Consider the following 49,923-nt stretch of genomic DNA (forward strand, 5'->3'; position numbering starts at 1 on the left):
ACGAATCAAAGCAAAACTAAAAGGACTTAGTCCTGTGCAATACAGAACTAAATCCCTTCAATAAATATAGTGTCCAACTTTTTGGGGTCAGTACATTACAAGGCTTTTTGTCGTATAGGGGGTAAGTATCAGAGTGAGAGTACAAGTTGAGTGTCTTGATGTGATAGCCTGATAGGGTTGTCAATCTATTTCCATAAAACCCTTGGGGTGCAACTTATTTCCATAAACTGGGGGTTAATGGGAATAAAAAGTAACCTCTTGATTTTGAATTGTAAAATCCATGTTTTGAATAGCTTAATGTGCTATAATTAATTTTAAACGAAAGGAAAGTTATGTGAAAAAAGCTATTTCTTTATTTTCAAGTATAAGTGTCGCTGAATACTACTTAAAGGATATCGGAATAGATGCTATACTTGCAAATGAAATCGAAGAGAAGAGGGCTGTTGCTCATAAAAACATTTATCCAGAAACAAAAGTTATATCTGGAGATGTCACGGATAGTAATGTGCGAAATGAAATTTTAGATTTTGTTTCAAATGAAAAAATTGATATACTGATTGCCACTCCACACTAGGAGTTTTATGTTATAATCAAGCTGGCTTATGTATAGCTAACGATTAATTTGTCCAAGAATATATACCTAGAATGATTATAGAACGAGCAGCACCGGTAAAATGTTGGGGTGCGATTCCTATAAGCAGCACTGAGGCTTATATAAAGCGGACTCAAACTTTTAAAGGTTCAATTGATAAGGGATAATTTAAACATGCCATTGAAGTCAAGTTTGTAGGGACTTTGGATCATGATGAAAATCCAACTAGACTTAACAAGAGATTGATTATTGGTGAGAAAGAGTTGGATATGTACTATATTACTGCAAGGATAAATTAGAATGATAGTTTTACCTAAAAATACCTAAAGGATGCCGTACGCAACTACTGAATTTATTCGTGGAGGACACAATGTAATCTATGAATTCCCTAAATTAATAGGTAGTTCTATCGCTCGTTTTATGGAGGAAAGATTATGAAATTAACTGTTTTTTTTGAGAACGCTTTTTGGTATGGCTTAATTGAATATATGGATAATAATCATTATAAAGTTATTAAACATCTATTTGGTAGTGAACCTAAAGATTTTGAGATTTTTGAATTTATTTATGAAAAATTGCCTCGTCTTATAGATGAAAATAATAAGATTGTAGTGTCGTCTTCTGCGATAAAATCAGTACCAAAAGATAAAAAAATCAATCCCAAAAGAATGCAAAGGGAGATAAATAAAGCAAAAAACAAGCCGGTAGTATCTACTAAAGCACAAATGGAATTATCCAAGGTTCATGAATTGATAAAGAAAGAAAAAAGAGCAAATAGAAAAAAGCATAAAGAGGAAATGAAAGAGCGTCAATTTCAGTTAAAGAAAGAAAAACGCATGGAGAAAAGAAAAGGACACTAAATATGTTAAATAGAATTGTCCTTATTACAGGTATCAATCGCTTTGGCACGATGCCTTGGTAAAAAAGTGAAAATGGTTAAATCAAAGTAAAGTGATAATAAAAAGCCTGAAGTCATCATAATCTAGACGACTTCAGGCTTTTTTACTGAGTTCCAACGGTTTATTTTCCTAGGCAGAATTGGCTAAATAGCTGAGTAATCAATTCGTCAGGAGCAGCATCGCCAGTGATTTCTCCTAAGATCTCCCAAGTTCTGGTCATATCTACTTGAAGCAAATCAACTGGCATTCCTAATTCTAGACCATCAGTGACGGCAGAAAGACTTTGGACCGCTTGCTCAATTAAGCTAATGTGACGGGCATTAGAAAGATAGGTCGCATCTTTTTCAACAGCAGCTGCATTATCAAAGAAAAGTTGATTAATGCGGTCTTCGATTTGGTCAATATTTTGATTCTCTAAAACAGAGATAGGAATAAGGTCATCTGGCAGTAGGTCTCGTTCAATTTGTTGTTCCAGATCAGTCTTATTCAGTAAGATAATGCGATTGCTCTCTTGACTAATAGCTAGCAGTTGTTTATCTTGCTCTGTCAATTTTTCAGAAGCATTGAACACAAGTAGTACCAAATCAGCTTCTTCTAGAGCTTTTTTAGAACGCTCCACACCAATTTTCTCGACAACATCGTCAGTTTCTCTGATACCAGCTGTATCTACGAGCTTGAGAGGAACTCCTTTGATGTTGACGTACTCTTCAATGATATCACGTGTTGTTCCTTCAATATCGGTAACGATTGCTTTCTCCTCTCTCAGTAAGTTATTGAGGAGGCTTGATTTACCAACATTAGGTCGACCAATAATAGCAGTTGCTAAACCTTCACGAAGGATTTTACCACGTTTTGCAGTACGTAGCAGACCTTCTAACAAGTCTTTGAATTCACTTGTTTTTTCAGCCATGAGGGCAGTCGTCATTTCTTCGACATCGTCATATTCTGGATAGTCGATGTTGACCTCTACTTGGGCTAGCGTGTTTAGAATTTCTTGGCGAGTGTTGTCAATCAAGTGTTTTAGAGAGCCATCTAATTGAGAGACAGCGACAGCCATTGCCTTGTCGGTCTTGGCACGAATGAGATCCATGACAGCCTCTGCCTGAGTCAGGTCAACACGACCATTCAAGAAAGCACGCTTAGTAAATTCACCAGGTTCAGCCATCCTAGCTCCGCTTCGTAAAGCAAGTTGAAGGATCTCGTTAGTTACTGCCAGTCCACCGTGTGTATTAATCTCAACAACGTCTTCTCGTGTGAAGGTTTTAGGTGAGCGCATAACGCTAAGCATTACTTCATCGATGACTTGGTCGTTTTCAATGATATGACCGTAGTTGATAGTATGTGAAGCGACGTTTTCTAAGTTTTTTCCTTTAAAAATCTGGTTAGCGATTGCAATAGCATCTGTTCCAGAAAGTCGGACGATACCAATGGCCCCTTCACCAAGAGGAGTGGCGATGGCAGCAATTGTATCAAATTCTTTGGTTATCATATTTCTCCTTTAATTACACTATTTTACAAGGTTTGCCCCAATTCTGCCCCAAATAATGTTTTGACTGTTTCAAAATCAGTCTTTTCTTTCTCTTTGAGTAGGTCTGAGTCAGGAAATCCCTTAAAGTCAGATGGTTACGGTTGAGTCACGGCCGACAACGGTAAAGATTCGAATGTGCTCCCCGTCACTAGGTGGAAAGGGAATCAAAATATCATCGTAGTCGGGATTAATGGAGACCAATCGGAGCAGTTCTTTTTCGAGATAAACTCGTTTTAGGAAGGTTCTATCATTGACAGCGACAGCACAAACCTCCCCGTTGTAACGAGAGAATCCTCTATCGGCTAGGTAGACAATATCACCATTTCGAAAATCAGGAGACATAGAGTCCCCGCTGACGATAGACGCTAAGTCATATCGAGGCGGTTGATTGGGGACTTGTACAGTTTGATAATCGTAGTCATTAAAAGCATAGCCCAGTCCAGCTGCCAGTTTTGTGACCGCTTTAACAGAATAAGTTCCTTTTCCATCAGAAACTTCCTGAGCTAGCTGGTTTTCAAGCTCTTCCTGCATCAAGTGAAAGACTTTTTCTTGTCTCTGATCCTCAAGCTGATAGTAGAGTTTTGTCAGTTGTTCGGTAGCTTGATCTGCCTCAAGTCCCAGTAAATAGTTGCAGTCTATAGCCAGGGCTTTGGCGAAGTCCGTAGCTCGGTTGAGGGGAAATTCACGATTGCCATTGAGGTAGGCAGAGACAGCTGACTTTGCCATACCAACCTGTCTAGCCAGCTCGCTCAGAGACATTTGTTGTGCTTCTTTTTCTTGACAGATTAGTTTGATAATCTCTTGATTGGATCTCATGTAAACCTCTTTTTCTACTTGGATTTTTATTATTATACCATCGTTCTCAAAAAAGAACAAGTTTCGAGAGTTAAGGAAGCTAGTATCTATAACTTCTGACTTTTCAGGTTACAAGTTTACGCTTTCATGATATAATGAATAGGATGATGTCAAACTATTCAAATGGAGGAAGTCATGGAAGAATTGAAAAAAATTGCCGGTGTCACGGCTGCGCAGTATGTTAAAGATGGCATGATTGTTGGACTAGGAACAGGTTCAACAGCCTATTACTTCGTTGAAGAAATTGGTCGTCGTGTTAACGAGGAAGGTCTTCAAGTAATCGGTGTAACGACATCAAGTCGTACGACTGAACAAGCTCAAGGACTGGGAATCCCATTGAAAGCTGTCGATGACATCGATAGTATTGATGTTACTGTCGATGGTGCTGATGAAGTTGATCCAGACTTCAACGGTATCAAAGGAGGCGGTGGTGCATTGCTTATGGAAAAAATTGTAGCTACACCAACTAAAGAGTATATTTGGGTGGTTGATGAGAGCAAAATCGTTGATCATCTAGGTGCTTTTAAACTGCCAGTTGAGGTTGTTCAATATGGTGCGGAGCGTATTTTCCGTGAGTTTGAAGCTAAAGGCTACAAACCATCTTTCCGTGAGACGGAACAAGGTCGTTTTATCACAGATATGAAGAATTTTATTATCGATCTTGACCTTGGTCGCATCGATAACCCAGTTGCTTTTGGCAAAGAGCTTAAAGCAATGACGGGTGTTGTTGACCATGGTCTCTTTAATGGAATGGTTGATAAAGTGATTGTCGCAGGTAAAGCCGGCGTCACTATTTTAGAAAAATAATAATATAGGTTTTGGGTGCTAACCGTAACCACCCTTAGAAAGAATATAAAATGCCTAAATTTAATCGTATTCACTTAGTTGTACTTGATTCTGTCGGAATCGGTGCAGCTCCAGATGCAAATAACTTCGTCAATGCCGGTGTGCCAGATGGAGCTTCTGATACCCTTGGTCATATTTCAAAAACAGTTGGGCTTAATGTCCCAAATATGGCTAAGATTGGTCTTGGAAATATTCCGCGAGAAACACCTCTTAAAACTGTACCTGCCGAAGAAAATCCAACAGGTTACGTGACAAAATTAGAAGAAGTATCACTCGGTAAAGATACTATGACCGGTCACTGGGAAATCATGGGTCTTAATATCACTGAGCCTTTTGATACTTTCTGGGATGGCTTCCCTGAAGAAATCTTGACTAAAATTGAAGAATTTTCAGGTCGTAAGGTCATCCGTGAAGCCAACAAACCTTATTCTGGAACAGCAGTTATTGATGACTTTGGCCCACGTCAAATGGAGACGGGCGAGTTGATTATCTACACGTCAGCTGACCCAGTCCTTCAAATCGCTGCCCACGAGGACATTATTCCTCTTGAGGAGCTTTACCGTATCTGTGAGTACGCTCGTAGCATCACATTAGAGCGCCCAGCGCTTCTTGGTCGTATCATTGCTCGTCCTTATGTAGGTGAACCTGGAAACTTTACACGTACAGCAAATCGTCGTGATTTAGCGGTGTCACCTTTCCAACCAACGGTATTGAACAAGTTGGATGAAGCAGGTGTTGATGTTTATTCCGTTGGTAAAATCTCTGATATTTTCAACGGCTCTGGTATCAACCACGATATGGGACATAATAAATCAAATAGCCATGGTGTCGATACCCTTATTAAGACCATGGGCTTAGAGGAGTTCCAAGAAGGTTTCTCATTCACCAATTTGGTTGATTTTGATGCCCTTTATGGTCACCGCCGTAATGCCCATGGCTACCGTGATTGTTTGCATGAATTTGATGAACGTTTGCCTGAGATTATTGCTGCTATGCGTCAAGATGACCTTCTTCTCATCACGGCAGACCACGGAAACGATCCGACCTATGCAGGAACAGACCACACGCGTGAGTACATTCCTCTCTTGGCTTATAGCCCAGCATTCACAGGAAATGGTGTCATTCCACAAGGTCATTTTGCAGATATCTCAGCAACGATCGCTGACAACTTCGGTGTTGATACAGCTATGATTGGTCAATCATTCTTGAGTGAGTTGAAATAAGAAGGGGTTCATATGTCATTACTTGAAAATATTCGTGTTACACAAGCTTTTCTTGAGAGCAAAGGTATTGAAAAACCAGAATTTGGATTGATTTTGGGTTCTGGTCTTGGTGAGCTAGCTGAAGAAATCGCTGACGCTATCGTTATTGACTACGCTGATATTCCAAACTGGGGTCAGTCAACAGTTGTCGGTCACGCTGGGAAATTGGTTTATGGTGACCTAGCCGGACGCAAGGTCTTAGCACTTCAAGGGCGTTTCCACTTTTACGAGGGAAATCCGCTTGAAACGGTGACTTTTCCCGTTCGTGTCATGAAAGCACTTGGTTGTGAGGGTGTCATTGTCACTAACGCTGCTGGTGGTATCGGCTTCGGTCCTGGTACCCTTATGGCAATTACAGACCACATCAACATGACAGGTCAAAACCCATTGATTGGTGAAAATTTGGACGAATTTGGTCCACGTTTCCCAGATATGTCAAATGCTTATACACCAGCCTATCGTGAAAAAGCTCACGCTGTTGCTGATAAACTCGGTATCAAACTTGATGACGGTGTCTATATTGGTGTGACAGGTCCGACCTACGAAACACCTGCTGAGATTCGTGCCTTCAAGACCCTTGGAGCAGATGCTGTTGGTATGTCAACTGTTCCAGAGGTTATCGTGGCAGCTCACTCAGGTCTTAAAGTTCTTGGTATCTCAGCGATTACTAACCATGCTGCAGGTTTCCAAGAGGAGCTTAACCACGCAGAAGTGGTAGAAGTGACTGAGCGCATCAAAGAAGATTTCAAAGGACTTGTTAAGGCTATTTTGGCAGAACTATAAACTTTTTATAGGGTTAAGGAGGGAAAATGCGCATTCATTTTATTTTACATGAAAGCTTCGAGCAGCCCGCGGCTTACTTAGACTGGGCGCTTGACCGTGGCCACGAGGTTAGCACAACCAAGGTTTACGAGGGAGATATTCTTCCAAGTTCTTCGACGGGTATCGATATGTTGATCGTTATGGGAGGTCCACAAAGTCCAGATGAAGATCTCGTCAATTTTCCTTATTATCATCCGCAAGCAGAAATCGCTTTAATCCAAGATTTTATTAACCGCGATAAGCCTGTTGTCGGTGTTTGTCTGGGAGCTCAGCTCCTTGGTGTTGCTTACGGCGCAGCTTATGAACATAGCCCAGAGAAAGAAATTGGCGTCTTTCCGATTGAACTGACCAAAGACGGGCTAGCTGATGAAAACTTCAGTTCTTTTGGGAAAGAACTTCCAGTTGGACACTGGCACGGTGACATGCCAGGATTAACCGAAGACGCACGAGTCTTGGCAACCAGCAAAGGTTGTCCACGCCAGATTGTCCGTTACTCTCCGAGACATTATGGGTTTCAATGTCATCTGGAATTTAACCCAGAAGTGCTTCCAGCTTTGATTGCAAGCGAGGAGGATTTGGAAAAAGGTAGCCAAGATTTTCCTTTTATCCAAGATGCCGAGACGATCTTAGCGTTTGATTACGGTCAAATGAATAAGGCTCTCTTTGACTTTTTAGACTGTTTAACACAGTCGACTGACTAATAAAACTATAAACTAGAAAGGGCAGAGTATTTTTGTTAAAAATGCTCTGAATGATCAATCATTATGTCAATCCATATTGCTGCTCAGCAAGGTCAAATTGCTGATAAAATTCTTCTTCCTGGAGATCCTTTGCGTGCTAAATTCATCGCAGAGAATTTCCTAGAAGACGCTGTTTGTTTCAATGAAGTCCGTAACATGTTTGGTTACACAGGTACTTACAAAGGTCATCGTGTCTCTGTTATGGGAACTGGTATGGGGATGCCTTCTATCTCTATTTATGCACGTGAGTTGATTGTTGACTACGGTGTGAAAAAATTGATTCGTGTGGGTACAGCTGGTTCACTTAACAAAGATGTTCACGTGCGTGAGCTTGTTCTTGCTCAAGCAGCTGCGACAAACTCAAATATCATCCGTAACGATTTCCCAGAGTACGATTTCCCTCAAATCGCTAACTTTGACTTACTCGATAAAGCTTACCACATTGCTAAAGACATGGGTATCACTACTCACGTTGGTAATGTTTTGTCTTCTGATGTCTTCTACTCAAATATGCCAGAGCGTAACATGAAACTGGGTGAGCTTGGGGTTCAAGCAGTAGAAATGGAAGCAGCAGCCCTTTATTATCTGGCAGCTCAGCACGGTGTTGATGCTCTTGCCATCATGACTATCTCAGACAGCCTTGTCAATCCAGATGAGGATACAACAGCAGAGGAACGTCAAAATACTTTCACAGATATGATGAAGGTAGGTTTAGAAACGCTTATTTCTGAAAACTAAGCAGAGATTTTGAAGTTTTATTAAGGATGTATAGAACGTAACCACAAGTGGTTGTTCTATACTCCTTTTTTGATTTGTAAATTAATAAATTAAGATATTTGATTTTATAATCTATAAATGCTATACTAAAAAAAGAATGAGAACACATGTTCTTAATGAAGGAGAGATAAGTTGTCAACATATGATTATTTAGTAGTAGGTTCAGGTTTGTTTGGTGCTGTTTTTGCACACGAAGCAGCTAAACAAGGTAAGAAGGTGAAAGTGATTGAAAAGAGAGAGCATATCGCTGGAAATATCTATACTAAAGAAGTAGACGGAATTCAAGTACATCAGTATGGAGCTCATATTTTCCACACTTCAGATAAGGCTATCTGGGATTACATTAACCAGTTCGCTGAATTTAATCGCTACACCAATTCACCAGTAGCTAACTATAAGGGTGAAATCTATAACCTTCCATTTAATATGAATACCTTCAATAAATTGTGGGGAGTGGTAACACCTCAAGAAGCACAAGAAAAAATTGAGGAACAACGTGCCGTTCTTGCAGGTAAAACACCTGAAAACTTGGAAGAACAAGCGATTTCATTGGTCGGAACAGATATCTACGAAAAACTGATTAAAGACTATACCATGAAACAATGGGGTAAAGAATGTACAGAACTTCCTGCCTTTATCATTCGTCGATTACCAGTTCGTTTCACTTATGATAACAATTATTTCAACGATACTTACCAAGGTATTCCAATTGGTGGTTATACACAGATTATCGAAAAAATGTTAGCACATGACAATATTGACGTAGAGGTAAATGTTGACTTCTTCGCTGACAAAGAATACTATATGTCAGAGTTTCCTAAGGTAGTCTTCACTGGTATGATTGACCAATTCTTCAACTACGAATTAGGAGAGTTAGAATACCGTAGCCTTCGTTTTGAAACAGAAAGTTTACCTGTTTCTAACTATCAAGGTAATGCAGTAGTCAACTATACAGATGCAGAAACACCTTATACTCGTATTATTGAGCATAAGCATTTCGAATTTGGACAGCAAGACTCAACAATTATTACTAAAGAGTACTCAAAAACTTGGACTAAGGGTGATGAACCGTATTACCCTGTCAATAATGACCGTAACAACAAGCTCTACAAAGCCTATAAAGCTCTAGCTGAGCAAGAAGAGAAGGTTATTTTTGGCGGACGCCTTGGACATTATCGTTATTATGATATGCATCAAGTTATTGCAGCAGCCTTACAATGTGTTCGTAATGAAGTCTTGGATTAATAGCGTAGAAGAATTGAAAAAAGCCACTGTTTTTTGATAACAGTGGCTTTGTCATGAGAAGTAATTATTTATCTTAGTTGTTTAATGATTTTCAAATCGGACTTCCTCTAGTAGGTAATCGATGAAGCGTTTACCCATCTTAGATAAATTAGCTTTTTCATGTTTGATGTAAATAATATCGATATCATCCTCAACTGCTAATGGGATAGATACGATATTATCACCATTCAAGTTACTATTTAAAATACCTGTTGCAATGGTATAGCCATCCAGTCCAATAAGCAGATTGAAGAGCGTAGCACGGTCACTGACTACGATAGATTTTTTGTGTGAGATTTGAGACATAATCTCTTCTGAGAAGTAGAAGGAGTTATGTATGCCTTGGTCATAGCTGAGGTATGGAAATTCCTCTAAATCACTGAGGTGAACGACTGTCTTGTCAGCTAGAGGATTTGATTTGCTTACAAAGATATGGGGACGAGCTCGAAAAAGACTGATATAGGTCAAATGATTGTCATCAAACATTTTTGTTAAGACATCCCTATTGTAGCTGTTAAGGAAAAGAACCCCAATCTCTGAGCGGAAATTTTTAACGTCGTCGATAATTTCCCAGGTTCTGGTTTCACGAAGGAATAACTCATAACGAGACATGTCTGCATTTTTGAGTAGAGAGACGAAGGCGTTGACGACAAAGGCATAATGCTGAGCAGAGACGCTAAAAAGTTCTCGAGTTTCAGATTTGCTTTTGTAACGTTCCTCTAGCAAAGCTGTCTGTTCGACAACTTGTCTTGCATAGGAAAGAAATTCAACACCGTCTTTTGTTAAAGTGATTCCTTTAGGGTTTCGTATGAAAATATCAATCCCCATCTCTCGCTCTAAATCACGCACAGCGTTAGATAGACTGGGTTGAGTGATGAACAACTGCTTGGCGGCCTCGTTCATACTTCCTGTTTCGACAATTTTGATAATATAATGTAATTGTTGGATACGCATACCTTTATTGTAACATAAAAAGAGGAGCTATTTTTGAAAACTTGCCTTAAATAAGATGGTTTTTGAAAAAGATTTGCAATTCTAATGTAAAACAGTTATAATTATAGTAATAATTTTATGGAATTAAAATGGAGATAACTATGACAAAAAAGTCTAGAAGTGCAGGACGTCAGTCTAGTCATAGACCGAAAAAAATTCATACAGGTGTTAATATTGCATTGCTTATTCTTTATGCAGTATTATCAGCTATTGCCCTATTTCTAATGTTTAAATACCAATTTTTGGCATTTAGGCACCTCAACATTATTGTAACGGCAGGATTAGGCTTTATTTTCTTAACCTCAGCTTTTACAATTTTATTTAAAAAATGGCAAACAGGAACATCGGTCATCCTAGTCTTAAGTTCATTGCTAAGTTTGTTGTTAGTATTAGGTTTTCGATCTACGATTGGTGTAGCCAATAAACTAAACGAAACAGCTTCTTATTCAGAAGTCGAGATGAGCGTAGTAGTGCCAAAAGATAGTACGATAACAGATGTTTCTCAGCTTACCTCGGTTCAAGCGCCGACAGACAATGATTCTGCTAATATAACGGCTTTGATAAATCAAATACGTAAAGAAAAGACAGTGACTTTGGCGACAGAGACGGTATCTTCTTATCAAGAGGCCTATAAAAATATCATATCTGGTTCTAGCTCTGCTATGGTGATGAATAGTGCCTACTCAGCCTTGCTAGAATTATCAGATGCTAATTATGCTTCTAACATCAAAGAAATTTACCATTATACCGTCAAGACATCTAAGGCAACAAATAAAAAGCAACCTACGGATGCTAATGTCTTTAATATCTATATCAGCGGTATTGATACCTATGGTTCCATTTCAACGGTATCACGCTCGGATGTTAATATCATTTTAACGGTCAATATGAACACCCATAAGATATTGATGACAACAACTCCTCGAGATTCTTATGTTCAAATTCCAGACCGAGGGGCTAACCAATATGACAAGTTAACGCATGCTGGTATCTATGGTGTTGAAACATCTGAAAAAACACTGGAGAATCTTTATGATATTCCAATTGATTATTACGCTCGTATCAATTTCACCTCTTTCCTTAATCTCATAGATGCGGTTGGGGGAGTAACGGTTTACAATGACCAAGCCTTTACGAGTTTACATGGTAATTATCAATTTGATGTTGGAAATGTTACTTTAAACTCGGATAAAGCTCTAGGATTTGTTCGTGAGCGTTATAGTCTTCAAAATGGTGATTACGATCGTGGAGAAAATCAATTGAAAGTAGTTCAAGCTATCATCAACAAATTGACTTCTTTGAGTTCGGTTTCAAGCTTTTCAACTATCATTTCTAGCCTTGAAAGTTCTGTTCAAACAGATATGTCTCTAGATGCAATGATGTCTCTTGCGAACACGCAATTAGATTCAAAGAAATCCTTCAAGATTACATCACAAGAAGTAACAGGAACAGGTTCGACAGGAACACTTGTTTCTTATGCGATGCCAACATCTAGCCTGTATATGATTCAACTAGATCAAACTAGCGTTTCTAATGCAGCACAAGCAATCAAAGATACGATGGCAGGTAAGTAAGATGATTGATATTCATTCACACATTATTTTTGATGTTGATGATGGCCCAAAGACATTAGATGAGAGCTTAGATTTGATTAGAGAATCTTACCGTCAGGGAGTTAGAAAAATCGTAGCAACCTCACACCGTCGCAAGGGGATGTTTGAGACAGCAGAGGATAAAATAGCTAGTAACTTTGAGTTGTTGAAACAAAGAGTGGACGAAGAGTTTAATTCTGACTTGCAACTATACTACGGCGGAGAGTTGTATTACACATCTGATATTCCTCAAAAGCTGGATGATAGGACGGTTCCTCGTATGGCAGACACAAGATTTGCTTTGATTGAATTCAGTATGAATACCCCGTGGTCAGACATACAGTCAGGATTGCGTCAAATTATTATGATGGGAGTAACTCCAATTGTTGCCCACATCGAGCGTTATGATGCGTTAGCTTTTAATCAGACTCGTGTGGAGGAGCTGATAAATATTGGGTGCTACACACAAATTAATAGCTCTCATGTATTGAAGCCGGGTCTTATCGGTGATAAGTACAAACGATTTAAAAAACGAGCTCATTATTTTTTAGATAGAGATTTGGTTCATTGTGTTGCAAGTGATATGCATAATTTGGATCAAAGACCTCCATATATGGAAAAGGCCTACCAAGTCATTTCGAAACGATATGGTAAGCAGCGAGCACAAGATCTTTTTTATAATAATCCGGAAGGATTGCTAGACAATACCTTTATTTAGCGTAATAGGAGAAAATAGGAATGGAAAACACTAATATTGAAATTGATGTTCTATACTTGTTAAAGAAACTTTGGAGCAAAAAATTTCTTATTATCTTTGTCGCAGCCATTGGTGCTGCTGTAGCACTTGTAGGTAGTCTCTTTTTAATGACGCCACAATATACTTCTACAACACGTATTTATGTTGTTAATAATTCAAAAGACAGTAACAGTATAACGACCTCTGATCTGCAAGCCGGTGACTATCTCGTTAACGACTATAAAGAAATCATCTCATCAAATGAAGTGTTACAAACAGTCGTTCAAAATGAAAATTTATCTATTTCATCTGGACAGTTATCAAAAATGTTAACAGTAACGATTCCTTCGGATACTCGTGTTATCTCTATTTCAGTTGAAAATAAGAATCCTCAGGAAGCAAGTGATTTAGCAAATGCAATTCGAGAAGTAGCGTCAGAAAAAATTAAGTCTGTCACAAAAGTTCAAGACGTGACAACACTTGAGGTTGCACAAGCTTCATCAAGTCCATCATCACCTAACGTGAAACGAAATGTTATGATTGGTTTGTTAGTTGGTGGATTTCTTTCTGTGGTCGTAGTTCTTTTAATGGAAGTACTTGATGACCGTGTGAAACGCCCAGAAGATATTGAAGAAGTTCTTGGTATGACATTGCTTGGTGTTGTTCCAAACACAGATAAATTATAAGAGGAGAAAGTGAATGGCTCAGCTTGAATTAGTCAGAAATAGAGCGCTTCAAATGAAGCAAACAGAAGAGTATTATAATAGTATTCGTACAAACATTCAATTTAGTGGTAATGACTTGAGAACAATAGTCATCACCTCTGTTCAACCAGGAGAGGGTAAATCTACAACAGCTACAAACTTAGCAATCTCATATGCCCGTGCAGGCTTTAGAACCCTTCTTGTTGATGCAGATACACGAAATTCAGTCATGTCAGGAGTCTTTAAAGCTACAGAACGTATTGATGGTCTAACAGCTTATTTATCAGGAAATGTTGAGTTATCTGATGTTATCTGTTCTACCAATGTTGAAAACTTGATGGTGATTACATCAGGGAAAATTCCACCAAATCCAACAAGTTTATTACAAAATTCAAACTTCGATTATATGATTGAGACAACACGTAACTTGTATGACGTTGTCATTGTTGACTCACCACCAATCGGACTTGTTGTTGATGCTGCTATTATTGCTCAAAAATGTGATGCAAGCTTCATGGTTACAGAAGCCGGTGCTATCAAGCGCCGTTATATTCAAAAAGCTAAGGCTCAAATGGAACAAAGTGGGGCACAGTTCTTAGGTATCGTATTGAATAAGTTTGATACTAAAGAAGCAACCTACGGATCATACGGAGCTTATGGCGATTACGGTAACTACGGCAAGCAGTTGGAGAAAAAGTCTAGCTCAAAAAAACGTCGTAAAAAAGACAAATAAAAGTAGAATTCATTATCAATGAGTGATATAAATCTAAAAGAGAGGGGCAATATTGCTCCTCTCTTTTAGATTTTAAAAATAAGCTGTATCTGTAGTGATGATTTGATACTAGTGGAGGTTACCGATTCCTAATGAATAACGAATTTGTGATATAATGTGATTAACGAATCGGGTGACGATGATAAAATTATTAAGATAGTAAATTGCAAATAGGAGTGAGACTTCAGAAGGATTTTTGCTATTATGAGAAACCGTTTTTATTGATATAGATTACCTACATTATACTTTATTTGTTTCGGGATGTTTATTTACTTTTACTGTCTAAATAATATTGAAAAGTATTGAAAAATATAGTATTCTATAAAATAGTGTTTGTTTAAAATATTTGAAATTTAAGATTAGACAAGTAGTCTTATAGGATAAGTTAATATGAAAAAGAAAAGAATTTTTGTAACTGGGGCAGCCGGGTTTATTGGTAGTAATCTTGTCATGGCGCTCTTGGCTAGTGACGGTGTTGAGCAAATTATTGGGTTAGATAATTTATCTGATTATTACGATGTTTCATTAAAAGATGAACGTTTAAAAAGAATTAACGAATTCTCTCAGAAACTTTTTTCAGATAAATGGGTGTTTATAAAAGGCTCTTTGGCTGATAAATCATTGATCGATTCCATTTTTGAAACTTACCAGCCGGATGTTGTGATTAATCTAGCTGCACAGGCTGGTGTGCGTTATTCGATTAAGAATCCAGATGCTTATATCGAAGCGAATGTTTTAGGCTTCTATAATATTTTAGAAGCTTGTCGACATTCTTACGATGATGGGAAGTCTGGGGTAGAGCACTTAATTTATGCATCATCGTCATCGGTTTATGGTTCAAATGCTAATATTCCATACAGCGTTGAAGATAAAGTTGATAATCCGGTGTCTTTGTATGCAGCAACTAAAAAATCCAATGAGTTGTTTGCTCATGCCTACTCAAAATTATATGGGATTCCGTCAACTGGTCTAAGGTTCTTTACAGTCTATGGACCAGCTGGTCGACCAGATATGGCTTATTTTGGATTTACTGATAAGTTGGTTAAGGGTGAGACCATTAATATTTTTAATTATGGAAATTGCCAACGAGATTTTACTTATATCGATGATATTATCGAAGGTATTATGAGAATTGTGTTTAACTCTTCTAACTTTGAAAAATCATCGCGTGAATCCTCCGATGTACCTTACAGGGTCTACAACATAGGAAATAGCAGTCCTGAAAATTTACTAGATTTTGTAACTATCTTAAAAGAGGAATTGGTTACAGCGAAGGTATTACCAGAGGATTTTGAATTAAATAAGCATATTAAGTTAGTTCCTATGCAACCTGGGGATGTTGAAAAGACTTTTGCAGATACCAGTGCCTTAGAAAAGGACTATGGCTTCAAACCAGAGACATCCCTGAGAGCTGGTTTACGCGAATTTGCGCAATGGTATTACCAATTCTTTATGCAAGCGAATTTGAGTGATTCAATAGATTAAGACATGAAAAAAAATTTATCAATTAAAATAAACTTCTTAATGAATTTTATTCTTACAATTTCAAACTTTATTTTTCCTTTAATCACTTTCCCTTATGTTTCAAGGGTTTTAGGGGCTTCTGGTCTAGGAGTGGTTAATTTTGCTATTTCTTATATCTCTTATTTCACTATGTTTGGTATGCTAGGCATCCCAACTTATGGTATTCGAATCTGTGCAAAATATCTGGATGATAAAGAAAAGTTGACGAAAACAGTTGTAGAGTTAATCATCGTTAATGCAATTGTCATGTCACTATCAATCGCGATCTTTTTAGGATCAGTAGCAGTGATTCCTAAGTTACAGGCGGACAAAACATTGTACTACATCATGTGTTCGACATTGTTTTTCAACGTACTAGGGGTCGAATGGCTATACAAAGCCTTAGAAAAGTATTCTTATATTACAATACGATCCATTGTGTTTAAGCTGATTTCAATCTTGATTATGTTTTTGCTTGTTCGAGATAGTCAAGATTATGTTATCTACGGAGCTCTAACGATTTTTGCCTCTGTTGGATCCAATCTGATGAATTTTTGGAATTTACGAGATATCATTGATATTAAATTGGTCCGTCGAGTTAATATTACTCAGCACATAACGCCAATTGTCACTTTTTTCTTAATTTCGGCATCATGGACCCTATTTTCAAGTCTTGATACAACACTTCTAGGATTCATGAAAAGTAATGAGCAAGTAGGTTACTTTTCCGTAGCTGTCAGAATCAAACAGCTATTAGCTAGTTTACTAGCTTCCTTTAGTGCAGTCTTGCTGCCTAGGTTAACAAAATTTTATGAAAAAAAAGATCATGATGGTTTTCAACTGTTAGTTAGCAAGGCATTAAATTTCATTTTACTCTTGTCTATTCCATTGACAATCTATTCCATTTGCTATTCTAAGGAAGTTATTTACTTTATCTCGGGAGATGGATTTACAAAGGCTATTTTACCCTTACGGCTCATTCTTCCGTCAGTCTTCTTTATGGGAATTTCTGGATTTGCTGTTAACCAGATCCTAGTCCCTATGAACCATGAAAAGGTTGTTTTGCGCTCTACTCTATTGACTTGTGTTGTCAATATCATCTTAAATTTAATCTTGATTCCATTTATAGGAGCATCAGGTGCAGCGTTTGCTGGTTCAGTATCAGAAGGTGTCTTAGCAGCGGTTCAATTATATGCGATAAGACGTATGCTGAAAAATATTGTAAAGACTATCGGACTAAACAAGATAGCTTTTGCAACTATCCTAGCGCTTGTTCTGTCAGAGTTGTCTTTATCACTTTTAGGTTTTACAAGCCCATTTATTATTTTAGTGGTATCTTCTTTTATCTTCTTTACAGTCTATCTCTTAGTCTTAATCGGACTCAAGGAGAAGTTGGTACTAACAACCCTTCAAACATTTTTAATGAGGTTATTAAAAAGAAATGTCTAATATAACAGTATCAGTAGTTATTCCCATGTATAATGTGGAAGAGTTTTTAGCAGCTAATATCGAGTCAGTGTTGCGTCAAACTTACCATAATATTGAAATTATCTGTGTCGATGATGGTTCGACAGATTCTACCAAAAAAATTTTAAATACTTACCAAGACTCACGAATTTCATATGTTTATCAAGAAAACCAAGGTGTAGGAAAAGCAAAAAATACGGGATTTAAGTTAGCGACAGGTGATTATGTCTTATTCCTAGATTCTGATGATATTTTACCTGACGGAACAATACAAGCTTATGTTGATGCGACAGTTGCTGGAGAAGTAGATCTTGTTATTGGTGATTATTCTTTGATCAATCGTCAAGGTGATATCATTGAGACTGTTCCTGATAATGAGATTACAAGGCTTGAAAAAGGACAGATTCTTGAAGCATCAGATGTTATCTATACCAGTCCTTTTCCAGGTAATAAGATGTTTAGAAGACAATTTTTGCTGGATAATGAACTGATTTTTGAACCAATTCGAATCGCGCAAGATTTAAATCTATTTTTGAGAGTGTTGGCTCAATCTCCTAAGGTCGTTTGTATCGATCATAAAGTTCTATATTATCGTGTTTATGATGGGTCAGTAAGTAAAAGCTATGACGCTCGCTTAAAGGCCATTGCAGAGGTATTTGAGCATGTTGAAGGACAAGGTTATGATTTTTATAAACAACATAGAAGTCTGATAGAGACAGTCAAATACAATCACGTCACTTTTCAATTGATGAAATGCATGAAGATAAGAGACAAACAACTTCGTTCAGAAGTATTTGATTTTTTGATTGGTTTAATTAAAGCTATCCCTGTTGAATTAGTCGACCAAGATCATCTTGTATCAGAAGCAAGAGAATACACTACTGTAGCATTGACATCAAAACAGCAGTTTTTATCGATGAGGATGAGATGGCGTTATCATGGATTCCACAAAAAACAATTTTTCAAAAACTTCTATTAATATGATAACCACTGAGTTTCCAAAATAGTAGTAGAAGTAGTTGTCTTTGTTAATCACAATATAGAATTGAAAGATTTTGTTGACAATTCTTGTATTTATTCGGACTTGGATGATCTCTGCCAAAAATTACTAGCGTTTGAAAATCTGATAAGACGCCAAATTGGGTGGTCAGTATGTCAGATCGTGTAAATAAGGTGAGTCAGATTTATACGGAAGTGATTGAATATTAAAAAATAGATTGAGGAAATAGATGATTTTTTTGGAAATGTATGGCAGAACAGGCAATCAATTGTTTCGTTATGCGATGGCTAGGTCCTTGCAATTGAGCCACTACCCTGAGGAAGAGTTAGTAATAAGTTTTGATCAGATTGACCAAATGGCGCTAGAAGACCCAACATACTATAATGCTTTAGAAGACTATCATGTTGCTCCATATACAGTATACCCTAAGAAAGGAAAGGTTCTTTTTAATGAAAGTTCACTCCTTCAAAAGTTAGTACTAATACCGTATTACGCAGGCTTACGTCGTTTTACTCCTAAACAGATGACGGAACAATACAGATATCAGAAAAAATGGGAGAAATACCTGAATAATCAGGGCTTGTATTGGTTCAGAACTGGCTTTATTAAACCAAAGTATTCTAAAGCTAAACATAAATTCGTATCTGGAAACCTTGAAGCAAAGGCGTATTTTGATGAACATCGAGATATTTTGTTGAAAGAGTTACAACCAAAGTATGCGCCATTACCATCTAACGACGATTTGTACAAGCGCATTGCGTCAACGACATCAGTTTGTTTATCCGTTAGACGAGGGGACTTTGAGAGAGATACTACGATTAAGAATCTTCATAGTATTTGTGACAAATCCTACTTTGAAAGAGCTATCGCTAAAATGAAAGAAATTAATCCTGATGTTACTTTCTTTATGTTTTCGGATGACATTGAATGGGTTAAAGAAAATATTGTGACAGATGCCCCAACTTACTATGAAAGTGGAGATGATCCCGTTTGGGAAAAATTACGTTTAATGAGTTCCTGTCAACATTTTATTTTATCTAACAGCTCCTTTAGTTGGTGGTCCCAATATCTTTCTACGGCTAAAGATAAGCTTGTGATTTCACCCTCTAAGTGGTTTAGAAATGATTATTCGGCAGATCTCATTGAAAAAGATTGGATTTTGATTGATATTGATTAATCGAAAAATTATGGAAATGAATGAAGAATTAATAAGTATTGTAGTCCCTGTATATAATGTATCGGACTATTTAAAACGTTGTGTAGAGAGTTTAATGCAACAAACTTATACCAATATTGAAATTATATTAGTGAATGATGGTAGTACCGATGCTAGTGGAGAGATGTGTGATGAATTGGCAGCATCTGATTCTAGAATAACAGTTGTCCACCAAGAAAATGGTGGTTTATCTGCAGCTAGAAATTCAGGCTTACGAGTTGCCCAAGGAGACTATCTAATGTACGTCGATTCAGATGATTATATTGCATTAGATAGCTGTGAATCATTTTTGCCTTATTGTGATGGTCAAAATGATATTATTTTAGCAGACTGTCAAAAAATTGATGGCGATGCAGTTTCTTATATCGAACACACTCATGCTACTCCCGGTAAAGTTTACCATTCGCGAGATTTCGTGATTGAGGCTATCAAGTCAAATGAATGGTATGCGCCTGCCTGTTTTAACCTCTATAGAAGACAATTTTTAATTGATAACCACTTGTTTTTTAAACAAGGGATTCTATTTGAAGATGTACAGATGCTCCCAAGATTGTATTTAGCGGCAAATAAGGTTGTTTATTTGAAAAAAGTGTTTTATCATTATATTATTAGGGAAAATTCTATTATGACATCTGTCCAACTTGATCGTAATCAAAAACATTCGCTTCAAGTGTATAAAGACTGGTTCGATATTTTAGAAACTGTTGATGATAAAGACTATCGTCGCTATTTAGATGGTGTTTGGGTAAAGTATTACCTCAGCAATTGTAGATCATGGAAAATAAAAGGCTGGCAAATTGAAAGCATGCCCTTCACGTTTGCATTAAAAAGGGCCTTGAATGTAAAAGAGAGAACTAAAGTGTTATTATTCCAGTTTTTCCCATCGTGGTATATTAGATAAGGGAGAGTCATGAAAAAGATTAGCGTTATAGTTCCTGTTTACGGTGTGGAAGACTATCTTGAAACTTGTTTGGAAAGTATCATTACACAAACATATTCAGAATTAGAAATTATTCTTGTTGATGATGGTTCGACAGATAGGTCGGGTCTGATCTGTGATGAGTATGCTCAGAAAGATGAGCGTATTACGGTTGTTCATAAATCTAATGGGGGTTTATCGGATGCTCGAAACTGGGGGATTGATAGATCCACGGGAGACTTTATCAGTTTTGTAGATAGTGATGATTTTCTCTCTCCTTATTTTTATGAGCATTTGATTAAGTGTCAAGAAAAGTATCACGTTGATTTAGTATCTTGTGGTCGTTATCTAACAGACGAGCATGGTGCTACCAAAGCTATGGCTTTTGGTTCAAAATCAAAGCAGTTTACGGTGAGTGAAGCCCTCACAAGTGTCTTTCGCTCTCAAGAAATAGATGTTGCTGCCTGGGATAAATTATACCGTAGATCCTTATTTACTGATATTCGTTTTCCTGTTGGAAAAAATTGTGAAGATATTGCGACGTTTTACAAGTTATTTGAAAAAAGTGGAGCCATTGCCCATTCTGGCACTTATGATTATTACTATCGAGGACGTCCTGAAAGTATTAGTCAGTCAACTGTTTATCGTACTCGAGATAGGGTCAATCTAGAAAATCATTTGAGTGAACTGTCAACTTTTATTAGTCATCATTTCCCCGATTTACATTCGGAATTTAATTACTATTACGCAATGAATGTCTACTATTTATTGCATAGATGTTTGATGAGTCATTTCGAAGATAAAAAGGATGAAAAGCATTATTTACAAAAGCAATTGAGGCAGTATAACAGCAGTTTACTAAAACATCCAACACTACCGATTAAGGATAAAGTTATTGCTCAATTGATGCTGTTGAATTTATATAAGAATTGAAAGAGGAATTATGGCACACGGACATATTTTATTATATTACCGCTATAAGAATAAGTGGGACCGTATGTTGTGGAAGTTACTTTACAAAAAGAGAGTCGTCTTGGGAGAAGGAACGATTTGGCGAAATAGAGTAGTGATACATGCAATGGATCATGGAAGAGTGTCAATTGGAAAAAACTGTTTTTTGAATTATGGCTCAACTATTTTTGCTAAGGAAAGTGTTTCTATTGGAGATGATACAATAATGGGAGAAAATGTCAAAATTTACGACCATAATCATCGTTTTAATCTAGAAGCTCAACTTATTCGAGAGCAAGGTGATATCACTAGTCCCGTTAAGATTGGACGTAATTGCTGGATTTCTAGTAATGTCATGATACTTAAAGGGGTTACCGTAGGTGATAACGTCGTTATTGGCGCTAACTGTGTGATTACAGAAGACATTCCATCAGATCATATTGTCAGATTGGATTCTTCCAATTATGTCATGGAAAAAATTCGAAAGGTCAGAGGTAATGATTCCTAAAAAAATACATTATTGTTGGTTTGGTAAAAAAGAATTGCCAGATTCCGTAGAGAAGTGTATTGCTTCTTGGCGTCGTTATTGCCCAGACTATGAGATTATTAGATGGGATGAAACTAATTTCGATGTTGATAGCCTACCATTCACCAAACAAGCCTATGACAATAAAAAATATGCGTACGTTTCAGACTATGCAAGATTGCATATTATTTATCGTGAAGGTGGAATCTATCTTGATACAGATGTTGAACTGATTAAGTCCTTAGATGATTTATTGTCATTGGATGGCTTTTTAGGCTTAGAGGAAATCTCAAGAGTTAATACAGGTCTAGGATTTGGAATGGTAGCAGGACATCCATTTCTAGAACAAAATATGTCATTTTATCACTCATGGACCCCAGAAAATAATTTTCCAACTTGTGTAACGGTTACCTCATCACTTTTAGAGGGCTTAGGTTTATTACCTCAGGATACGAAACAAGAGATTGATGGTGTGGTTATCTTACCGACAGATTACTTGTGTCCACGTTCTTATTTTGGAAATCCAGATAGATTTACAGATAATACCTACTCTATTCATCACTATGACGAAACTTGGTTAAGTCGGAAAGATAAACTTCTTATTTATTATTACGATCATCTTCAGTCAACGATGATAGGAAAAATTGTTTCTGGTATCAAAAAGGGTCTGTCTGCATGTAAACGACAGTTAGAAAAGAAATAGGGGGTTGATCTTGGATAAATCATTGAAATTTTCATTGAGTTATTTTAATATTTTTGTTATAGTAACTTTCTTAATTATGCTTTTAGAAGCTTTCATTCCTCTTAGCCCAATAGCCTATTCGGTCTTGTTGCTGATTGTTGTTTTAGGAGCCTATCATATCAATCACCTTCCGACAGCGCTCTTGTATTTTATTTTATTCACCTTAGAGTCCCAATTTTATATTAGTGCTGGAACCGTAGCCATGCACATATCTTATTTAAGTGATTTGCTATTAATTGCAATGATAGCAAAATTATTATTGTCCTATCAAGTTCAGAAACTGCCAACATTTTTGAAATTAGCATTTTGGATTTGGGTTATCTTTTTCACGATAGGCTTTTTGACAAATATGGTAGTTACCACAACGCCATTGTTATATGTGTTTGGCTTGAGAAATAACGTACGATTCATAGCCTTGTTTTTAATCAGTTCGATTGTACTTAACAAGTCTTTAATTAGCAAATTTTGGTCACTGTTTTCAATTGCATTTCTTTTTAATGCTCTCCAAGTAGTCATTCAATATCTTGTATATGGTTTTACGATGGATAAAATTGGGGGGATATTCGGGACAACAATCGGTTCAGCTAATACCTATATGCACATCTTTTTATTGGTGTATGTTGTTATGGCTGTTGTGTACAATCATTACAATAAGCTGAATTTTTTGAATTTGGTTTCAATAGTAGCAGTTGTTATTTTTATTTCTGCCATCGCAGAATTAAAAATAATGTTTATCGAATTAATTGTTGTATTGCTTCTATCCTACCTTTATGGACAGTTAACATGGCGTAAAATAGCCAATTTGGGTGTGCTATTTTTGATCTTTGGAGCATTGTTCTCTGTTGCAATTCCAATTCTTTATCAGCTATTCCCTGACTTTAATAACTTTTTTAGCCTAAGTAAAATTATTCAAACGGCTACTAATAGCTATACTGGTCAACAAGACTTAAGTCGTTTATTTGCAATTTCAGACATAAACAAGTTTTTCTTTCATTGGGCCTTGTTGCCAAATCTTTTTGGAATCGGTTTAGGATCAGCAGAAGTTTCGAATACTAGTCTATTGATGAGTCAATTTTATCTCGCAAACTCCTCTAGTCACTATGATTGGTTCAGCCTTGCCTTTTTATTTATTGAAACTGGTTTTTTGGGATTGGTACTTTATTTGATGCCATTTGGCATTTGTTGGTATATCCTATTGAAATCAAGAGCAAGGGATAGTTACCACTCATTGAGTCTTGTCTTATTAACCTTGATACCTGTTATTATGATGTACAACAATACATTGAGAATTGATGCGGTTTATATGTTAGCTATTCCTTTATCATTTGGAATTTCAAGTTTATTGGATAGTTAGTTGTTTGATTATAGTTACATTAAAAAAGAGAACACTTATAAAGGTTCTCTTTTTATTTGTCCTTAAAGGGATGTTGATACTGTTGAGTAGTTGCTATTAGTAATCTAGTGGTTTTAGATTTCTAAAAGGAGTAATAGCAACAAAGGGTTAAGCGGCTAAACATTATGCAGCATTGACAGTTAATTTTCCTTATATACAAAGTCAATTGGTTTGATAATAGTATCTTGATTAAAAACTATTTTAGTTATTTTAAAAAGATATCAGCAACACACAATATCATGTTATAATAGAATTTGAGTGAATAACGTTCAGGAAAAGTGCCTGATTATCATTGCCATATATGCTGTATTTCTATAATCTTTGGAAAGACCATATAGGTTATGTAAGAAAAGGAGAAAAAGTGAAATCAGTTTATATAATAGGATCTAAGGGAATTCCAGCAAAATATGGTGGTTTTGAAACCTTTGTAGAGAAATTAACTGAGTATCAGAAGGATTCAGGAATTCATTATTATGTTTCTTGTACAAGAGAGAATTCAGAAAAATCAGGAATCTCAGAAGATATCTTTACACATAATGGAGCCACCTGCTTTAGTGTTGACGTTCCCAATATCGGACCAGCTAAAGCTATTGCTTATGATATCGCTGCTATGAAGAAAGCTATCCAATTATCAAAAGCTAATAAGGATGAGAGTCCGATTTTCTATGTTTTAGCTTGTCGTATAGGTCCTTTCATCAGTAAGTTTCGTAAGGAGATTCATGAGTTGGGAGGGCAATTATTTGTCAATCCAGATGGCCATGAATGGTTGCGAGAAAAGTGGAGCCTTCCTGTTCGTAAATATTGGAAGCTCTCAGAGTCTCTGATGGTTAAGTATGCTGATTTACTGATTTGTGATAGTAAGACGATTGAGTCCTATATTCAGAAGGATTACGCCAAGTATTGTCCTAAGACTACTTATATCGCCTATGGGACTGATTTGTCTAGATCACAATTAAAGAATGATGATCCTCATGTTCGCTCTTGGTTTTCAGAAAAAGATGTCTCAGAAAATGAGTACTATCTTGTAGTAGGCCGATTTGTTCCTGAAAACAATTATGAAACAATGATTAAAGAGTTCATGAAGTCAGGTTCGGAGAAGGATTTTGTGCTTATTACCAATGTTGAAGAGAATGCCTTCTATGATAAATTGAAAAAAGAGACAGGATTTGACAAGGACAAGCGTATTAAATTTGTTGGAACGGTCTATGATCAAGAGCTATTGAAGTATATTCGAGAAAATGCCTATGCCTATTTCCATGGTCATGAGGTAGGAGGGACCAATCCATCCCTTTTAGAGGCTCTTGCTTCGACAAAATTAAATTTATTGTTGAATGTAGGCTTCAATCGTGAAGTAGGTGGAGATGGTGCGGTCTATTGGGATAAAGCAAGTCTTCATCAGGTGATTGACAGTTGTGAAGAAATGTCTTCTGCTGAAATTATTGTTATGGATAAACTATCAACAGAGCAAGTTTTGAATCGCTTTACATGGCCTTTTATTGTTGATGAGTATGAGAGATTGTTACAAGGCAAATAGACTAGGCTGCAACTTGGAAAAATTTAAAAGTCTTTATTTACAGAAAATGGATATTTGGTTCAGAAAGGAACTATGAGATAATAAGAACTATGGTTAAAACGAAATATAATATTGCAGTTGCAGGAACAGGTTACGTTGGCTTGTCTATTGCAACACTACTAGCACAATACAACCATGTTGTAGCAGTTGACATTGTACCCGAAAAGGTAGATCTTATAAATAATAAAAAATCTCCTATTCAAGATGATTATATCGAGAGATTTTTATCAGAAAAAGAATTGGACTTGGTGGCGACTACGGATGGAAACAGTGCCTATAAGGATGCTGACTTTATTGTTATTGCTGCGCCAACAAACTATGATAGCGAACGTAATTATTTTGATACTAGTGCTGTTGAGAGTGTTATTGAACAAGTACTAGCGGTCAATACCAATGCTATCATGGTTATAAAATCCACAATTCCTGTCGGTTTTACAGAGCACGTTCGTCAAAAGTATCAAACCGAAAATATCATCTTTAGCCCTGAATTCTTAAGAGAGTCTAAGGCCCTGTATGATAATCTCTATCCAAGTAGGATTATTGTTTCAACTGATTTGTCTAATCAGAGTTTGACAGAGAAAGTTGAAATATTTGCACAGCTTTTGCAATATGGCGCGGAAAAGTTAGAAATTGACACCTTAATTATGGGCTTTACTGAAGCTGAAGCAGTTAAATTATTTGCAAATACCTACCTTGCCCTGCGCGTCTCGTATTTCAATGAGCTTGATACCTACGCCGAGATGAAAGGTTTGGATACACAGGCTATCATCAATGGTGTTGGCTTGGATCCTCGTATTGGGTCAGACTATAATAATCCTTCATTTGGTTATGGTGGTTATTGTCTTCCAAAAGATACAAAGCAGTTGCTAGCTAACTATAATGATGTGCCACAAAATATGATGACTGCTATTGTAGAATCTAATCGAACACGTAAGGATTTTATTGCAGATCAGGTCCTAAAACTAGCTGGATACTATGCCTATACTCAATCAGGTAGTTACTCATCGGTACAAGAGAAAGAAGTAACGATTGGTATTTATCGTTTGACGATGAAAAGCAACTCAGATAATTTCCGTCAAAGCTCCATCCAAGGAGTCATGAAGCGTATTAAAGCAAAAGGTGCCAATGTCATCATATATGAGCCAACGCTTGAAGATGGGACAACTTTCTTTGGCTCAAAAATTGTAAATGATTTGGCAACATTTAAAGAATTAAGTCAAAGTATTGTTGCTAATAGGTATAGTTCAGAGTTAGATGATGTTAGCGAAAAAGTTTATACTCGCGATATTTTTAGACGTGATTAACTGTGTTTTCATTGTTTGGTAAAAAAATTATCTATATTAGGGTTTGAAAGATATTTTTACAATATGCAATAGATAAATTTTCTTTGAAAATTGTAATACTATTTAAAAGATTCTGTTAACAACACACAATATCATGTTATAATAGAATTTGAGTGAATAACGTTCAGGAAAAGCGCCTGATTATCATTGCCATATATGCTGTATTTCTATAATCTTTGGAAAGACCATATAGGTTATGTAAGAAAAGGAGAAAAAGTGAAATCAGTTTATATAATAGGATCTAAGGGAATTCCAGCAAAATATGGTGGTTTTGAAACCTTTGTAGAGAAATTAACTGAGTATCAGAAGGCTTCAGAAATTCATTATTATGTTTCTTGTACAAGAGAGAATTCAGAAAAATCAGGAATCTCAGAAGATATCTTTACACATAATGGAGCTACCTGCTTTAGTGTTGACGTTCCCAATATCGGACCAGCCAAAGCTATTGCTTATGATATCGCTGCTATGAAGAAAGCTATCCAATTATCAAAAGCTAATAAGGATGAGAGTCCGATTTTCTATGTTTTAGCTTGTCGTATAGGTCCTTTCATCAGTAAGTTTCGTAAGGAGATTCATGAGTTGGGAGGGCAATTATTTGTCAATCCAGATGGCCATGAATGGTTGCGAGAAAAGTGGAGCCTTCCTGTTCGTAAATATTGGAAGCTCTCAGAATCTCTGATGGTTAAGTATGCTGATTTACTGATTTGTGATAGTAAGACGATTGAGTCCTATATTCAGAAGGATTACGCCAAGTATTGCCCTAAAACGACTTATATCGCCTATGGGACTGATTTGTCTAGATCACAATTAAAGAATGATGACCCTCATGTTCACTCTTGGTTTTCAGAAAAAGATGTCTCAGAAAATGAGTACTATCTTGTAGTAGGCCGATTTGTTCCTGAAAACAATTATGAAACAATGATTAAAGAGTTCATGAAGTCAGGTTCAGAGAAGGATTTTGTGCTTATTACCAATGTTGAAGAGAATGCCTTTTATGATAAATTGAAAAAAGAGACAGGATTTGACAAGGACAAGCGTATTAAATTTGTTGGAACGGTCTATGATCAAGAGCTATTGAAGTATATTCGAGAAAATGCCTATGCCTATTTCCATGGTCATGAAGTAGGAGGGACCAATCCATCCCTTTTAGAGGCTCTTGCTTCGACAAAATTAAATTTATTGTTGAATGTAGGCTTCAATCGTGAAGTAGGTGGAGATGGCGCGGTCTATTGGGATAAAGCAAGTCTTCATCAGGTGATTGACAGTTGTGAAGAAATGTCTTCTGCTGAAATTATTGTTATGGATAAACTATCAACAGAGCAAGTTTTGAATCGCTTTACATGGCCTTTTATTGTTGATGAGTATGAGAGATTGTTTAGATAAACTATGAAAATTTTACATTATACTATAGGTTTCCTACCAGAGAGAACTGGAGGATTGGTGAATTATGCGTTTGATTTGATAAATGAACAAATAAAGCAAGGTCACCAAGTTTCGGCTCTATACCCAGCAAATCAGGTTTTATTTTCTGAAAAGGTTAGAATTAAAGAAACTAATAAGAAATCTGATTTTAAATGCTTCGAGCTCTACAACAGTTTGCCTATGCCGCTTTTTGGTGGTATTAGCGAGCCAGAGCGATTTATGACAGAAGCTAATATAGAGACTTACAAAGCATTTTTAATAGCCAATGAGTTTGACAGCATTCATGTTCATTCCTTAATTGGATTACATAAAGAATTCTTTGAAGCAGCGAAAATGCTGGGGGTTTCTATAGTTTATACGACCCACGACTATTTTGGGTTGGCTCCGATTCCATCTTTTTATTACAACAAGCATTCTTTTGATGATGAGAATACGAACTTAGCTTGGAATATCATGTCTGCAGATGCTTTGAGTGTTTCAAAGTTAAGAATCTTTCAACATTCCTATTACCCTTTAGTTAGAAAAATATTGAAGATGCTTAATAGGAACCCTAAGCATGTTGCTTATCGTGATATTGATGACATCAGTGAATCAACTAATTATTCTTCCTTGAGAAACTACTATAAAGATATCTTCTCAAAGATTGATGCGTTTCATTTCAATTCAGAGTTAACAAAGGAAGTTTTTACAAAAAACCTACCTTTTACAATTAAGGGTGATGTTATCTCAATCACTAACGCAACAATAAAGAAACATGATATAGAAAAAAAACAAGCTACTAAAAAAACGATTGCCTATATTGGTCCAGATGAGGAATATAAGGGATATTTTGATTTTTTGGAATTTTCTAAATCAGTGAACCTAGAGCAGTATGACGTACAAACTTATGGGCATTACCCAAATGAGTGGGCCTATGATTTTATTCAACAAAAGGGGCGTTTTCAGTCATCGGAGCGAGATAGCGTTTATCAATCGATTGATATCCTAATCGTTCCGAGTCGTTGGAAGGAGACCTTTGGTTTGATTGTTTTAGAAGCCTTATCTTATGGGGTGACTGTACTTGTAAGTGATAGCGTTGGGGCAAAAGATCTCGTTGCTTCAGAAAATCGCTTCAAGGAGTTGAACTCTGTTGATTTAAGTAAAGTCAACAGTCAAAAGGTTCAGACCATCAAAACAATGAAACAGCATGCTGAAGAGATGACAGGATGGTATTCAAAAGTTCAAAATGAAAAAAATTAGAGAAGCTTTATCATTACTTGATTATTCTCGGATAAAGTTACTATCAGTAGTTTACAGTTTGAATTTTCTCAGAGAGGTAGTTGAATGGAAAAAATAGATTTTGTTGTTACATGGGTTGACGGATCTGATCCAGAATGGTTGGCCCAGAAGAATGAGTTTGCGACTGGTAGTGATGAAAAATTAAATTCGGATTCTCGTTATCGTGATTGGGATATCTTTAAATACTGGTTTCGTTTAGTTGAGAAGAATGCTCCTTGGGTTAATAAAATTTTTTTGATTACAGCAGGCCACTTACCAGAATGGTTAAATATAAATAATGAAAAACTAGTTGTTGTTAAACATTCTGATTATATTGATGCTCAGTATTTACCGACTTTTAATTCCAATGTTATTGAGTTGAATATTACCAATTTAAAAGATTTGTCAGAGCATTTTGTCTTATTTAATGATGATATGTTTATCATTGATAAAGTATCACCGGAGGATTTTTTCAAAAACGGACTCCCTCTTGATACCGGTATCTTTAGCCCTATCGTTCCGATTTCTGGAACAGTTTCCAACACACTTGTTAACAATGTTGCAATAATTAATAAGAAATTTAATACTAGAAGTATTTTGAAAAAAAACTTTACAAAGTATTTCAATTTTAAGTACGGAATACATAATGTTAAAAATATTTGTGTTCTTCCTTGGTCAAATATTCTTGGATTTTATGATACTCACATTCCGGTTTCTTATTTGAAATCAGAGTTTTTAGAAGCAACTGAATTTGCAAAGGAAGAGGTCAAACTTGCCTCTAAAAATAAGTTTAGAAATCTAAATGACATTAGTCATTGGTTTGTCAGATATTGGCAATTATCAAAAGGACAATTTAAACCTAGGTCAATCCATTTTGGGAAAATGTATGGAATTGAAGAGGAAATTGAAAAAATTGAACAAAATATGAAATCTTCCAGACATAAACTCGTATGTTTGGAAGATGGAGAATCTGTTCTAGACTTTAAAAGTTCTAAAGAAAAAATAGTCAAACTATTCGAAGAAGTTTTTCCAGAGAAGTCGAAATTTGAAAGGTAATAGATTATGATTTATACGGAATTGTATGGGAGATTAGGTAACCAAATGTTTCGTTATGCGATGGCTAGATATCTTCAGTTAACTCACTATCCTAGTGATGAAATTTGTTTAAGTTATAATCAAATTGATGAAGCTGGGAAAATAGATCCGACTTTTTATCATTCACTGGAAGATTTCAATATTAGTCATACAATTACTTACCAAAAATCAGGAAAGGTCATCTTCAATGAGTCATCAATCATTCAAAAATTACTCGTCATACCATATTATTTAGGATTGAGAAAATTTTCTCCTGAACAAATGATTGAACTGGTAGAGTATGAAACAAAGTGGACAAATCTACTTGAGAAAAATGGTGTTTATTGGTACAGGAGAAACCTTCCTAAATCAATACCTAGTGGAGCTAAGAATAAATTTGTTTCAGGTAATTTTGAGTCACCTATTTTTATTGATACTATTCGTAAAGAATTACTTTCTGAATTCACTCCTAAATTTGACTTATTAGAAAAAAATAGAGATTTATTTGAAATTATTTCTACAAAAGAATCTGTTTGTGTAAGTATTCGAAGAGGTGATTTTGAATCAAATCCTGAAGTGAGTGGTTTACACAGTGTATGTGACAGAATTTATTTTGAAAAGGCTGTATCCAAAATGAAAGTCTTACTTAAAAATCCTGTATTCATTTTATTTTCAGATGATATTGAATGGGCTAAAGAGAATATTATAACTGAGAGTGAGACCTATTTTGAAGATGGAGCCGATCCTGTATGGGAGAAAGTACGATTAATGAGTTCATGTAAACACTTCATAATTTCAAATAGTAGTTTTAGCTGGTGGACTCAATGGCTTTCAACAAATGAAACTAAAATAGTTATATCTCCTTCGAAATGGTTCAACAATGATTTTGATTGCCCTCTTATTGATAAAAATTGGGTATTGATTGATAAGGAGATGTGATGACAAAATTTATAGATGCATCGGTGGTTCTAGCAACATATAATGGTGAAGAATTTCTTTTGGCACAACTGAATTCAATTATAAATCAAACAAAAGTTCCAAGAGAAATTGTATTTTTAGATGATGGTTCTACAGATGCGACATTAAAGATTATTGACACTTTTTGCAGAAACTTACCTCAAGAGATTAGTATTCAAAAAATTTTAAGAGAAACGAATATAGGGTATATCAAAAATTTTCTGGATGGCATTGATAGAGCTAATTTTGATACAATTTTTTTGTGTGATCAAGACGACTTATGGGAAGTGAATAAAGTAGAAAAAATTCTTGATTTTTTTGAAAGTCACAACGACTGTATAGCGCTTCATTCAAATACAAAAATTATTGATCAAAATGATAGAGTTATTAAAGAAAATGGGCAAGAGTATCATGGGGTACAAAAAATCTCATTAGAAAATTTTATTACTAAGGTGAATTATCCTGGTATGGCTCTTGCCTTTAAAAAAGACAAAATTGGCAGAGAATTACAGGAAATCAATTTATCAGGAATTCAATTACCTACACATGATTGGGTCATTTGCTACCTTGCTAGCCTTCAAAATGGATTTTTCACCTCTGATATAGTTTTGACAAGACGACGATATACAGGGAAAAACGTAGCACTGCAACTTGAACCCCAAAATGGAAAAGAGAGCAGAATTGATGGTATTAATCTTTATATGACTTATTATCATTTTGTTGATGAATACCAAAAGATAGCATCAACTCAGATAATTGATACTAAGAAGTTAATTGATACATCTGAAATTCGTGTGAATTATTTAGAGAAAAACTCAGTGATGAAATGGTTATTCAATATTAAATCTTGGAGATACTATCCGAGTTTTAAGTCATATTTAAATGATGGGATTTTTATCTTCAAAGATAAGAAAAATTTATTTTAGATTAACAGTCATTTTTTAGATAATGGGAGTTTATTTAGTGCTAAGATTTTCTTTAATATTCATATTTTATTTATTCATATCAATTGTGTATTGTGCTGTTTTTAAGCAGAAAAAATCCTCCTTACTTTACTTGTTTCCACTAATAATTACATTTGCAATAAATGTTTCATTTAGTAGTGAGAAGTTTGTAATTGTAGGAGAGCATATATCATATAGTGTAAATAGTACTGTCATCTTTATTCTAATACTATTTTTATTCTCACTGAGTCGGAATTTTAGAATAGATTTCCTATATACATATTTTATTATAAAAATTTTCTATGATATTCTTCAATGGAATTTAGGACAAATATATAATCAACCTAAATTGTTTACGTTATTAGTAGCTGATATTACAATTTTTTTATTGTTAATTGTATTTGTCAATTTTCCAAAGCTTAATTTGAAAAATTTTTTATATTCTATTAATTATCTCGCCTTAGTAGATGGTTGTATTTCAATTTTGCAACTGATTACCAAAAAAAGTCTGTTGCTATCTAATTGGGAAGGTCATATTTTATATACTGAAGGGGTTAAAGATTCTTATCGTGCTATTGGGATAGCAGGATCAAATAATGCTGCGGGTAACTTAGGTGCTATTTTATTTATAGTTGTGTTGTTTAATGTTATAAAAAATAAAGATAATTTTTCAAAGATTTGTCTTATTTTAGCGCTTGTAGCAACAGCACTTTCTCAAACAAGGATCGGTATTGTAGCTATTGTTATTTGTTTACTTTTCTACTATGGAAGAAATATTCTGAAAGACCACATCATTCGGATCACTAAGAATCAATTGTACTTGTATATCACTGGATTTGTACTGGGGATTAGTGCAGTATTATTATCACTTAATAAAATTTTAGCAATCTTATTTTTTGATAGAGGAAATACCGCATCAGTTAGGTTTGTTCAATTTGAGAATGTATATAATTTTGCGATTAAAGAACATTTTTTTACTGGTATAGGCTTAGGGCAATGGAGATCATTTATCTATTCTAAGATATCCTTACCAGATGTCTATATTCACTCTCAGTATATTAGTACCCTTGCTGAACAAGGTATCATAATTTTTATTCTATTTGTGCTCTTCAACTTCTATTTACTAATAAATACATTGAAGTTTTTCAAAGATGAGACAATTTATTACGATTTAACGATTTGTTTATTCTTAGTAAATATAATCTGTTCAAACTTCAATCCAAATCAGCTCTATTTTACAAATAATATTGTTTACTATATGGTTATGTTTGGGTTATATTGTTACGGAAAAAATAAATCAAAATCTACTTATATATTAACAATACGGGGACTACAATGATTTCAATAATTATCCCAATTTACAACGTTGAACAATATCTTGAGCAATGCTTAGAGAGTATCAGGAACCAGACTTTTTCCGAATTCGAGGTTATTTTGGTAAATGATGGTTCTACAGATAATAGTGCTAAAATTTGTGAGGCCTATTGTCGTATTGATCACAGGTTTAGATTATTCCATAAACAAAATGAAGGGCAAGGCATTGCGAGGAATTTTGGGATTTCTATGGCTAATGGTCAATGGTTGACATTCGTTGATTCTGATGACTATCTTGATAAAAATTATCTAGAGTTATTAGTTAAACCTACGACAATGATTAACAGTATTGATTTGGTGATAGGTGGCTATAAAAAGGTTGATAATGAAGAGCAAGTTTTTTATAAAGAAATTTATCCAGAACGAACAGTCTCAACTCAAGAGCTCTCTCATAAAATTTTAGGGGCAATTCCTGATAGAGAGGATTCAATAAAGGGAACAGTTTGGAATTCACTTTATAAAACTGATATCATTTCTTCAAATAACATCACTTTCCAATCAGAGAGAGTCTTCTTTTCAGAGGACACACTATTCAATCTTGATTACTTAAAATACTCAAAAGAAAATTACTTGGTTTCAAGTGATGCTTATTGCTATCGATTAAACCTATCATCCACTTCGACAAAATTTGATGGTAAAAAATTACAATTGATTAATGACTATTACCATTATGTACTTAATCGTTTTGGCGAGGATGACAGAGAAGCTAAAATTCGTGTTTCAAAAATATACCTTGTTAATTTAAAAAGGGTTATTTTTCAAGAGAAAATTAATCCAAAGAATTATCATCTGCGAGATATTTTAAAAAATATTAGAGAAATTCTATCTGATAACACTGTAAGAGAGGTTTTGTCAGATTATCCTATTAACCAATTAAATAATCGGAAATCACAAGTAATATTTCAATTATGTAAGTATAAGCAGGCAATGTTGCTTTCATATTTAATTTGGAATGGGATAGGGAGAGATAAGCGCTACGTAAAGGAAAAAGGATGAGTTTATGAAAATCTTAAAAAACTATTTCTACACGATGTCTTACCAAGTCATAGCAATTATCCTTCCATTTATTACAGTTCCTTATATCTCTCGAGTATTGGGAGCTGAAGCGGTAGGGATAAATTCTTATACTACTGCCATTATTACTTATTTTGTTATGATTGCGAATGTTGGCTTAACGCTCTATGGGAATAGGACGATTTCTTATTTAAGAGAGTCTATGGAGGAAAGAAGTCAAAAATTTTGGGAGATTGTCTTTATCAAATGGATAATGGCAGCAGTCTCATTAATACTTTTTACAATCTTCATTTTGATTTATAAAAAATACTCAGAATTTTTATTTTGGCAGTCGTTACAAATTTTAGGAGCAGCCGTTGATATTTCGTGGTTTTTTACTGGCTTAGAGGATTTCAAAAAAACAGTTACACGAAATATTATCATCAAAATTGTATCGGCAATGTTGATTTTTACATGTGTAAAAAGTCCCAGTGATTTAGCGCTCTATATCATAATAGTTGCAGGCTCTAATTTAGTTGGTAACATCACAATGTGGACGTATATGAGGAAATTGCTCGTTCCTATTGATTGGAAAGAATTAGCTATTTATGTCCATTTTTTACCAGTATTTTTGTTATTCATCCCTCAATTGGCAAATCAATTGTTTATGACGATAAATAAGCTCTTGCTAGGTAATTTATCATCGATAAGTCAGACAGGTTACTTTGACAATGCTGATAAGATTGTCAGATTACTATTGACCGCAATCACATCGGTAGGTACAGTTATATTTCCTCGTTTAGCAAATAGTTTTAAAAAGGGTGATTCAAAAAGTGTAGAACACTTTTTGAAATTGTCTTTTGATGCTGTCAATTTAATTTCTATTCCCATTGCATTTGGTCTCATTGCTATCAGTAAACCTTTTTCTGCTATCTACTTCGGAAAAGAGTTTTCAGGGATAGAGGTAGTCGTTTCTATCTTAGCTATTGAATTGATTTTTATGGGATGGTCTACGGTTTTAGGCAATCAGTTTCTAGTTGCTATCGATAAAGTTAAAGGTTTGACGGTATCGGTTACTGTTGCAACTATTGTGTTATTGATTTCATCTTTGTTACTGGTCCCAGTATATGGTGCAGCCGGCGCAGCCTTTACATCAGCCTTTGGTGAGTTTACTATTGCCATTGTTCAAATCTTATATGTCAGAAGATACATCAAGCTGAAGCCAGTGTTCTCTGGTTTATATAAGTTTTTTGTAGCTGGTGTGCTAATGCTTATTAGCTGCTATGTCGTCAGTTTGTTTAATATCAGTAATAACTTTTTATCTATAGTTGTTCAAGTTGCCATAGGAGGTATTACCTACCTAATGACGTTATTAATACTGAAACCTGATATTTTGAATATTGAAAAGCTTAAAGAAACGTTTTTATCAAAATGCTAATGTTTACCTAATCTAAAATATGAAAAAATTCTAATTCCTAATTGACTATTTATATGATATAATGAAAGATAGTAAAAGTAGGAAGGGAGAGTACCATGTCGGCATCAGCGAACAATTCTCATAAATTGTTAGTACGTACATTAACGATTAGTTTACACTATTTAGGTTTGTTTGAAGATGAGTTGAACTTGATCGTGACACGTCCGTCAGTACTTTCTCCACTATTGTCTCCGATTGTTGTCAGAGATGATTCGCGACTTTTGTTGGCAGCATTTTCGAAAATCACTAAGCAAAGAGAGTTGATTAAGAGTTCTTTTTGGTATGATAACCATGGGTTTTATCTCTTAAATGAGTCCTTGAATCTTGTTGAGACGTGGACCGATATGATAGATGATTTGATCTATTTTTCATATACATTGTCTTTGATTCAAGGGATTTTACGTGAGGGGAAAAAACGAAATTATGGCATCTTAATCAATAATTTGACTTCTTTGATTGAGATCAATGATTCTCTAAAGGCTGTTAACGATGTTTACCGTAGTCATGATGCGCTTCATTTAGATTCTGAAAGAATCTTGTCATATCTTGATAATCAAGATAGTCTGATAGACGCCAATACAGCACCTCAATCAACACCAACAAAGTCTATAAGTGAACAGTTACCTCTTTCAGTTCCTCGTATTCCAAGGCCAGGTGATCGTATCAGTATAAGGCGACCAAGGAATGAACAGATGGCGCTCATGTCATCGGAAGAGTTGGAGCGTAGTCTTGTCCAGTCGATTTCTGAGAGTTTAGCCTCGTCTGAGCATTTCTTCCAAAGTACTTCACAAAGCATTGCTTGTTCAGAGTCTTTAGCCTTGAGAGAGACAGTTGATCTCTCTTACACCTTTATGGGTGTTCGTAGTGTCTCTAAGAGTCCTCAAACGGTAGTTGAAGAGGAATTTAGTCATACTAGCAAGGAAACTTTTAGTTTTGATCAAACGATTCTCTCTGATGTGATGTCAGCTGAGGATCTTGTTGGCCAAGTCAAACATTGCTTATTTGACTTGGCACCGAGCTCAGTATTTGTTATTGATCCAAAGCAGTCTTTAAAAGGAAATTTATCGAGTTTCTTGGGATTTAAGAGCTTTGATTACTTAGACCAGGATGGTGTGTTGGATGTTGCTCAAGTGAAGTCTCATTTGTTGGCAAATCCTGCCATGGCATATATTTTTTATCCAAGTCAATTGATAGAGACTTCTAGTTTTTCTGAGCAATTACAGCATTTAAAAGCCTCTTTCCCAAATATCAAAATCAATTCATTTTTAGTTGACAAGTATTAGTATCTAGTCTATAATAGTTACAATTTGTAAACCTTTAAGTTCGTCCAGAGAGGCGGCAAGGGACAGTTTGAGAACTGTGATGTAGCTAGTTAGCCGACTGCGGTTGGTGTTTAAAGTAGCATATATAAAATTATGTTACAATAAAGTCTTTTGAGACAGTTCGGGTGACTTCTGTGGCCTGAATAAGCTTACAAACCTTGCTGCCTTTGGCGGTGAGGTTTTTGTTATGTAGGAAAGGATACTTTAATGAGTTCAAATTGTGGAAACCGTCATTTTTTGAAAGAGGATTTAACAATAGTCAGCCAAAGCGAGATTGCTCCTCGCATTTTTGAGATGGTTTTATCGGGTAAAATGGTAGCCTATATGAATGTTGGACAGTTTCTACATCTCCGTGTTCCAGATCCATCTAAACTACTACGACGCCCTATTTCGATTTCTGAAATTGATAAAGAAAAAGGTCAGGCGACTATTGTTTACCGTGTTGAAGGCGGAGGTACAGCTCTGTTGGCTAAGCTACAAGCTGGAGATAGTATTGATACTATGGGACCGCAGGGAAATGGATTTGATCCATCTGTATTAGCAGCAGGTCAAAAAGCTCTTCTTATTGGTGGTGGAATCGGTGTTCCACCTTTAGTTGAATTAGCTAAGCAGCTACATGCTAAAGGTGTTGAGGTTGTTTCAGTCATCGGCTTTGCTAATAAGGACGCTGTTATTTTAGAAGAGAAGCTAGGTCTTTATGGTGATGTTTATGTGACCACAGATGATGGTTCCTATGGTATTAAGGGGTATGTCTCTACTGTCGTAGATGGCTTCGATTGGACTGCGGATGCTGTATTTTCTTGCGGGGCTCCTGGTATGCTCAAGTATGTTGATCAGAAATTTGAAAATCATCCAAATGCTTACTTGTCTTTAGAATCTCGTATGGCTTGTGGCATGGGGGCTTGTTATGCTTGTGTTGTTCCAGTTAAAGGAGACGACAAGTCTAAGAATAAGCGTGTTTGTGAGGAAGGTCCTGTTTTTGAGGCAGGCAGTATTATGTTATAGGAGGGTCTATGTCTCGTAATCGTCTAGCAATCAAGCTTCCAGGGCTTGATTTGAAAAATCCTATTATTCCTGCGTCAGGTTGTTTTGGTTTTGGGCAGGAGTACGCTAAGTACTATGATCTTAATCAACTAGGATCCATCATGATAAAGGCGACGACTAGTCAGCCGCGTTTTGGGAATCCAACGCCACGAGTCGCAGAAACACCATCTGGAATGCTCAATGCCATTGGTCTGCAAAATCCAGGAATTGATCTTGTCTTATCTGAAAAACTTCCTTGGCTGCAGGAGCATTATCCTGATTTACCCATCATTGCCAATGTCGCTGGTTTTTCAAACGAGGAGTATGCTGAGGTATCTCATAAAATATCTAGAGCTAAAAACGTTGCTGCAATCGAGCTTAATATTTCCTGTCCTAACGTGGATCATGGTAATGCGGGGCTTTTGATTGGGCAAGTTCCTGAGCTGGCTTATGCTGCAGTGAAAGCAAGTGTTAGTCATTCTGATGTACCTGTTTATGTTAAGTTAACGCCTAGCGTTGCTGATATTACGACAGTAGCTAAAGCAGTCCAAGAAGCAGGTGCAACTGGCTTTACCATGATCAATACTTTGGTCGGTACACGTTATGATTTAAAGACTCGCCAACCGATTATTGCTAATGGTCAAGGTGGCATGTCTGGTCCAGCTGTCTTTCCAGTTGCTCTAAAACTGATTCGTCAGGTGGCTCTGGCTTCTAATTTGCCTATTATTGGGATGGGTGGTGTGGACTCAGCAGAAGCTGCCATAGAGATGATGATTGCAGGAGCGTCAGCCATTGGCGTTGGGACTGCCAATTTCACTGATCCCTATGCTTGTCCAACTATTATCGAACGTTTGCCTGATGTGATGGATAAGTATGGCATAGCAGATCTTGAAACACTTCGTCGTGAAGTACGTGAGAGCTTGAAAGGAAATTAGCTCTGCTATTTCCCTAAAAATGGAAATCAAATAGAGAAGGTAGGTGTGCTATATGGTATTTGCGACTGACAAGGAAGCCTATGATTTATTGGCTAAACTAGATATTGCCTATGATCGTTTGGATCATCATGCAATCACTTCAGTTCATGATTTTGGTAGTAGCATGTCAGGACAAGGAGTAAAAAACTTGTTTTTGAAAAATAAGAAGAGCAGTCAATTTTATTTGGTTATCTTACCAGCTAATAAACAAGCCAATTTGTCCGCTTTAGGTGAACATTTAGGAGAGAAACGTCTGTCATTTGCCAGTGATAATCAATTAGAAGAATTGCTTCATGTTCCAGCAGGAACAGTGACACCCTTTGGTCTTTTGTTTGATAAGGAACGTAAAATCCGTGTCATTGTGGATGCTGAGGTGGATCGTACTGCAAGTATTGGTTTTCATCCTTTCATTAATACAAGTACGCTGAGTATTGCTTATGCTGATTTGGAGTGTTTGGTGGCATTTCTGGGTTATCAGATTGAAGTCATTATCTGTTGAGACATTTATCTTTTCTTGACAAATGGTATAAAGCCATGCTAAAATAAAATTAACTAAATAACCTTTAATCATGTCCAGAGAGGCGAGAAAGGTTGGTTGCCTGCGGGTAACTATCTACGAATAAGAGAGAAGTTAATCTTCTCTATACAGAAGGGAAATTAGCCTTCTTTTCGTGTAACCTCGTCTCCTGACGAGGTTTTTCTTATGTCTGGTCAGCCGACTGCGAGAAGAAAGGAAGAAAAATGAGAGAAGAACGTCCGATTATCGCCCTTGATTTTCCCTCTTTTGAGGATGTCAAAACTTTCTTAAATCTATTTCCGAGTGAGGAAAAACTGTATGTCAAGATTGGTATGGAACTGTACTATGCTGCAGGTCCAGAGATTGTTCGTTATGTCAAAAACTTAGGTCACTCAGTTTTCTTGGATTTAAAACTCCATGATATTCCCAATACCGTTGGTTCTGCGATGGCAGTTCTAGCTAATCTTGGTGTTGATATGACCAATGTTCATGCTGCTGGTGGTGTTGAGATGATGAAAGCAGCTCGTCAGGGTCTTGGAGAAGGTCCAAAATTGATTGCAGTGACACAGTTAACGTCAACATCAGAAGAACAGATGCGTGATTTTCAGAATATCCAAACAAGTTTGGCTGAGTCAGTGGTACATTATGCGAAAAGGACTGCAGAAGCTGGTCTTGATGGTGTGGTTTGTTCCGCCCATGAAGTAGAGGCTATCAAAGCAGAGACATCACAAGATTTTGTCTGCCTGACTCCAGGTATTCGCCCGGCAGGTTCGGCTGTGGGAGACCAAAAGCGTGTTATGACACCAGCAGATGCTAAGGTGATTGGGTCAGACTTCATTGTTGTTGGTCGTCCGATCACGCAGGCAGAGGATCCAGTTGCTGCTTATCAAGCTATCAAGGCAGAATGGAATGCCTAGACTGGGTTTTAGAACAGTATTTTATATCAACTATTGAACTTATATAAGGAGAATATGATGACTTTAGCAACACAAATCGCATCAGATTTATTGGATATTAAAGCAGTTTACTTACAACCTGAGGATCCTTTTACATGGGCATCAGGTATTAAATCCCCAATTTACACGGACAATCGTATCACGCTATCTTACCCAGAGACACGTACCTTGATTGAAAATGGTTTTGTTGAAAAAATCAAGGAAGAGTTCCCGGAGGTAGAGGTTATTGCAGGAACGGCGACGGCAGGGATTCCTCACGGAGCTATCATCGCTGATAAAATGGAGCTTCCGTTTGCTTACATCCGTTCAAAACCAAAAGATCATGGAGCTGGTAATCAGATCGAAGGACGTGTTCCAAAAGGTTCTAAAATGGTCATCATAGAAGATTTGATTTCAACCGGTGGTTCTGTTTTAGATGCTGTTGCAGCAGCTCAACGCGAAGGAGCAGAAGTTTTGGGAGTTGTTGCTATCTTTACCTACGAATTGCCAAAAGCGACAGAGAATTTTGATCATGCGGGTGTGAAATTGGTAACCCTCTCTAACTACTCAGAGCTCATCAAGGTAGCTAAGGTGCAAGGATACATCACTGCTGATGGCTTGCAACTCTTGAAAAAATTTAAAGAAGATCAAGAGAACTGGCAAAATTAATCGAATAACTAGAGTCCTAGAGAAAATTCCTTTACAATAGAGGAAGGAGTTCTCTGGGGCTTTTTAGGTTAGGTAAGGAGTTTCAAATATGAGTGCTATCAAGGAGTTAAAATGTTAGAAAATGATGCTACAGGTTTAGCAGCTGCCGTTAGATGTCGGGATATTTCTGCTATTGAGCTAGTTGAGGCTACAATAGAAGAAGCCGAGAAGCAGAATACCAACATCAATGCAATCACTGGTCGTCGATATGAAGAAGCATTGAAGGAAGCTAAGGAAAGAGTGTTTTCAACCCAGCCTTTTGCAGGAGTGCCGATTTTTTTGAAGGACTTGGGGCAAGAAAAAGAGGGAGATATTTCAACCGCAGGGTCACCATTATTTGCAAGAGCTATCTCTAGAAGGACAGATAACTATGTCGCAAGGCTTGAAGAGCTAGGCTTTATTGTACTGGGAAGAACAAGCACGCCTGAGTTTGGTTTCAAGAATATTTCTGATAGTCAGTTGCATGGTAATGTCAATCTTCCAGATGATACGAGTCGAAATGCAGGAGGCTCATCAGGTGGTGCAGCAGCGTTACTAGCATCGGGAGCCGTCACTTTAGCACCAGCTAGTGACGGAGGAGGCTCTATCCGCATACCAGCTTCCTTTAATGGCTTAATCGGATTGAAACCAACTAGGGGAAGAATACCGGTTGGACCAACTGCTTTTCGAGGATGGCAAGGAGCTTCTGTTAACTTTGCTTTAACCAAATCAGTCCGTGACACTAGAAATTTGCTGTATCATTTTCAAACCTGTCAGCTAGAGAGTCCATTTCCTCTTCCTGTGTTATCTCAGGATTCTTTGTATCATTATCAAGCAAAACCTTTGCGAATTGCTGTCCTGCTAGAATCTCCCATCGGAGGTGAGGTTTCTTCTGATGCTGTTTCAGCCGTAGAGACAGCGGTTCAATTTTTGGAAAGTCAAGGACATGCTATCACTTACCTCACAGAACAACCAATCAATGGGATAGAGGCGATGCAGTCTTACTATGTTATGAATTCGGTAGAAACAGCTGCGATGTTTGATCGGATAGAGGAGGCCTATGGTCGTCGTATGACTATGGAAGATATGGAATTGATGACCTGGGCTATTTATCAGAGTGGTCAACAGATTACCGCCAAGGACTACAGTGCTGTGTTGGCTAAGTGGGATACTTATAGTCATGAAATGGCACTGTTTCATGAAGTTTATGATTTGTTAGTAACACCTACGACCGCTCAAGTCGCTCCTAAACAGCATCAATTCGACCTAGATTCGAGACTAAAAGAGAAATTGGCTATGATGGATGCCTTTAAACCTGCGCAGCAACAGGAGTTAATCTGGCAGATGTTTTCAGAAAGTTTGGATTGGACACCCTATACTCAGCAGGCTAATTTGACAGGTCAACCAGCAATTAGTTTGCCTGTTTATCGCAATAGCGAAGGCTTATCGTTAGGAGTTCAACTGACCGCTGCAAAAGGGCGTGAAGACCTACTTCTAGCAATAGCAGAGCTATTTGAGCAAAATGGATGCTTTCGGTGAGTGAGCAGATTTCTTGCGCAAAGACTTTAGATAAGGTATTTTATTATTGTAAGCGTTTTTAGAAAGCTTATGAAAAAGTATAAAAGGATACGGATATGAAAAAATTTATTTCGTTGCTTAGTCTCGCTCTAACGCTCTTTGTGTTAGCTGCTTGCTCAACCAATACCTCAACTTCTGATCAGTGGAAGTCAATTGAAAAATCTGGCACTCTCAAAGTCGCAACTTCAGGAACCTTGTATCCTCAGTCTTATCACGATGATGATAACAAACTGACAGGCTATGATGTTGAAATCATTAAAGAAATTGCAAAGCGTCTGGACTTAAAAGTTGATTTTACTGAGATGGGTGTGGATGGCATGTTATCAGCACTCGATAGTGGACAAGTAGATGTTGCAGGTTATTCTATTGAGAAAGACAGCAAAAATGCTAAGAAATTTCTCTACACAGAAGCGCATAAGTATTCTTTTGGTTCAATGATTGTTCGTCAGTCAGATGATTCAGGTATCAAGTCATTAGACGACCTAAAAGGTAAGAAGGCTGCGGGTGCTTCAACAACTTCATACATGAAAGTCGCCAAGAAGTATGGTGCTGAATTGGTCATTTATGATAATGTCACCAACGATGTTTATCTGCAAGATGTTGCTAATGGGCGTACGGACGTTATCTTGAATGATTTTTACCTTCAATCTATGGCAACTAAGGCATTGCCTGATATCAAGGTTAAGGTATTAGAAGGTGTTTACTATAATCCTTCTCAAGCTAATTTCGCCATTAAATTGGGCAATACTACCTTACAAACAAAGATGAACGAAGCTCTTGAAGCGATGAAGAAAGATGGAACCCTTACTAAATTGTCAGAGAAATTCTTTGCTGGACAGGATGTCTCTAAAGAAAAGGATTATGATTTCCAAAAAATCGACGTCTCAGATGTCGTTATTGAATAAAGAAAGTAAGTGCGATGCGGTTTATTGATTTTGGCTTGATGTTGGATAGCCTGTCTTATGTTTTGAGAGGTTTACCATATACATTAGGAATCGCTGTCTTGAGTTTTTCAACAGGAATGGTTTTGGGATTCTTCTTGGCGCTCATGCGAAGTTCTAAGAACTGGTGTTTATCGGGTTTGGCTAGAGGCTACGTTTCTATCATGAGAGGCGTTCCGATGATTGTCGTCTTATTCATGCTTTTCTTTGGTCTACCTTATTTTGGGATTCAGTTACCTGCCTTGCTGTGTGCTTATATAGGATTTAGTCTGGTCTCGGCAGCCTATATTTCAGAAATTTTTCGATCTGCCATTGCGGCAGTTGATTATGGTCAATGGGAGGCGGCCAGATCTTTAGGTCTGAATCAAGCTACTATCATCAAACGTGTGATTCTACCGCAGGCATTACGGATAGCCTTACCGCCACTAGGGAATGTTGTGGTTGATATGATCAAATCTACATCACTAGCAGCCATGATAACGGTGCCAGATGTTTTTCAAAATGCTAAGATAGTTGGTGGACGTGAGTGGGACTATATGTCGATGTATGTTCTAGTTGCTATCATCTACTGGACACTCTGCTTTATTTTTGAACGCTGTCAGTCGTATTTAGAAAAACGTCTGTCTTATTAGTTATTTTTTAAGAGGAAAGTTAGTTTTTAGCACTAACTTTTTTCTTTTGCTCTTGATTTCCTCGTTTAAAATTAAAAAGGTACGGATTTTAGTTCTATAGTCTATTAGAATATGGTAAAATACGAGAGTGGGACTGTGACGATATCTGGGAGATATTTGAGTTTTAATAGAAGATAATCAAAAAGAATCTAGGATTTTTCTCCTAGTTTCATTACAGTGAACAAATCTTGGAAAGGAGATAACATGTTGCATTCGACATGGCACGATAAGGTCAAAGCTGAACTTGCCCCTCATTATTTTGCTAAAATAAATACGTTTTTAGATCAGGTTTATCATAGTGGAGTCGTTTATCCTCCACGAGAGAAGGTGTTTGCTGCTTTACAGGAAACGTCCTTTGAAGCAACTAAGGTAGTGATTTTGGGTCAAGATCCTTATCATGGTCAAGGTCAAGCTCAGGGGTTGTCTTTTTCAGTACCAGATGATTTTCCTGCTCCGCCATCTCTTAAAAATATTCTGAAAGAGCTTGAGAGTGATATCGGAAAGAGAGATCATCACGATTTAACATCCTGGGCACACCAAGGTGTCTTACTTCTAAATGCTTGTTTGACAGTCCCTGCGGGTCAGGCTAACGGTCATGCAGGTTTGATTTGGGAACCTTTTACAGATGCGGTTATTAAGGTCCTCAATCAGAAAGAAGAGCCTGTTGTGTTTATTCTATGGGGAGGATATGCTAAAAAGAAAAAAGCCTTAATTACTAATCCCACCCATAAGATTATTGAATCTGCCCATCCAAGTCCCCTGTCAGCCTATCGAGGCTTCTTTGGTAGCAAGCCGTTTTCAACGGTGAACGATTATTTAGAGCAGACGGGACAACTTCCTATTAACTGGTTACATTAAAGGAGATAACAAATGACATTATTGATTAAAAATGGACGTGTAATTGATCCTAAATCAGGATTCGATCAACAAGCAGATATTTTAGTGGAAGACAATAAAATTGTTAAAATAGCTGATACCATTGACGCTAAGGTAGATCAGGAAATCGACGCGACTGGGCTTGTTGTAGCTCCAGGCTTGGTAGACATCCATGTCCATTTTAGAGAGCCTGGTCAGACACACAAGGAGGATATACATACAGGTGCTTTAGCTGCTGCTGCAGGTGGTTTTACGACGGTCGTTATGATGGCAAATACAACGCCAACGATTTCAACGGTTGACACCTTAACTGAGGTTCTGGCGTCAGCTGCTAAGGAAGCGATTCACGTTAAGACGGTTGCGACGATTACAGACAATTTTGATGGGCAACATCTCACGGACTTCCCAGCTCTCTTGGAAGCAGGGGCAGTAGGTTTTTCTGATGACGGTATCCCTTTGACATCTGCTAAAGTGGTTAAGGAAGCCATGGATTTGGCTAAAGCTAATAATACCTTTATTAGCTTGCACGAGGAAGACCCAGAGCTCAATGGCATTTTGGGACTCAATGAAAATGTTGCTAAGAAGCATTTTCATGTTTGTGGTGCGACGGGAGTGGCTGAGTATTCAATGATTGCGCGTGATGTTATGATTGCTTATGATAGACAAGCTCATGTTCATATTCAGCATTTATCCAAGGCTGAGTCAGTCAAGGTTGTCGAATTTGCCCAGCAATTAGGTGCTCAGGTAACAGCAGAAGTAGCTCCGCAACATTTCTCAAAAACGGAAGATTTACTTCTAACAAAAGGGACTAATGCCAAGATGAATCCCCCCCTTCGTTTGGAGAGCGACCGTTTGGCAGTTATTGAGGGGCTCAAATCAGGGGTTATTTCTGTCATTGCAACTGACCACGCTCCACATCATGTGGACGAAAAGACTGTTGACGACGTCACAAAGGCTCCTTCAGGTATGACTGGGCTTGAAACATCTCTCTCTCTTGGGTTGACGCACTTGGTTGAAGCGGGACACTTGACTTTGCCACAATTTCTTGAAAAAATGACTAGTAATCCAGCGGATTTGTATGGATTTGATGCAGGTTATCTGGCTGAAAAAGGCCCAGCAGATTTCGTTATCTTCGCTGATCAAGAGGAACGCGTGGTTTCAGAAGTCTTTCAATCGAAAGCAGCTAACTCACCGTTTATTGGGGAGAGCTTAAAAGGAGATGTGAAATATACTATTTGTGACGGTAAGATTGTCTTCCAAAGGAGATAGTATTTATTTTAGCGGATGTTAGTATAAAAATCTTTAAAAAACGTTCGGTTTATGTTATAATAGTATGATAAAAAAGTGAAAAAGGAAGTAAAAATGAAGAAAAAAGCACTCTTGATTCCAGCTCTATCAACTGTCTTTTTGTCAACCTTGGTTTTGGCAAATGCTGTAAAAGCTGAGGATGCGACAACAACTGAAACAACTAGTGATGCTACAACGGTGTTGGCTCTAACAGATTCTCAAACCAGCGAAGTTAGCGAAGATACTTCTGTAGCGACTGATGCTGTAGCAACAGAAACGGCTGTAGTGACAGATGCTGCAGACGAAACGTTTGCAACAACGACAGAAGAGACGCCGGTTGAACCTGCTACAACTGCAGTTGGTGATACTACTGAAGAAAGCACACCATCATCAGATGAAATTACCATTATTCATACGAACGATGTTCACGGACGTATGCAAGAGTCTTCAGGTGTTATCGGAGATGCTAAGTTAGCAACTATTGTAAACGAAGCGCGACAAGAAGGTGAAACAGTTGTCCTTGATGCAGGAGATGTCTTCCAAGGGCTTCCAATTTCAAATAGTTCAAAAGGTGAAGATATGGCTGAAATCCTCAATACAATTGGTTATGATGCCATGACATTGGGGAACCATGAATTTGACTTTGGTCTTGAGCAATTGAAAAATCTAAGCACGCAATTGAATTTCCCAATGGTAAGTTCAAATGTTTACGTTGACGGTGCTCGTTTATTCCAAGCTTATACTATTGTTGATAAAAATAAAAAAGTTAAGGGAGATGAGTTAGTTGTCATTGGTGTCACAACACCAGAAACAGCAACGAAAACCCACCCTTCAAACGTAGAGCATGTTACTTTCACTGATCCAGTGACTGAGGTCAATAGTGTGATTTCTCAGGTAGAGGCTCAAGCAGCTGCAGAAGGTAATGAATACAAGACGTATGTGATTCTTGCCCATTTGGGTGTTGATACAACTACACCAACAGAATGGCAAGGAACTTATCTCGCAGAAGCTCTTTCTAAAAATGAGCTTCTCAAAGGTAAAAAACTAATCCTTATTGATGGGCACTCACATACTGTTCTTTCAGGAACATATGGAGATTTCACTTATAATCAGACAGGAAGCTACTTGAATAATGTCGGTATTATTAAGTTAAACTCTAAAGAAGTTTTATCTGCTGGTGTCATCTCAGCAAAAGAGGCAGAGGCTATCACACCAGATCCAACAGTTGCTGCTCTCGTTAAAGAAACTGAAGACAAATACAATGCGGATAATGCTGTTGTCGTTGTTTCTGAAAGCCCAGTTGAGTTGAATGGTGATCGTACTAATGTTCGTGTCCGTGAAACAAACCTCGGAAATGTTGTTGCAGATGCACTTTTAGACTATGGTCAAACTGGCTTTAGTCACAAGACTAACTTAGCAGTTACCAATGGTGGTGGTCTTCGTGAAACCATCAAAAAAGGCGCTCCTATTACAAAAGGTGATTTGATTGCAGTTCTTCCATTTGGTAATGTTATTTCTCAAATTAAGGTAACAGGTCAAAATATTCAAGACATGTTTGTCAAATCAGTGGGCTCTATTCTTCAAAAAGACTCAGAGGGACAATACGTACTTGATGAAAATGGTCAACCATTGATGGAACCATCAGGCGGTTATCTTCATATCGCTGGTGCTCGTGTTTACTATGATACGTCTTTGGAAAGTGATAAGCGTATTTTAGAGATTGATATTCTTGATCCAGAGACACAAACTTATAAACCGCTTGATTTGACAGCTGAATATTATCTAACCACTAATGACTTCTTAGCAGCTGGTGGAGATGGCTACACAATGTTGGGAGGTAGCCGAGAAGAAGGTCCTTCTATGGACGTTGTTTTTGCAGATTATTTGACAAGTCATGCTGATGAATTGTCATCATATGCAGTTATTAATCCAAATTCACGTGCCATTTCAATCTCTCAAGCAGCCTATGAAGCATTGAAATCAGACACTACGACAAGTGATGATACTAAAGATACTGATAAAGCATCAACACAAGATGGAAAAACAGACAAGGGTAGCGATACTGCGAAATCAAACCGCGATTCTTCAGTAATGACGCCAGATACAGATAAAACATCTACGCAAGACAGCAAAAATGGTAAAGATAGCAGTGAGCCTAAAGATTCAACTGTTACTGATAAAAACGAAGCAACAGCTGTGAAAACTAATGAACCTGTCAAAAGTGGTGGTTGGACATCGACTAGCTACCTTGCTCCTGTCTATGTGCAACCGGCTACTGTCCAAGAAAGTCGCTCCAATACAGTGTCAGTACCTGTTACTTACAAAACAAGTCATAAGACACAACCAGAAACATCACTTCCAAATACTGCAAGTCAAGAATCTCTCTTTGCTGTAATGGCAGGGCTTGCCTTGATTGGTTACGGTATGTATGGCGTTCGTCGTAAAAAATACTAGAAAACTAGAATAAAAAGCGTTTGACTTTATTGTACTGACCCCAAAAAGTTGGACACTATATTTATTGAAGGGATTTAGTTCTGTATTGCACAGGACTAAGTCCTTTTAGTTTTGCTTTGATTCGT

46 protein-coding genes are annotated in these 49,923 nt (G+C 36.9%); 43 read left to right on the top strand and 3 right to left on the bottom strand.

Annotated features, from left to right (window positions below):
• The first annotated feature begins 334 nt into the window (after positions 1-334).
• Together JOC31_RS03885 and JOC31_RS03890 are read left to right on the top strand one after the other, a co-directional pair.
• Positions 335-574 carry a DNA cytosine methyltransferase gene (locus JOC31_RS03885; RefSeq protein WP_205016858.1) on the top strand — a complete coding sequence of 80 codons (240 nt, stop codon included), beginning with the start codon at positions 335-337 and terminating at the stop codon, positions 572-574.
• Between the two features lie 452 nt (positions 575-1,026).
• The gene (locus JOC31_RS03890; RefSeq protein ID WP_205016859.1) at positions 1,027-1,452 is read left to right on the top strand and encodes a YjdF family protein; all 426 of its coding nucleotides are present in this window, start codon (positions 1,027-1,029) and stop codon (positions 1,450-1,452) included.
• A 160-nt stretch (positions 1,453-1,612) separates the two neighbouring features.
• Here the strand turns inward: JOC31_RS03890 and mnmE are convergent, their stop codons facing one another.
• Positions 1,613-2,980: a tRNA uridine-5-carboxymethylaminomethyl(34) synthesis GTPase MnmE gene (mnmE, locus tag JOC31_RS03895; protein WP_205016860.1), complete on the bottom strand. Its 1,368-nt coding sequence runs from the start codon at positions 2,978-2,980 to the stop codon at positions 1,613-1,615.
• Between the two features lie 126 nt (positions 2,981-3,106).
• Positions 3,107-3,835 (bottom strand): XRE family transcriptional regulator, encoded by a 729-nt coding sequence (locus JOC31_RS03900; RefSeq protein WP_205016861.1) that lies wholly within the window; start codon positions 3,833-3,835, stop codon positions 3,107-3,109.
• Between the two features lie 174 nt (positions 3,836-4,009).
• Between JOC31_RS03900 and rpiA the strand changes: the two genes are divergently transcribed.
• The 6 genes from rpiA (at position 4,010) to glf (ending at position 9,566) form a co-directional block, all read left to right on the top strand.
• Positions 4,010-4,681, top strand: coding sequence for a ribose-5-phosphate isomerase RpiA (gene rpiA, locus JOC31_RS03905; RefSeq protein ID WP_205016862.1), 672 nt, complete (start codon positions 4,010-4,012; stop codon positions 4,679-4,681).
• Between the two features lie 50 nt (positions 4,682-4,731).
• Positions 4,732-5,943 carry a phosphopentomutase gene (locus JOC31_RS03910; protein ID WP_205016863.1) on the top strand — a complete coding sequence of 404 codons (1,212 nt, stop codon included), beginning with the start codon at positions 4,732-4,734 and terminating at the stop codon, positions 5,941-5,943.
• A gap of 12 nt (positions 5,944-5,955) precedes the next feature.
• Entirely contained in the window at positions 5,956-6,765 is an 810-nt protein-coding gene (locus JOC31_RS03915; RefSeq protein WP_205016864.1) for a purine-nucleoside phosphorylase, read from the top strand.
• 26 nt (positions 6,766-6,791) lie between these two features.
• A complete protein-coding gene (locus JOC31_RS03920) occupies positions 6,792-7,505 on the top strand; it encodes a glutamine amidotransferase-related protein (protein WP_205016865.1) in 714 nt (237 codons plus the stop codon).
• A gap of 63 nt (positions 7,506-7,568) precedes the next feature.
• The gene (gene deoD, locus JOC31_RS03925) at positions 7,569-8,282 is read left to right on the top strand and encodes a purine-nucleoside phosphorylase (protein WP_205016866.1); all 714 of its coding nucleotides are present in this window, start codon (positions 7,569-7,571) and stop codon (positions 8,280-8,282) included.
• A gap of 171 nt (positions 8,283-8,453) precedes the next feature.
• On the top strand, positions 8,454-9,566 hold the full coding sequence (gene glf, locus JOC31_RS03930; RefSeq protein ID WP_205016867.1) for a UDP-galactopyranose mutase: 1,113 nt from the start codon (positions 8,454-8,456) through the stop codon (positions 9,564-9,566).
• Positions 9,567-9,647: 81 nt separating this feature from the next.
• Here the strand turns inward: glf and JOC31_RS03935 are convergent, their stop codons facing one another.
• The gene (locus tag JOC31_RS03935) at positions 9,648-10,559 is read right to left on the bottom strand and encodes a LysR family transcriptional regulator (protein ID WP_205016868.1); all 912 of its coding nucleotides are present in this window, start codon (positions 10,557-10,559) and stop codon (positions 9,648-9,650) included.
• Positions 10,560-10,699: 140 nt separating this feature from the next.
• Here JOC31_RS03935 and cpsA point away from each other — a divergent pair, with 140 nt between their 5' ends.
• From cpsA to nt5e, 35 genes are all read left to right on the top strand, one after another.
• Positions 10,700-12,172 carry an LCP family glycopolymer transferase CpsA gene (gene cpsA, locus JOC31_RS03940; RefSeq protein WP_239551644.1) on the top strand — a complete coding sequence of 491 codons (1,473 nt, stop codon included), beginning with the start codon at positions 10,700-10,702 and terminating at the stop codon, positions 12,170-12,172.
• Between the two features lies 1 nt (position 12,173).
• Positions 12,174-12,908 (top strand): capsular polysaccharide biosynthesis protein Cps4B, encoded by a 735-nt coding sequence (cps4B, locus tag JOC31_RS03945; protein WP_205016870.1) that lies wholly within the window; start codon positions 12,174-12,176, stop codon positions 12,906-12,908.
• Positions 12,909-12,928: 20 nt separating this feature from the next.
• A complete protein-coding gene (locus JOC31_RS03950) occupies positions 12,929-13,612 on the top strand; it encodes a Wzz/FepE/Etk N-terminal domain-containing protein (RefSeq protein WP_205016871.1) in 684 nt (227 codons plus the stop codon).
• Between the two features lie 13 nt (positions 13,613-13,625).
• The gene (locus JOC31_RS03955) at positions 13,626-14,363 is read left to right on the top strand and encodes a tyrosine-protein kinase (RefSeq protein WP_205016872.1); all 738 of its coding nucleotides are present in this window, start codon (positions 13,626-13,628) and stop codon (positions 14,361-14,363) included.
• A gap of 429 nt (positions 14,364-14,792) precedes the next feature.
• Positions 14,793-15,887, top strand: coding sequence for an NAD-dependent epimerase/dehydratase family protein (locus tag JOC31_RS03960; RefSeq protein ID WP_205016873.1), 1,095 nt, complete (start codon positions 14,793-14,795; stop codon positions 15,885-15,887).
• A 39-nt stretch (positions 15,888-15,926) separates the two neighbouring features.
• Positions 15,927-17,354: a flippase gene (locus JOC31_RS03965; protein ID WP_239551645.1), complete on the top strand. Its 1,428-nt coding sequence runs from the start codon at positions 15,927-15,929 to the stop codon at positions 17,352-17,354.
• Positions 17,347-18,351 carry a glycosyltransferase family 2 protein gene (locus JOC31_RS03970; RefSeq protein WP_205016875.1) on the top strand — a complete coding sequence of 335 codons (1,005 nt, stop codon included), beginning with the start codon at positions 17,347-17,349 and terminating at the stop codon, positions 18,349-18,351. Before JOC31_RS03965 ends, JOC31_RS03970 begins: the two co-directional genes overlap by 8 nt.
• 250 nt (positions 18,352-18,601) lie before the next feature.
• Positions 18,602-19,549 (top strand): alpha-1,2-fucosyltransferase, encoded by a 948-nt coding sequence (locus JOC31_RS03975; protein ID WP_205016876.1) that lies wholly within the window; start codon positions 18,602-18,604, stop codon positions 19,547-19,549.
• Between the two features lie 10 nt (positions 19,550-19,559).
• Positions 19,560-20,489 (top strand): glycosyltransferase, encoded by a 930-nt coding sequence (locus JOC31_RS03980; RefSeq protein WP_205016877.1) that lies wholly within the window; start codon positions 19,560-19,562, stop codon positions 20,487-20,489.
• Between the two features lie 9 nt (positions 20,490-20,498).
• Positions 20,499-21,440 carry a glycosyltransferase family 2 protein gene (locus JOC31_RS03985; protein WP_205016878.1) on the top strand — a complete coding sequence of 314 codons (942 nt, stop codon included), beginning with the start codon at positions 20,499-20,501 and terminating at the stop codon, positions 21,438-21,440.
• Positions 21,441-21,450: 10 nt separating this feature from the next.
• Positions 21,451-21,966, top strand: coding sequence for an acyltransferase (locus JOC31_RS03990; RefSeq protein WP_205016879.1), 516 nt, complete (start codon positions 21,451-21,453; stop codon positions 21,964-21,966).
• Complete coding sequence (locus JOC31_RS03995; RefSeq protein WP_205016880.1) at positions 21,956-22,687, top strand: glycosyltransferase family 32 protein; 732 nt, start codon at positions 21,956-21,958, stop codon at positions 22,685-22,687. Before JOC31_RS03990 ends, JOC31_RS03995 begins: the two co-directional genes overlap by 11 nt.
• A 10-nt stretch (positions 22,688-22,697) precedes the next feature.
• Entirely contained in the window at positions 22,698-24,080 is a 1,383-nt protein-coding gene (locus tag JOC31_RS04000; RefSeq protein ID WP_205016881.1) for a hypothetical protein, read from the top strand.
• A 400-nt stretch (positions 24,081-24,480) separates the two neighbouring features.
• On the top strand, positions 24,481-25,653 hold the full coding sequence (cps2T, locus tag JOC31_RS04005; RefSeq protein WP_205016882.1) for a beta 1-4 rhamnosyltransferase Cps2T: 1,173 nt from the start codon (positions 24,481-24,483) through the stop codon (positions 25,651-25,653).
• A gap of 89 nt (positions 25,654-25,742) precedes the next feature.
• Complete coding sequence (locus JOC31_RS04010) at positions 25,743-26,996, top strand: nucleotide sugar dehydrogenase (protein ID WP_205016883.1); 1,254 nt, start codon at positions 25,743-25,745, stop codon at positions 26,994-26,996.
• 255 nt (positions 26,997-27,251) lie between these two features.
• A complete protein-coding gene (cps2T, locus tag JOC31_RS04015; protein ID WP_205016884.1) occupies positions 27,252-28,418 on the top strand; it encodes a beta 1-4 rhamnosyltransferase Cps2T in 1,167 nt (388 codons plus the stop codon).
• Between the two features lie 3 nt (positions 28,419-28,421).
• Positions 28,422-29,696, top strand: coding sequence for a glycosyltransferase (locus JOC31_RS04020; protein WP_205016885.1), 1,275 nt, complete (start codon positions 28,422-28,424; stop codon positions 29,694-29,696).
• An 84-nt stretch (positions 29,697-29,780) separates the two neighbouring features.
• On the top strand, positions 29,781-30,770 hold the full coding sequence (locus tag JOC31_RS04025; RefSeq protein ID WP_205016886.1) for a stealth family protein: 990 nt from the start codon (positions 29,781-29,783) through the stop codon (positions 30,768-30,770).
• Between the two features lie 6 nt (positions 30,771-30,776).
• A complete protein-coding gene (locus JOC31_RS04030; RefSeq protein ID WP_205016887.1) occupies positions 30,777-31,727 on the top strand; it encodes an alpha-1,2-fucosyltransferase in 951 nt (316 codons plus the stop codon).
• Positions 31,727-32,671 (top strand): glycosyltransferase, encoded by a 945-nt coding sequence (locus JOC31_RS04035; RefSeq protein ID WP_205016888.1) that lies wholly within the window; start codon positions 31,727-31,729, stop codon positions 32,669-32,671. The genes JOC31_RS04030 and JOC31_RS04035 overlap by 1 nt, the downstream gene beginning before the upstream one ends.
• A 367-nt stretch (positions 32,672-33,038) precedes the next feature.
• The gene (locus tag JOC31_RS04040) at positions 33,039-34,028 is read left to right on the top strand and encodes an O-antigen ligase family protein (protein ID WP_205016889.1); all 990 of its coding nucleotides are present in this window, start codon (positions 33,039-33,041) and stop codon (positions 34,026-34,028) included.
• Positions 34,025-35,059: a glycosyltransferase family 2 protein gene (locus JOC31_RS04045; protein WP_205016890.1), complete on the top strand. Its 1,035-nt coding sequence runs from the start codon at positions 34,025-34,027 to the stop codon at positions 35,057-35,059. The genes JOC31_RS04040 and JOC31_RS04045 overlap by 4 nt, the downstream gene beginning before the upstream one ends.
• 4 nt (positions 35,060-35,063) lie before the next feature.
• Positions 35,064-36,494, top strand: coding sequence for an oligosaccharide flippase family protein (locus JOC31_RS04050; protein ID WP_205016891.1), 1,431 nt, complete (start codon positions 35,064-35,066; stop codon positions 36,492-36,494).
• Between the two features lie 95 nt (positions 36,495-36,589).
• Entirely contained in the window at positions 36,590-37,816 is a 1,227-nt protein-coding gene (locus JOC31_RS04055; RefSeq protein WP_205016892.1) for a hypothetical protein, read from the top strand.
• Positions 37,817-38,062: 246 nt separating this feature from the next.
• Entirely contained in the window at positions 38,063-38,860 is a 798-nt protein-coding gene (locus JOC31_RS04060) for a dihydroorotate dehydrogenase electron transfer subunit (protein WP_205016893.1), read from the top strand.
• An 8-nt stretch (positions 38,861-38,868) separates the two neighbouring features.
• The gene (locus JOC31_RS04065) at positions 38,869-39,813 is read left to right on the top strand and encodes a dihydroorotate dehydrogenase (RefSeq protein WP_205016894.1); all 945 of its coding nucleotides are present in this window, start codon (positions 38,869-38,871) and stop codon (positions 39,811-39,813) included.
• 52 nt (positions 39,814-39,865) lie between these two features.
• Complete coding sequence (locus JOC31_RS04070; RefSeq protein WP_205016895.1) at positions 39,866-40,351, top strand: prolyl-tRNA synthetase associated domain-containing protein; 486 nt, start codon at positions 39,866-39,868, stop codon at positions 40,349-40,351.
• Positions 40,352-40,593: 242 nt separating this feature from the next.
• On the top strand, positions 40,594-41,286 hold the full coding sequence (gene pyrF, locus JOC31_RS04075; RefSeq protein ID WP_205016896.1) for an orotidine-5'-phosphate decarboxylase: 693 nt from the start codon (positions 40,594-40,596) through the stop codon (positions 41,284-41,286).
• A 57-nt stretch (positions 41,287-41,343) separates the two neighbouring features.
• Complete coding sequence (gene pyrE / locus JOC31_RS04080) at positions 41,344-41,973, top strand: orotate phosphoribosyltransferase (RefSeq protein ID WP_205016897.1); 630 nt, start codon at positions 41,344-41,346, stop codon at positions 41,971-41,973.
• A gap of 111 nt (positions 41,974-42,084) precedes the next feature.
• Entirely contained in the window at positions 42,085-43,530 is a 1,446-nt protein-coding gene (locus JOC31_RS04085) for an amidase (protein ID WP_205016898.1), read from the top strand.
• A gap of 95 nt (positions 43,531-43,625) precedes the next feature.
• The gene (locus tag JOC31_RS04090; protein ID WP_205016899.1) at positions 43,626-44,474 is read left to right on the top strand and encodes a transporter substrate-binding domain-containing protein; all 849 of its coding nucleotides are present in this window, start codon (positions 43,626-43,628) and stop codon (positions 44,472-44,474) included.
• A gap of 14 nt (positions 44,475-44,488) precedes the next feature.
• Complete coding sequence (locus JOC31_RS04095) at positions 44,489-45,142, top strand: amino acid ABC transporter permease (RefSeq protein ID WP_205016900.1); 654 nt, start codon at positions 44,489-44,491, stop codon at positions 45,140-45,142.
• 243 nt (positions 45,143-45,385) lie between these two features.
• Complete coding sequence (locus JOC31_RS04100; RefSeq protein ID WP_205016901.1) at positions 45,386-46,039, top strand: uracil-DNA glycosylase; 654 nt, start codon at positions 45,386-45,388, stop codon at positions 46,037-46,039.
• A 12-nt stretch (positions 46,040-46,051) separates the two neighbouring features.
• Positions 46,052-47,326 carry a dihydroorotase gene (locus JOC31_RS04105; RefSeq protein WP_205016902.1) on the top strand — a complete coding sequence of 425 codons (1,275 nt, stop codon included), beginning with the start codon at positions 46,052-46,054 and terminating at the stop codon, positions 47,324-47,326.
• A 93-nt stretch (positions 47,327-47,419) separates the two neighbouring features.
• Entirely contained in the window at positions 47,420-49,798 is a 2,379-nt protein-coding gene (gene nt5e / locus JOC31_RS04110; RefSeq protein WP_205016903.1) for a cell surface ecto-5'-nucleotidase Nt5e, read from the top strand.
• Positions 49,799-49,923: the final 125 nt, after the last annotated feature.

It is taken from the genome of Streptococcus saliviloxodontae (assembly GCF_016908655.1).
In the GTDB taxonomy this organism is placed as follows: domain Bacteria; phylum Bacillota; class Bacilli; order Lactobacillales; family Streptococcaceae; genus Streptococcus; species Streptococcus saliviloxodontae.

Coding starts and splice junctions, on each gene's coding strand:
- JOC31_RS03890 (WP_205016859.1), top strand. CDS start 1,027: ATGAAATTAACTGTTTTTTTTGAGAACGCTTTTTGGTATGGCTTAATT.
- mnmE (WP_205016860.1), bottom strand. CDS start 2,980: ATGATAACCAAAGAATTTGATACAATTGCTGCCATCGCCACTCCTCTT.
- JOC31_RS03900 (WP_205016861.1), bottom strand. CDS start 3,835: ATGAGATCCAATCAAGAGATTATCAAACTAATCTGTCAAGAAAAAGAA.
- rpiA (WP_205016862.1), top strand. CDS start 4,010: ATGGAAGAATTGAAAAAAATTGCCGGTGTCACGGCTGCGCAGTATGTT.
- JOC31_RS03910 (WP_205016863.1), top strand. CDS start 4,732: ATGCCTAAATTTAATCGTATTCACTTAGTTGTACTTGATTCTGTCGGA.
- JOC31_RS03915 (WP_205016864.1), top strand. CDS start 5,956: ATGTCATTACTTGAAAATATTCGTGTTACACAAGCTTTTCTTGAGAGC.
- JOC31_RS03920 (WP_205016865.1), top strand. CDS start 6,792: ATGCGCATTCATTTTATTTTACATGAAAGCTTCGAGCAGCCCGCGGCT.
- deoD (WP_205016866.1), top strand. CDS start 7,569: ATGTCAATCCATATTGCTGCTCAGCAAGGTCAAATTGCTGATAAAATT.
- JOC31_RS03935 (WP_205016868.1), bottom strand. CDS start 10,559: ATGCGTATCCAACAATTACATTATATTATCAAAATTGTCGAAACAGGA.
- cpsA (WP_239551644.1), top strand. CDS start 10,700: ATGACAAAAAAGTCTAGAAGTGCAGGACGTCAGTCTAGTCATAGACCG.
- cps4B (WP_205016870.1), top strand. CDS start 12,174: ATGATTGATATTCATTCACACATTATTTTTGATGTTGATGATGGCCCA.
- JOC31_RS03950 (WP_205016871.1), top strand. CDS start 12,929: ATGGAAAACACTAATATTGAAATTGATGTTCTATACTTGTTAAAGAAA.
- JOC31_RS03955 (WP_205016872.1), top strand. CDS start 13,626: ATGGCTCAGCTTGAATTAGTCAGAAATAGAGCGCTTCAAATGAAGCAA.
- JOC31_RS03960 (WP_205016873.1), top strand. CDS start 14,793: ATGAAAAAGAAAAGAATTTTTGTAACTGGGGCAGCCGGGTTTATTGGT.
- JOC31_RS03965 (WP_239551645.1), top strand. CDS start 15,927: ATGAATTTTATTCTTACAATTTCAAACTTTATTTTTCCTTTAATCACT.
- JOC31_RS03970 (WP_205016875.1), top strand. CDS start 17,347: ATGTCTAATATAACAGTATCAGTAGTTATTCCCATGTATAATGTGGAA.
- JOC31_RS03975 (WP_205016876.1), top strand. CDS start 18,602: ATGATTTTTTTGGAAATGTATGGCAGAACAGGCAATCAATTGTTTCGT.
- JOC31_RS03980 (WP_205016877.1), top strand. CDS start 19,560: ATGGAAATGAATGAAGAATTAATAAGTATTGTAGTCCCTGTATATAAT.
- JOC31_RS03985 (WP_205016878.1), top strand. CDS start 20,499: ATGAAAAAGATTAGCGTTATAGTTCCTGTTTACGGTGTGGAAGACTAT.
- JOC31_RS03990 (WP_205016879.1), top strand. CDS start 21,451: ATGGCACACGGACATATTTTATTATATTACCGCTATAAGAATAAGTGG.
- JOC31_RS03995 (WP_205016880.1), top strand. CDS start 21,956: ATGATTCCTAAAAAAATACATTATTGTTGGTTTGGTAAAAAAGAATTG.
- JOC31_RS04010 (WP_205016883.1), top strand. CDS start 25,743: ATGGTTAAAACGAAATATAATATTGCAGTTGCAGGAACAGGTTACGTT.
- JOC31_RS04020 (WP_205016885.1), top strand. CDS start 28,422: ATGAAAATTTTACATTATACTATAGGTTTCCTACCAGAGAGAACTGGA.
- JOC31_RS04025 (WP_205016886.1), top strand. CDS start 29,781: ATGGAAAAAATAGATTTTGTTGTTACATGGGTTGACGGATCTGATCCA.
- JOC31_RS04030 (WP_205016887.1), top strand. CDS start 30,777: ATGATTTATACGGAATTGTATGGGAGATTAGGTAACCAAATGTTTCGT.
- JOC31_RS04035 (WP_205016888.1), top strand. CDS start 31,727: ATGACAAAATTTATAGATGCATCGGTGGTTCTAGCAACATATAATGGT.
- JOC31_RS04045 (WP_205016890.1), top strand. CDS start 34,025: ATGATTTCAATAATTATCCCAATTTACAACGTTGAACAATATCTTGAG.
- JOC31_RS04050 (WP_205016891.1), top strand. CDS start 35,064: ATGAAAATCTTAAAAAACTATTTCTACACGATGTCTTACCAAGTCATA.
- JOC31_RS04055 (WP_205016892.1), top strand. CDS start 36,590: ATGTCGGCATCAGCGAACAATTCTCATAAATTGTTAGTACGTACATTA.
- JOC31_RS04060 (WP_205016893.1), top strand. CDS start 38,063: ATGAGTTCAAATTGTGGAAACCGTCATTTTTTGAAAGAGGATTTAACA.
- JOC31_RS04065 (WP_205016894.1), top strand. CDS start 38,869: ATGTCTCGTAATCGTCTAGCAATCAAGCTTCCAGGGCTTGATTTGAAA.
- JOC31_RS04070 (WP_205016895.1), top strand. CDS start 39,866: ATGGTATTTGCGACTGACAAGGAAGCCTATGATTTATTGGCTAAACTA.
- pyrF (WP_205016896.1), top strand. CDS start 40,594: ATGAGAGAAGAACGTCCGATTATCGCCCTTGATTTTCCCTCTTTTGAG.
- pyrE (WP_205016897.1), top strand. CDS start 41,344: ATGACTTTAGCAACACAAATCGCATCAGATTTATTGGATATTAAAGCA.
- JOC31_RS04085 (WP_205016898.1), top strand. CDS start 42,085: ATGTTAGAAAATGATGCTACAGGTTTAGCAGCTGCCGTTAGATGTCGG.
- JOC31_RS04090 (WP_205016899.1), top strand. CDS start 43,626: ATGAAAAAATTTATTTCGTTGCTTAGTCTCGCTCTAACGCTCTTTGTG.
- JOC31_RS04095 (WP_205016900.1), top strand. CDS start 44,489: ATGCGGTTTATTGATTTTGGCTTGATGTTGGATAGCCTGTCTTATGTT.
- JOC31_RS04100 (WP_205016901.1), top strand. CDS start 45,386: ATGTTGCATTCGACATGGCACGATAAGGTCAAAGCTGAACTTGCCCCT.
- JOC31_RS04105 (WP_205016902.1), top strand. CDS start 46,052: ATGACATTATTGATTAAAAATGGACGTGTAATTGATCCTAAATCAGGA.
- nt5e (WP_205016903.1), top strand. CDS start 47,420: ATGAAGAAAAAAGCACTCTTGATTCCAGCTCTATCAACTGTCTTTTTG.